Annotated in this window: 49 protein-coding genes and 2 pseudogenes (2 of these 51 cut by a window edge); 48 read left to right on the top strand and 3 right to left on the bottom strand. The window is 62.3% G+C overall.

Going from position 1 to position 57,671, the window contains the following annotated elements:
• The 48 genes and pseudogenes from IPM84_22085 to IPM84_22320 form a co-directional block, all read left to right on the top strand.
• Positions 1–316, top strand: the final stretch of a protein-coding gene (locus IPM84_22085; protein MBK9095393.1) for a hypothetical protein. It extends 749 nt beyond the left edge of the window; only the last 316 of its 1,065 coding nucleotides appear in the window; its start codon lies off the left edge, out of view; its stop codon occupies positions 314–316.
• Positions 317–328: 12 nt separating this feature from the next.
• The gene (locus IPM84_22090) at positions 329–1,456 is read left to right on the top strand and encodes a hypothetical protein (protein MBK9095394.1); all 1,128 of its coding nucleotides are present in this window, start codon (positions 329–331) and stop codon (positions 1,454–1,456) included.
• Positions 1,457–1,466: 10 nt separating this feature from the next.
• A complete protein-coding gene (locus tag IPM84_22095) occupies positions 1,467–3,911 on the top strand; it encodes a SidA/IucD/PvdA family monooxygenase (protein MBK9095395.1) in 2,445 nt (814 codons plus the stop codon).
• An 80-nt stretch (positions 3,912–3,991) separates the two neighbouring features.
• Positions 3,992–6,844, top strand: coding sequence for a DNA translocase FtsK (locus IPM84_22100; protein MBK9095396.1), 2,853 nt, complete (start codon positions 3,992–3,994; stop codon positions 6,842–6,844).
• A 26-nt stretch (positions 6,845–6,870) separates the two neighbouring features.
• Entirely contained in the window at positions 6,871–7,137 is a 267-nt protein-coding gene (locus IPM84_22105) for a hypothetical protein (GenBank protein ID MBK9095397.1), read from the top strand.
• Positions 7,130–7,417 carry a hypothetical protein gene (locus tag IPM84_22110; GenBank protein MBK9095398.1) on the top strand — a complete coding sequence of 96 codons (288 nt, stop codon included), beginning with the start codon at positions 7,130–7,132 and terminating at the stop codon, positions 7,415–7,417. The genes IPM84_22105 and IPM84_22110 overlap by 8 nt, the downstream gene beginning before the upstream one ends.
• Positions 7,414–7,884, top strand: a complete 471-nt coding sequence (locus IPM84_22115) for a hypothetical protein (GenBank protein ID MBK9095399.1) — start codon at positions 7,414–7,416, stop codon at positions 7,882–7,884. Before IPM84_22110 ends, IPM84_22115 begins: the two co-directional genes overlap by 4 nt.
• Positions 7,885–8,388 carry a hypothetical protein gene (locus IPM84_22120; GenBank protein MBK9095400.1) on the top strand — a complete coding sequence of 168 codons (504 nt, stop codon included), beginning with the start codon at positions 7,885–7,887 and terminating at the stop codon, positions 8,386–8,388. It begins immediately after the preceding gene.
• 24 nt (positions 8,389–8,412) lie between these two features.
• Positions 8,413–8,814 carry a hypothetical protein gene (locus IPM84_22125; protein MBK9095401.1) on the top strand — a complete coding sequence of 134 codons (402 nt, stop codon included), beginning with the start codon at positions 8,413–8,415 and terminating at the stop codon, positions 8,812–8,814.
• Positions 8,815–8,866: 52 nt separating this feature from the next.
• A complete protein-coding gene (locus tag IPM84_22130; GenBank protein MBK9095402.1) occupies positions 8,867–9,244 on the top strand; it encodes a hypothetical protein in 378 nt (125 codons plus the stop codon).
• 95 nt (positions 9,245–9,339) lie between these two features.
• Complete coding sequence (locus IPM84_22135) at positions 9,340–11,541, top strand: ATP-dependent Clp protease ATP-binding subunit (protein MBK9095403.1); 2,202 nt, start codon at positions 9,340–9,342, stop codon at positions 11,539–11,541.
• An 18-nt stretch (positions 11,542–11,559) separates the two neighbouring features.
• A complete protein-coding gene (locus tag IPM84_22140) occupies positions 11,560–12,003 on the top strand; it encodes a YbjN domain-containing protein (GenBank protein MBK9095404.1) in 444 nt (147 codons plus the stop codon).
• 95 nt (positions 12,004–12,098) lie between these two features.
• The gene (locus IPM84_22145) at positions 12,099–12,533 is read left to right on the top strand and encodes a hypothetical protein (GenBank protein ID MBK9095405.1); all 435 of its coding nucleotides are present in this window, start codon (positions 12,099–12,101) and stop codon (positions 12,531–12,533) included.
• A gap of 30 nt (positions 12,534–12,563) precedes the next feature.
• Positions 12,564–13,145 carry a hypothetical protein gene (locus tag IPM84_22150; protein MBK9095406.1) on the top strand — a complete coding sequence of 194 codons (582 nt, stop codon included), beginning with the start codon at positions 12,564–12,566 and terminating at the stop codon, positions 13,143–13,145.
• A 105-nt stretch (positions 13,146–13,250) separates the two neighbouring features.
• Positions 13,251–15,656, top strand: a complete 2,406-nt coding sequence (locus IPM84_22155; protein ID MBK9095407.1) for an N-acetylmuramoyl-L-alanine amidase — start codon at positions 13,251–13,253, stop codon at positions 15,654–15,656.
• 69 nt (positions 15,657–15,725) lie between these two features.
• Positions 15,726–16,751: a protein DA1 gene (locus tag IPM84_22160; protein MBK9095408.1), complete on the top strand. Its 1,026-nt coding sequence runs from the start codon at positions 15,726–15,728 to the stop codon at positions 16,749–16,751.
• A complete protein-coding gene (locus IPM84_22165) occupies positions 16,748–18,073 on the top strand; it encodes a hypothetical protein (protein ID MBK9095409.1) in 1,326 nt (441 codons plus the stop codon). The genes IPM84_22160 and IPM84_22165 overlap by 4 nt, the downstream gene beginning before the upstream one ends.
• 13 nt (positions 18,074–18,086) lie before the next feature.
• Positions 18,087–18,728: a hypothetical protein gene (locus IPM84_22170; GenBank protein MBK9095410.1), complete on the top strand. Its 642-nt coding sequence runs from the start codon at positions 18,087–18,089 to the stop codon at positions 18,726–18,728.
• Positions 18,697–19,098, top strand: a complete 402-nt coding sequence (locus tag IPM84_22175; protein MBK9095411.1) for a hypothetical protein — start codon at positions 18,697–18,699, stop codon at positions 19,096–19,098. Before IPM84_22170 ends, IPM84_22175 begins: the two co-directional genes overlap by 32 nt.
• Positions 19,099–19,132: 34 nt before the next feature.
• Positions 19,133–19,918 carry a sigma-70 family RNA polymerase sigma factor gene (locus IPM84_22180; GenBank protein ID MBK9095412.1) on the top strand — a complete coding sequence of 262 codons (786 nt, stop codon included), beginning with the start codon at positions 19,133–19,135 and terminating at the stop codon, positions 19,916–19,918.
• The gene (locus IPM84_22185) at positions 19,915–20,184 is read left to right on the top strand and encodes a hypothetical protein (GenBank protein ID MBK9095413.1); all 270 of its coding nucleotides are present in this window, start codon (positions 19,915–19,917) and stop codon (positions 20,182–20,184) included. The genes IPM84_22180 and IPM84_22185 overlap by 4 nt, the downstream gene beginning before the upstream one ends.
• The gene (locus tag IPM84_22190; protein MBK9095414.1) at positions 20,181–20,945 is read left to right on the top strand and encodes a hypothetical protein; all 765 of its coding nucleotides are present in this window, start codon (positions 20,181–20,183) and stop codon (positions 20,943–20,945) included. Before IPM84_22185 ends, IPM84_22190 begins: the two co-directional genes overlap by 4 nt.
• Before the next feature lie 46 nt (positions 20,946–20,991).
• Positions 20,992–22,842, top strand: a complete 1,851-nt coding sequence (locus IPM84_22195; protein MBK9095415.1) for a hypothetical protein — start codon at positions 20,992–20,994, stop codon at positions 22,840–22,842.
• Between the two features lie 3 nt (positions 22,843–22,845).
• A complete protein-coding gene (locus IPM84_22200) occupies positions 22,846–23,466 on the top strand; it encodes a hypothetical protein (GenBank protein ID MBK9095416.1) in 621 nt (206 codons plus the stop codon).
• Positions 23,467–23,598: 132 nt separating this feature from the next.
• The gene (locus IPM84_22205) at positions 23,599–25,302 is read left to right on the top strand and encodes a protein kinase (protein MBK9095417.1); all 1,704 of its coding nucleotides are present in this window, start codon (positions 23,599–23,601) and stop codon (positions 25,300–25,302) included.
• Positions 25,303–25,340: 38 nt separating this feature from the next.
• On the top strand, positions 25,341–26,231 hold the full coding sequence (locus tag IPM84_22210; protein MBK9095418.1) for an FHA domain-containing protein: 891 nt from the start codon (positions 25,341–25,343) through the stop codon (positions 26,229–26,231).
• Between the two features lie 8 nt (positions 26,232–26,239).
• Entirely contained in the window at positions 26,240–28,063 is a 1,824-nt protein-coding gene (locus IPM84_22215) for an FHA domain-containing protein (GenBank protein ID MBK9095419.1), read from the top strand.
• Position 28,064: 1 nt separating this feature from the next.
• Positions 28,065–29,834: a protein kinase gene (locus IPM84_22220; GenBank protein MBK9095420.1), complete on the top strand. Its 1,770-nt coding sequence runs from the start codon at positions 28,065–28,067 to the stop codon at positions 29,832–29,834.
• 1,322 nt (positions 29,835–31,156) lie between these two features.
• A pseudogene (locus IPM84_22225) lies at positions 31,157–31,392 on the top strand (hypothetical protein).
• Between the two features lie 393 nt (positions 31,393–31,785).
• Positions 31,786–32,151: a PPC domain-containing protein gene (locus IPM84_22230; protein MBK9095421.1), complete on the top strand. Its 366-nt coding sequence runs from the start codon at positions 31,786–31,788 to the stop codon at positions 32,149–32,151.
• A gap of 681 nt (positions 32,152–32,832) precedes the next feature.
• Positions 32,833–33,963 carry a PPC domain-containing protein gene (locus IPM84_22235; protein ID MBK9095422.1) on the top strand — a complete coding sequence of 377 codons (1,131 nt, stop codon included), beginning with the start codon at positions 32,833–32,835 and terminating at the stop codon, positions 33,961–33,963.
• A gap of 72 nt (positions 33,964–34,035) precedes the next feature.
• The gene (locus IPM84_22240) at positions 34,036–35,514 is read left to right on the top strand and encodes a Stp1/IreP family PP2C-type Ser/Thr phosphatase (protein MBK9095423.1); all 1,479 of its coding nucleotides are present in this window, start codon (positions 34,036–34,038) and stop codon (positions 35,512–35,514) included.
• Between the two features lie 567 nt (positions 35,515–36,081).
• Positions 36,082–37,563: a hypothetical protein gene (locus IPM84_22245; protein ID MBK9095424.1), complete on the top strand. Its 1,482-nt coding sequence runs from the start codon at positions 36,082–36,084 to the stop codon at positions 37,561–37,563.
• Positions 37,564–37,587: 24 nt separating this feature from the next.
• A pseudogene (locus IPM84_22250) lies at positions 37,588–39,163 on the top strand (AAA-like domain-containing protein).
• Positions 39,164–39,173: 10 nt separating this feature from the next.
• Positions 39,174–40,808 (top strand): protein kinase, encoded by a 1,635-nt coding sequence (locus tag IPM84_22255; protein MBK9095425.1) that lies wholly within the window; start codon positions 39,174–39,176, stop codon positions 40,806–40,808.
• Between the two features lie 95 nt (positions 40,809–40,903).
• Positions 40,904–42,595, top strand: coding sequence for a Stp1/IreP family PP2C-type Ser/Thr phosphatase (locus IPM84_22260; protein ID MBK9095426.1), 1,692 nt, complete (start codon positions 40,904–40,906; stop codon positions 42,593–42,595).
• 773 nt (positions 42,596–43,368) lie between these two features.
• Entirely contained in the window at positions 43,369–44,106 is a 738-nt protein-coding gene (locus tag IPM84_22265) for a hypothetical protein (protein MBK9095427.1), read from the top strand.
• A 276-nt stretch (positions 44,107–44,382) separates the two neighbouring features.
• Complete coding sequence (locus IPM84_22270) at positions 44,383–45,429, top strand: O-antigen ligase family protein (GenBank protein ID MBK9095428.1); 1,047 nt, start codon at positions 44,383–44,385, stop codon at positions 45,427–45,429.
• A gap of 35 nt (positions 45,430–45,464) precedes the next feature.
• Positions 45,465–46,415, top strand: a complete 951-nt coding sequence (locus IPM84_22275; protein ID MBK9095429.1) for a hydroxyacid dehydrogenase — start codon at positions 45,465–45,467, stop codon at positions 46,413–46,415.
• Between the two features lie 444 nt (positions 46,416–46,859).
• A complete protein-coding gene (locus IPM84_22280; protein ID MBK9095430.1) occupies positions 46,860–48,368 on the top strand; it encodes an FGGY-family carbohydrate kinase in 1,509 nt (502 codons plus the stop codon).
• Between the two features lie 82 nt (positions 48,369–48,450).
• A complete protein-coding gene (locus tag IPM84_22285) occupies positions 48,451–49,092 on the top strand; it encodes a class II aldolase/adducin family protein (protein MBK9095431.1) in 642 nt (213 codons plus the stop codon).
• Positions 49,093–49,185: 93 nt separating this feature from the next.
• Positions 49,186–49,551, top strand: a complete 366-nt coding sequence (locus tag IPM84_22290; protein MBK9095432.1) for a hypothetical protein — start codon at positions 49,186–49,188, stop codon at positions 49,549–49,551.
• Positions 49,552–49,598: 47 nt separating this feature from the next.
• Positions 49,599–50,246: an FHA domain-containing protein gene (locus IPM84_22295; protein MBK9095433.1), complete on the top strand. Its 648-nt coding sequence runs from the start codon at positions 49,599–49,601 to the stop codon at positions 50,244–50,246.
• 5 nt (positions 50,247–50,251) lie between these two features.
• On the top strand, positions 50,252–51,100 hold the full coding sequence (locus IPM84_22300; protein ID MBK9095434.1) for an FHA domain-containing protein: 849 nt from the start codon (positions 50,252–50,254) through the stop codon (positions 51,098–51,100).
• 317 nt (positions 51,101–51,417) lie between these two features.
• Positions 51,418–54,675: an FHA domain-containing protein gene (locus IPM84_22305; GenBank protein MBK9095435.1), complete on the top strand. Its 3,258-nt coding sequence runs from the start codon at positions 51,418–51,420 to the stop codon at positions 54,673–54,675.
• Positions 54,676–54,685: 10 nt separating this feature from the next.
• On the top strand, positions 54,686–55,291 hold the full coding sequence (locus tag IPM84_22310) for an MBL fold metallo-hydrolase (protein MBK9095436.1): 606 nt from the start codon (positions 54,686–54,688) through the stop codon (positions 55,289–55,291).
• Between the two features lie 246 nt (positions 55,292–55,537).
• Positions 55,538–56,308, top strand: a complete 771-nt coding sequence (locus tag IPM84_22315; GenBank protein MBK9095437.1) for a dienelactone hydrolase family protein — start codon at positions 55,538–55,540, stop codon at positions 56,306–56,308.
• An 11-nt stretch (positions 56,309–56,319) separates the two neighbouring features.
• Positions 56,320–56,580 carry a hypothetical protein gene (locus IPM84_22320; protein MBK9095438.1) on the top strand — a complete coding sequence of 87 codons (261 nt, stop codon included), beginning with the start codon at positions 56,320–56,322 and terminating at the stop codon, positions 56,578–56,580.
• 137 nt (positions 56,581–56,717) lie between these two features.
• Here IPM84_22320 and IPM84_22325 read toward each other — a convergent pair whose 3' ends face one another.
• The 3 genes from IPM84_22325 to IPM84_22335 all read right to left on the bottom strand — a co-directional run.
• Positions 56,718–57,098 (bottom strand): DUF1801 domain-containing protein, encoded by a 381-nt coding sequence (locus IPM84_22325; protein MBK9095439.1) that lies wholly within the window; start codon positions 57,096–57,098, stop codon positions 56,718–56,720.
• 19 nt (positions 57,099–57,117) lie between these two features.
• On the bottom strand, positions 57,118–57,351 hold the full coding sequence (locus IPM84_22330) for a hypothetical protein (protein MBK9095440.1): 234 nt from the start codon (positions 57,349–57,351) through the stop codon (positions 57,118–57,120).
• A gap of 143 nt (positions 57,352–57,494) precedes the next feature.
• A protein-coding gene (locus IPM84_22335; protein MBK9095441.1) for a restriction endonuclease subunit S crosses the window boundary here: on the bottom strand, positions 57,495–57,671 show its 3' portion. The gene runs 1,539 nt beyond the window's last position; 177 of the gene's 1,716 nt are visible here — the last part of the coding sequence; its start codon lies beyond the right edge, outside the window — the gene reads right to left on this strand; its stop codon occupies positions 57,495–57,497.

Genomic DNA, 57,671 nt, shown 5'->3' on the forward strand with positions numbered 1-57,671 from the left:
CGCTCGACGTACTGATGGCCGCTGGCGCATTGATGTCATAGATGAACAGGATAACGCTGGCCGTTTCAGTGCCCTGGCCTTTGCCCCCGATGGACGACCGCTGATCGCCTATTATGCTGCGCGCACAGCCGATCTGCGCCTGGCCTGGCTCGATCGCACCTGGCGCCATGGCACTCTGCTGGTCAATCATGACGCCGGTTCATGGGTAACGTTAGCTTTTGATTCACAGGGACGTGCTCATTCGACTTATGCCGACGGCATGAATCGGGTAACGATTCATGCCGTGGTGGCATTTCCAACCCTATCTGTACCGTGAAAGGAGTATACGATGTCAAAACGTTCTCTCTGGCGACTGGGATTTCCCCTGGTTGTGGCCGTAGCCGGACTGTTGGGCCTCGGCCTTGCCTTGACTGCGCAGCCGCAATCCTGCGCGGCCTGCACAGAAGCTACTGTTCCTGGCCCTTGCGGCGTCAATCTCTCGGCTGTTACCATCAAGCAGGGCGATGCCCGTCGAGTCTGGTGGAATTTCCTGGCGCCGCGGGCCGATCAGACAGTGCATGTCTACCTGGGTATCAACAACAACACGGGAAATGGCTCACCGCAGTACACCTACCAACTGAGCTACTACGGCGACTGGGATCCGGCAGCGGCGGGCGGTATCACGCCGACGATGGGCGCCGGTCAGCTTGGCCCGGCCGGCAGCTCGAAAGCCAACACAACCATTGAGATCAATGTGCCCTATAGTTCGACTCAGACAGGTGACCTGATCCTCACTGCCGATGTCCAGAGCGTGGACGGGCTATGCGTCTTCCACTCACCCGTCTCGACCACCGTGCGCCTCAACCAAACCGGCCCGACCGTTTGGCCGATCACGCCGCGCACCTGTCCGCAGGCCGGCGGTAAGCCGGAACTGGCGTTTGGGGTGCGCAATCCGGGCAACACAGCGTCCACTTACAACATCCTGGCCCGCGCCGAGAATCCACAGGGCGGATCCGAGGCAGACCAGTTTAGCATCAACGGGCAAGGCGGGCAAGCCTCACTGCCACCCCTGACACTTCGGCCTGGTGAAACCAAGGAGGTCAAGCTGACATGTGAGACTTTCGGCTATTGCTTCACCGGGGGTGAGAATCGTGTCGGCATTCGAGCCTCATCTGCAATCACAACCGACGCGCCCTACGAGGCTGTGGCGTGGTCGAGCGTGACGATTCGCGATCCCAATGCCAATTGCCCGGAGATTCAGGATTGGTGGTTCTTGATGTCACCGGCCCTGCTGGCGCTGTTGATAGGCGCGCCAACTGCGGCCAGCGCACTGGGCGGAGGCGCCTATTGGGTTACCCATCGGGGCAGCAAACCACCTCCTTCTCCACCCCAGCGATCCAAAGGCCAGATAACTCAGCCGCCACAAATCGAGCCGAAGAAACCCGGTGGGAAAAACGTGACCCATGGGCGAAGATAAGAGACCTCGTGTGAGCCGCGTTGCCATCGTGGGCGATGGTCCCGCTGCTTTGATCACGATGGGAATCTTGTGTCATTATGGTTTGCCGCCAGATGCAATTACTGTCTATGGTAACAGTCCATTTCCCCTGGCGACACTGACCCGCTTTGCTCGCGCGGTGGACCAGGTTCACATGCGGTCGGAGAGCAGCGGCCATCTGGCGCCGGTTGAACCACCAGGCTTGGCTCTGACCGATGCCTGGCAACGCAAGTCCCCCTGGCCGCTGCTGGCTTCTCTGTTCGACCGCTACACACCAACGCTGGACTTGTTGAATCAGCATGCAGCGACCCTGGCGGCTCGACTCGGTCTTGATGATCATCGAGTCGCAACTCGTGTGGCTGCGCTCTATCCAGGCGACGGATCTGACCAGGAGTTTGTTTTGGTTGACCGGTCCGGTGAGTGTGTGGGGCGAGCACGTCACGTCATCTTGGCCTTGGGAAACGCCGGCCTCGCCTGGCCGGCGTGGGCGGCTGCCTGGCGTGGTCATCAGGCTGTCACCCATGCTTATGAGGGAGCTACGTTTCAACCGGGTGAGAGGGTGGTGGTCATTGGCGGCGGCATGGCGGCAGCCCACCTCTGGGTCAAAGCATTACTGGCCGGAGCCAGGGTGACGTCCGTACTCCGCCGACCCCACCATCGTCAGCACTTGGTTGCGCCCCGCGACCTCCTCAGTGCAGTGGGTATCGAGGCTTACCAGCGCTTGTCGCCAGTGGAGCGCACGGCAGTCCTGACTGATCTGGGGCATGGCACTTTTCCCTGGCGTTGGGCCTGGGAGCGGCTATGGTGGCAGGCGCAGCGTCGGGGCCTGATGACCACTCGCCAGGATGAGGTTGTACGCCTGGAGGAAACTGGATCGAGACAATCTGGAGGCAGATTGAGGGTAGAACTGGCCGGAGGCGGGGCGTTGGAGGCTGACCGCCTGGTGTGCGCTACCGGATTCGTGGCCGATGCCGCTGCCCATCCCCTGGTGGCGGCGTTAGCAGCTTGTCAAGGGGTGCCAGTGGTGGACGGTCGTCTGTTAGTCAGTGACACGTTTCGCCTGGCGCAACTCAACCGTCCGGGACAGGCGTGTGGGGTAGTGGGCGTCCTGGCCCGCTGGGCTTTGCCTGTGGCCGGGTACATTTGCCGGTATGAAATACGTTGCGCGGCGTCTGGCGCCCCAAATTGGATTGGAAGGCTGAGCATGTACTTTTCTCTAAACGGCCGTTGGCACACCCGACTGCTCACCCTGGTGGGGCCCTTCTGTTTGACCTGGGGAATGGCCACCGCGCACGGTGATCGAGACTACTGGCTCTTGTTCGTCCTGATGGTGGTGCTTGGCTTCACTTTGGACGTGGGCGTGTACGGTTGGCTGATCGGCTACCAACCGCGCTGGCTGACAATTGGGTTGGGCGGCATCGAGTTCCTGTTGCTGAAGTGGATTGCTGAATGGCCCTATCCTTTCGAGATTCGCCTGCACACACGCCAGGCCCTGGTGTTCTACGGGATTGCATGGCTTCTGAGCTGGGTAACAATGCAGGCGATTGTTCCCTGGCTGCGCCCGCGCTGGGCAGAAGAGGGAGGTGAACTTCGTGGCTTTTTGCCGCGTTTCAACCTTGGGCGCGGCCCGGGTACCGGCCGCCTCGGATATCGGCGTCGGTTGTATCTCACCGCTTTGGGGATGACCTTTGTGACGCGGCTGCCGTGGCTGGCGGCGCTGGCTCTGACGCCGACTGGACGTCATTTTACCGGCCTGTTGGTGGCGGAGCATTGGCATCTGTCTGCCCTGGCTGCGGCCACGGCTGGCGCCGGCGGTACAACCTGGTCAGGTCTCGACGACCTGATCGGTGCAATAGCGCACCTGGGGCGTTGGCCTGTGCTTGATCTGTATCTGTTGTCATCGGTGGCTGCGACGTTTACCTGGTTTCTTTGCATCCAGGTCGCCTGGCCGTCTCAGACAGGTGACCGAACCAGGTTAGGGTTTGCGACCTTGATCGCGGTTATTGCGCCTCCCATGACGCTGCTCGTGTTGGCGTTAGCGGTTTGGATCCTGGTGCGGGTGCCGGTGTCAATTCCTGCCGGTGTAGTGGTTTGGCAACGTTTGATGTGGCCAGTCACAATTTTAGCGGTTGCCGTGTGGGGGATAGCATGGGCACGGGTACCCTCGGCCTCATCTGCCTACGTGAGCGAAGCCCAGTGGCAGACGTTGATTTGGCTACAACAGTCGGCGCCAGCAGAGGCGGTTGTAGCCGCGTTGCCTCCGCTGGACAGGCTAATCCCAGCATTGAGCGGCCGACAGCTTACCCACATGCCTGGCCGGGCCGATCTGTTCGTCGTAGAAGGACTCGCTTGTCAAGCGAATCGGCCGATGTTTGCCCACGGCGAAATATGTGTCTTGGGTACATACCAAGTACCAGTCACGAACTTGAAAAATTGACAGACTTTTGACACAAGGTTGACAGACCGGTGAAAGACTTTTTCTGTTATACTAATCCTACATGAGGAGGAGGGTATTACATGGCATCATCTATCCCTGTACTTGAGGCTCGCATTGCCGAGCTGAACCAGGAAATCGAGCAGAGTCGTCAGCAGGCGCGGGCGATTTATGAGCATGGCAAACGCCAGGCGCAGCAATTGGGCGATTATTTCAATCCGCAGCTCCAGGCGCATGCCCGGCGCTTCGAGGCGGCGCTGGCCAGCCTGCCGTTGGCAACCGTAGGCGGTTGGCGCGAGGAGCGCTGGAAGACCTGGGATGCCGCGACATCCCTCGAAGCGTCCGTGATCCGCGTGGGCAGCCTGACCGAGCAGCGCACGAACGGCGGTCTGCAACTGCCGGCCTATGCGCCGTTCATTGGGCAAAATCGCATGATTATCATCAGGAGCAAGGGGCGCAGCGTGGAAAAGGGCGCGGCCCTGCTGCAGGCGCTGGTGACGCGCACCGCGCTGATGCTGCCCCACAAGACGCGCTATACGCTGCTCGATCCAGCCGGCAACGGCCTGGCTTTTCCCATGCGCCGCTATCTGCCGTTGGTGCGCGAGAATTCGGGCGATGTGCGACGCGATCTGGATGAGGTGACGAAGGATCTGCAGCGCATCATCGAGGCTTATCTCGATGCCTCGGTGACGTCGTTCGAACTGGTGCCTGACGAGATTCGCATCAATGAACGCTTCCAGTTCGTTTTTGCCGCGGACTTCCCCAATCAATACGATCGCCGCGCGATCGAGGCCCTGCAGAGTGTGGCCAATACCGGCACCAAAGCCGGTATCTACACCTTTATCCACTTCGACGAGGATATCGAACTGCCACGTGATCTGAGTATGGACGGCTTCAAGAATGCGTTTTATATTGGCGCCGATGACGAAGGCACGTTCACGAAGCTCAATCTGAAACTGCTGGTAGATGCTGCGCCGCCGCCCGATCGGCAGGGGCAGGTCTTCCAGATTCTCAGCCAGGCCAAACCGCCGGAGCGCATCCTGGACTGGGACAGCCTGGTGGGCATGGAAGAAAACTCCTGGTGGGGCGAGAGCAGTACGCGCATCATCGAGGCGCCGATCGGCGCACGCACCGGCAATGAACGGCTGCGCGTTTGGTTTGGCGTCAACCAGGAGAACAAACCCTGCGCACACGGCATGTTGGGCGCGATGACCGGCGCCGGTAAGTCGAACCTGTATCATGTCCTGATCTGCGGCCTGGCCGTGCGCTATAGCCCGCAGGAGCTGCGCCTTTATTTGATTGATGGCAAGGACGGCGTGGAGTTTCAACCCTATCGCCATCTGCCGCACGCCGAGGTGGTCTCCTTGCGTTCGTCATCCGAGCTGTCACGCAGCGTGCTGGCCGATCTGATCGCGGAAAAGGAGTATCGCAACGCGATTTTTGCCCGCGTGGGAGTCAACGACTTCAGCAGCTACCGGGCCAAAGGCCAGCCGGAAGGGAATCTGCCGCGCATCTTGTTGCTGGTGGATGAATACCAGGAATTGTTCGAAGGAGACAAGGACGGAATCGCCTCGAACCACCTCCTGCAGTTGTCGCAGCAAGGGCGCAGCGCGGGGATTCACATGCTGCTCGCCTCGCAGCGCTTTGGCGCCGCCGGCATGTTGAACCAGACCGGCATCTTCGGCAATATCCATCTGCTGATGGCGATGCAAATGAAGTCGGCCGACATCAACGCGTTGACTGAATTCGGACGCCGCGGCAAAGCGCTGATTGCCACCTGCGACCTGCCAGGCAAGGCCGTGGTCAATGACCAGGGCGGCGACGATGAGGCCAACCGTACGGGCAAGGTGGCTTATCTCAATGCGACGCGCCGCGACCAGGTTCTGCAGAAGCTGATCGAAAAAGCGAAGAACTTGTCCGATGACAGCCTGCCGCGACGGGTGGTGTTCAACGGCAAGGCGCAGCCGGTGCTGATCGAAAACCCGTATGTGACGGCGCTCTTGCGCTATCGCACCTGGCCATCGGCCAGCGATCTGGAGGCTTTTGCCCGTGAAGAGGTGGAAACAGGCGGCCTGGGCGTCATTGACTGGTTTGCCGCCGAACACCCGCGGGTGCTGTGGTTGGGTCAGCAGTTCAACGTGCGCGGTCAGGCCATGCTGATTCTGCGGCGACGGGTGGGTGAACATGCGTTGATCGTCGGCAGCGGCAATGCCGCGCGGTATGGCATGTTGGCGGCCGCGCTGACCACGCTGGCCTTGAATGGCTCTCCTGCCGCCACCCGGTTCATGACGCTCGATCGCAGCATCCAGGGCGCGCAGTGGAGCAACGTTCTGCGGGCCGTGCAGGAGAGCGTGCTGACTCCAGCCGGCTTCGATGCCCAGTTCAGCCGCAGCAGCGCGGACCTGGAACCCTGGCTCGATCAGTTGTTGACAGAACTCGAACGCCGGCGCCGTCTGAGTGAAGAACAGGCCGCGCGCGAGCCTTCTCTCGTGGTCACGTTGACCGAACTCGACACGATCGAGCCGATGCGACGCAAGAGTGACGCCTATGGCGGCCTGGCCGATTCACCGCTCGGTGAGAAGCTCAAGCGCCTGTACCTGGAGGGCGCGCCGTTGGGCATTCATTTGCTCCTCAGTTTCTCTGGGGTGCGGCCGCTCACCAATGTGATTGACGAACGCCGTGGTCTCGTCCATTTCCGCCATCGCGTTGCCTTGCAGATGTCGGAGGACGAATCGCATGCGTTCGTGCGCAGCCGCAAGGCATCGCAACTGCAGATCGAAGGTCCAAGCCCGGTTTGCGCGTTGTACCTGGACACGGAGAGCGACCAGGCGATCCGTTTCAAACCCTATTCGAGCGATCCGGCCACCCAGGCGGCTGGCGAATCATTGTTCGATCAACTGGCGGCGCTTGGTCGCGAGTTGACGCCGCGGCGCTGAGGCGCGTTTAGGAGGCAATCATAGAGATGGACGAACAACTCGTCATGATGAAGCATTTTACCGGGGCATTGGTCAGATTCAATCAAAGTCTGAAGCAATCGTTGGCCGAATTACAGGGTCAGCACGATCGCGTTTCGCCGATCTGGCAGGATGAAATGCGCCGGCGCTACGACGCGGTCTGGGGGCCATTTCAACAACACCTTCAGCGTTACGCCGAGGGCGAAACTCAGGGCTCTGTCGAATTCCTGTATATCAAGATGCATGCCCTGGAAAGGTATCTATACGGTGGCTGATACACGAATCCTTCTGGCCGGATTGGAAGAATATCATCGGGTGTTGGGGCGTCACGTGTCCCAACTGAGCACCGAGTTTCAGACTTTGGATAGCATCTGGCACCGCTTCGCGGCCGTGTATGATGGCGATGCAGCCGATCAATTCAAGCATGGTTGGATACGCACCACGGCCATGTTCCAGGAATACCTGGAGCAGACGCATCAGATCAGCGGGATGCTGGATGAACGCATTGATGCCTTGCGTCAGGCCAATCGCACGGAAGGCGGGCTGGTCGGGTGAGCGCTTATGATCCGCGCCAGGTGATCCAGGCGCTTGGCGACCTGCTCGACGAACTGCTGCGTTGGTCGTCCCAGGCAGGCAACACGATTGCGTCTGCCGCCTATGTCCAGCAACAGGCGACCGAATCGGTGGATCGAGGACTGCACCAGGCATCCATTGTCGTCAACCAGGCTCACCAGGACGCGCTCAAGGTCCGGGATGTGAGTACGACCGTGGCGGCGGCGGCTGACAAAGGGCTGACCGCGCAAACGACGTCGCATGAAACGCTGCAGCAGGCCATTGGCCTGTTGAACCTGGCGCGCCAGACACTGGCGACCTGGGAAGATGAATTGCGCAAGGCCCTGGCCTGGCTGGCGCGCGCGGAGGCTCGCCTGGCGCGGGCGATCCAGGAATTGGAGCTGGCGCGACGTGAACTGTCTTCCGCCGAATGGCAACTCTCCAGTGCGGAGTCCAGGTACAACGCTTGAATGAATGACAAAGAACGGCGCAGTTGCGCCGGTGAAGCAGGAGCCGTCAACGCGGCGCGCTATGCGGTGGCGGCTGCAAGGGCCCACGTTTATGAGGCGCAGCAGGAAGTAGCAGCTGCGCAGAGGGAAGTCGAGGCGGCCAAAGCGCGTGTGGCTTGTTGCCGCCGTGCCGTGGCGCTGGCTCAGCAGGCGGTCGGTATCGGCGAAAGCGCGCAGGCGGAGGCGAGCGAGGCTGTCAACGCGGCCGAACGCAGCCTGGAGATGGCGCAGTCGGCTGCGCGTGCGTGTCAGGTCGCTCAATCGCGCGTGGATTTGCAGGTTGAGGCGGCCGAAAGCATGATGGCTCACATGCGTAACGCCCAGGGATTGACCGATCAGGCTGCCGCCCAACTGAAGACGTCCGATCAATTGGAGGATGACGCGCAGCGCTACGTTAGCGATGGTCGTCGAGAGTTGGAATATCGCACCGAACAGCTCTTTGCGCTGAATCGCCCAACACTGTAAGCTATCCCTTTGATTTGGAGAACGATGATGCTCGAAGAAGTTTTATGGCGTATGGGGCAGCAATCGCGCGTACTGCAAGAGCTGCGTCGGGAGATCATGCCGGTTTGGGATGACAACGCGGCGCGCGAAGTGGACAGTCGCTATCTGAATTCGCATGCGGCCGACGATGAACGCCTGCTTGAGCAGTTGCACCTGCAGGATGAATCTCTCGACCAATCAGCGAGTCAAATGACAGCGGCCCAAGAAGAAGGTCGGCGCGCCGAGGAGCAGGCTGTCGAGGTGATGGAGCAATTGCGCTTTGCCAACCAGGACTTGCAGGGGGCTTATGGGCACTATGACGTTTATGCGCGTTATCATGCTGACGCCCGCGGCAAGTTTCCACAAGTTCAGTCATTGATTCGAGAGGCGAACGCCTCATGCGGCTAATCATTGGATCATTGGATCATTGGATCATTGGATAGATGAAGGAGTGACTGCGATGGCAGGATCGGGAGTAATTCTGACAAGTGATTTGGACCGGGCAATTGCTGAACGCGGCCAGATCTGGGCTGCGTACGATGAGGCGTCAGGCCACGGCGCGGCCCTGGCGCAACTGGAATCCCAGATCAAATTTGACGGCGTCGTAACGGCCCTCGCCGCGCTGACCCCGGGACACGTGGCGCCCGATGAACTGGCGGTGGCATTGCAGCAGTTGCAGACCGAACTGTCGCGCATTGCACGCGCGGAGGCCGACATCCAGGCAACTCAGCAAGAGATTCAGAAGATCAAGAACCAACGGGGGATGATGATCCTCCTGGGTGTCATTGTAGTGCTGATTGTGGTCTTTGTTTTGTACAGCCAATTACAGGGCGGCTGAGTCGCTGGCCGGACCTGGTGACGACAGTCCTATCTATCCTGCCAATTCTGCTCGAACTGGATTGCAGGGTAAGCGTTACTCGAGGAGGATAAACCATGCCCGAGTCGGGGTCAGGTGCTCTACCGCTGGCCGAAGGGGCGCAGCGCCTGGTAGAGGGCGCCTTGCAGCAGCAGACGAAAAACAAGCATGCACAGCTTGGCGTCAATCACTGGCTGTTGGTGCTGATGGAGCGCCACGGCGCGATGGCTGAGGCCCTGGCCAAGGGCTTTATCGCCTCTGCCCTGGAAAAGTATCTTGCGGACCAGTTGCTCACAGGACGCACCGGGGAAGTGCTTAGCCAGGAGATGGTTGTCGAGCGGGCAGCCCAACAGGCCGTCGCCCGCGGCAAGAGCCGTATTGCCGAACGGGATTTGGCGGTTACGATTCTAGCCGCGGCCGACTACATGTTGGTGGGCGATGGTGCGCTGCCAGTTGCACCAGGGCCGGATACGATGTCCGCATTACCATCTATCGGCTCTGAAGGCGAACTATCATCGCCCGTCCCTCAATTCAAGTACGAGCCGCGTCTGAGTCAACGCACGCCCCTCCTCGAGCAATTTGGACGCGATGTCACTCGCCAGGCGGCAGAAGGGCGGCTCAGCCAGATCATCGGACGCGAGACCGAAGTCCAATTGATGACCGAAACCCTGTGCCGGCGCACCAAGCGTAATCCTTTGCTGGTCGGCCCAGCCGGCGTTGGCAAGACGGCCGTGGTGGAAGGCCTCGCACAGCGGATCGTGCGTGGCGGCGTGCCTGACGCCTTGCTCGGTGCTCGTTTGATCGCGCTGCAGCCCTCGACCCTCATTGTGGGCGGGCACATGGTGGGTGACTTGGAAAAACGTATGCAGGCGCTTCTGCATGAGGCAAGCCAGGATGGCGTCATTCTCTTCATTGATGAGGTCCATACCCTCATTGGCGCCGGCGGCATGCCGAGCCTCAATGACCTTGCCAGTCTGCTCAAACCGGCCCTGGCGCGCGGCGAGATCGCCTGTATTGCGGCCACGACCGATGACGAGTACCGGCGCTTCATCGAACCAGACGCGGCGCTGGAGCGGCGCTTTCAACCGATTCGTGTCCAGGAACTGACGGCATCCCAGACACTGGCGGTGCTGGTCAGTTTACGCAACGAGTTGATGCAGTCACATCATGTCCAGGTTGGCGACGGCGTCTTGCCCTGGTTGGTGGATTTCGCGCAACACTACCTGCGCAACCGCCACTTTCCTGACAAGGGAATTGACCTGCTGGAACAAACGGTGGCCTACAGTCTCACCCAAGGCAAACAAGTTGTAGAAGTCGCTGACGCCCGTGCGGTGGCCGAGCGCCTCATCGGCATGCCGCCAGAGGCCAGCGCCGGACTGAATAGTCTGCGCCAGCAGTTGACCGCCCGCACCCGCCTGGATGACCAAAGTGTTGACCGGCTTGTGGGTCGCCTGGAAGTTACAGCACGCGGTCTCGATTTGCGCCCCACACGCCCCAACGCTATTGTGTTATTGGCTGGTGACGCGGTCCACGCGGCAGCCGATGTGGCAACCGTCGTGGCTGAGACCTTGTTTGGATCGGCCGAGCGCGTGCTGCCGCTTGATTTCAGCCGCTTCGTGCATCCGGCCGATGTGACGATGCTGATTGGAGCACCGCCGGGCTATGTCGGTTATGCCGACTCATTGCTCCTCGATCGTCTGTCCCAAACCCCCTGGTGCGTTGTGCTGTGCCAGCATGTCCATGCCTGCCACCCGACCATTCGTGATGTGTGGACGCAAGCGCTGAGCGATGGTTTCCTGACGAACAGTCGCGGTAAGCGCAGCTACTTGAGTGACACGATTACGATTCTCACCGTTGATGTGCCATTGCTGACTGTGCAGCCGCTTGGATTCCACGCATCGGCCCAAGCACCCGTCGCGGCAGAATTGCGAAATCTGGAGTCCATTCTGGGGCCCGAGTTATTGGCGCAAGTGGATGTTGTGATCACCCAATTACAGCAGCAACCGTTGACCGGACGCTCCTGGCTTCGACACAACCTCTTGGCCGATATCACGGCGCGCTTTTCCAAGCTGGGCCTTGATCTGCAATGGGACGACAGCTTGCTTGATTGGCTGATGACCTACCAACGAACCATCAGCAATCAGCGCGATTGGGAGCGTCTGCTGGATGAACAAGTGGCGCCAGCATTGATTCGTTACTTGCCATCAGTGCCCGGAAAGGAGGCAACTTCGTTACGTGTAGCTTATCACGAGAGTGTGGTTCATGTCGAGACGCTATAGAACAGAAAGGACTGTATCATGGAATTTCGCTCGGCCGCGCAAAAGGCCTGTTACGAGAAGATCGTACCGTGGATGAAGGAACTGTTCGGTGAATTCGTCATGCTGCGCACTGACGCGCCGGCCATGGCGGTTGTGATTGGTTCTGCCGTTGCCCAGGTTGGAGTCATTCCCTGGGGTAACGACGACGCCACCATCAATACGCGCGCCTATGTGGTGACGGGTGCGGAGGCGACATCGGAGCTGATGCACTTCTTACTCCGGGAGACCGACAACATGCGCTTTGGCGGGTTTGGCCTGGACAGCGATGACGATGTATTCTTCGAGCACGCCATCGTTGGTTCTACCTGCGACAAGCCTGAATTGAAAGCATCGGTCATGGCGGTGGTTGTCACTGCCGATCAGTATGATGATAAAATCATAGCACGTTGGGGTGGACAACGTGCGTTGGATCGAATGAGCTAAGCCTTATGCACACCGTGTGACGCGCACCGCGGCAGTCGCTGAGATGGGCGCGTCACACGGTTCTGTGCCCGATTATCAGAGGAGGTTATTACCACATGTCACTCGCACAATTGTTTAGTGGCTCCAATTTCCGCACGACCATTCAGCAATACTGCGCTCGCCAGGGCTGGAAGATCGCAGACCTCAACGATGCCCGCGCTATTTTGCGTTTCAACATGGGATCTCAGCGTACGCAGACTTGCTATGTCATCAAATATGACAAGACGCTGGAATTCTCCGTGCCCAGCATGTTCATCTTCGACTCCTATGATCAGGTGCCGCATCATATCTCCACGATCCTCCTCAAGCGCAGCTCCGAGAAGAAGATCGGTTTCTGGTGCATCGAGGAAATTGGCGGAAAGCAGGTGTATTCGTGCATGCACAATGCCGAGCAGGACTTGATTGACAGCAACTACTTTGCGTCGGTTGTCAGAGCCTTGATCAACGAATGTGATGAACTGGAGACTGTCATCCTGAAGATGATGCGTTGATGCGGTCAGAGAGCGAACCAGAGGACATCTATGTCACGTTGGCTATTACTCGTTTCCACAGCCTGGGTGTTGTTTGCCCTGCTGGTTCCCCCCTGGCTCGTGGTCGAACCAGTGGCGTTGCCGCCGTTGCTGCAAGGAACGGTCGGCGCGCTGCTGACCGCCGCTCGCACCCTGGCGCCCGCGCCGGTTCCTCAGATTGCGGATTGGTTGCAGACGGTGACCGCCCCTTCTGCAACCGATTTGCTTTCCTTTCCGTTTCTGGGCGCCTGGGTACGCTGGTTGATCATGCTGGCGCTGGCCGTTGCGGGGTCTTGTTTTCTACTGACTGCGGCCAGCCCATTCGTTCGATCCGACTCGCTGCGCCTGGTGGCCGGTTGGGCCGGCGCGGCCGGAGGCGGGCTGCTGCTGGCCCTGTTGCTCGTCAGCGCCCCCTCTGTTCAACGCCTGGGGCTTGGCGCCGGTTCATTCGGCGGATTACTGACATCCGTGCTCGGCGTCCATCTGGCCTGGGGCTTCTGGGGCGCGGTGCTTGGTTTTGCCATCACGACAGCAGCGGGTATTGCCGTCCTGAACGAGCCCACCAACGCTCGCCAGCCAGTCCGTCGTTATTGAGGACGACATGGCGCATTGTCATTCGATCAGGCTGTTGGCGGCGCCATGGCCCTGGTAATTCCAGCTATTCTGTTTGTTATCTACGAATCGCAACCAAAACGGCATATGAACAACTCACTGCTCAATAGATCGCGCTTGCTGGCGGGTCGAACGACGCTCGTTGTTGGCGTCATTGTTTGTGTCGTTCGTATCATGCTATCCCATGGGCTTCCTAACGTCTCCGCCCAGTCCGCTGACCCCCTGGTCATCCTTAGCCCAGGTCACGGTTGGGCAGCCAGCGTCGGTGGGCCGATTGACAGCGGTGCGGTACGCAGGGACTTGATCGAAAAAGACATCAACCTTGACGTTGCGCACCTCACCCGCGCCCGCCTGGCTCGCTGTCCGGTTACTGTGCTGTTGACGCGTACTGGCGATGACTCTGCTCACACTCTCGAAGACGTTGACGAGATCGTGAACTTCTACCGGCCGGCGCTGGGCGTGTCAATTCATAGTAACGCCAGCGGCGACCCTGCGATTAGCGGTACCGAGGCCTGGTACACGGTCAACGGCGTCAGTGGTAACGACGCACAGAGTCAGCAATTGGCCAATCTGCTGGCCAGCCAGGTTGCCGCCGACCTGGCGCTCACTAATCATGGCAGCAAACCGGAAACAGCCAACCGTCACGGTGGGCTGTACATCCACTGGTGGCAGGCGCCGTCAGCGCTCGTCGAGCTGGCCTACATGGACGGCGACGGCAATCTCCTGCGCCATCGGCGCGCCGATTTTGCCGCAGCTATCGCCCGGGCCATCCTGGCATTCTTGAACGTACCGGTCAATTGCCTCGATAGCCCCCTACCAGGCGCTCCGGGTGCAGCCATCCCGCAGAAGACCCGCATTGATGGCTTCGGCATCATGTCGCCGCATATTCAACTGGGGACGCAGGGCCTCACAACCGCAATCGATGCCCAGCAACGAATGGGGATTCATTGGGCGCGTGAAGAGATTCCCTGGGAATTGGTGGAACCGGAGGAACAAGCCTTTCGCTGGCAATACCATTACAGCCCTGACATTGATCACGACTTCGATCGGCTTCTCAGCGAACTGGCAGCACGAAACATCGAGATGGTCGCCCTGCTTGACTATGGGCCGCGTTATCTGAGCGGCAATCCTGCGCATGGCTATCGGGTCAACCCCAGCGAGTTACTCACCCACTGGCAAACCTACGTACAAACCGTGGTCAATCGCTTTGGTGATCGTATTGACTATTGGGAAATCGAGAATGAAATGAACAGCCGTGATTTTTGGGGTAAGGTGGTCATCGAAACGGCTGATTCCAGCAGTCGCGATGGCCCAGCCGAACCGGATGCCATCCTTTACGCCCACATGTTGCGCATCGCCCACGACATCATTAAGCAGCACGACCGTAACGATACAGTGATTCTGGGAGGCCTCGCTGGCTACTATGGTGATCTGGCCGATTGCGCCAGGAACTATCAGAAATACCTGATAGACCTGCACGAGGCCGGCGCCTGGGACACATTCGACGTTGTAGCGATTCATCCCTACCACAACAGCCCCGATTCGAACGGTTTTGCCCCTGACGCATTCATTGAACGCGGCCTGCACTACAATCTGTTTACCAAAACGTGCGCAACCACGACAACACCCTTGAGTGTGTTGACCGAGGTGCGGGGTGTGCTCGATCTTACCAATCGCTTGAGACCCAAACCACTTTGGATCACCGAGATCGGCTGGAACCGTGACTGGCTCAATCATTGGGCCACTGTTCACAGTACGACAGCCGATGTGATCGAGGCTGCCTATGTTGCTCGTACGTACGTGCCCCTTCTGTCTGAAGCTGGCGTGGAAAAGGTGTTTTGGTTTACTCAAACCAATGCCCAAGATCACAGCTTCGACCTGGGGCCATCCGGACAACGAACCCTTGGCAACCTGTCTGCCCTGCTCGCGAATAGCCAACCCCTGGGCCAAGTGCAAGGTCAAGACGATCTTGGCCGTCCTAACGACGATGACGTCTACGAGTATCGTTTCTCTAGAGATGGCCGACAGACTGCGGTGCTTTGGAAAGCGCGTGGCGGCATGACCACCCGTAACATCACCGTTAGCAACCTGAGCGCAGATACGGCCTATCTCTATGCTGTTGATGCGCTGGATCTATCACCCAGCGCCGGTCGGCTACTGACAGTGACCAACAGCTCAGTGATTGTTCCGCTCAACGAGCGGCCAGTTTTTTTGATCTTTGAACCGCGCAGCGGTTGGCAGGCATTTTGGCATGACTTACAGGCACGTATTGAGAACTGGTGGCAAAGCCAGCAGGCGAAAATCACCTACTGGTGGGAGGACCAACGCACTACAATCGAACGGCAGATTGCACAGTGGCTGAATGATCTGCAGCGCCAAATTGATGAGATGATACAAAAACAGATCGAGGAGACACTCAATCAACTGTGTGGCATGGCATTCATGCTGCTCGGCGGATCGGCTTTTGTAGTCTGGCGGTATCGCCCACGCTAGAGTGTCTATGAGAGTTCTTCATGTTTTTACGAATGTCACAATCGAGAGTGTAAACTCCAGGAGAAGATCTTGAAGGGAAATAGCCCGCGTTGCGCTTACTGCGGAAAGCCAGTTATCGGCGACTACACGACAGCCCTGGGGAAAGCCTGGCACCCCTCGCACTTCATTTGCGCTCAGTGCCGTCAACCCTTCGATGGAGGCAGTTTTTATGAACGCAATGGTAAGGCGTACTGCAAACGGGACTTCGATGAGTTGTTCGGTCGGCGCTGCGCCTCTGGTGAGCTGCTTGGCCAGAACCGATACTTCGAGAAGGATGACAAGGTCTACTGCGAAACCCACTACTGGCAGAAGTTCGGCAAGCGTTGCGCGATCGGCGGTGAAATTCTCAAGGGCGCGTATCAGATCAACGCCTGGGGCGACACCTATTGCGCCGAACACTCGGCCGGCCTGGCAGAGTGCTACAGTTGTCATCGGTTCATTTGTGAGCGTCTGACCCGCGGCGGCGTGCGCTACGATGATGGGCACTCCATCTGTAATCGTTGTCGCCAGACTGCCATTGACACGGCGGCGCAAGGGCAGCCGGCGCTCATGCAGGTGCGCAGGGCGTTGGCTCGACTCGGCCTGGAGATTGGCCCGGCCGAGACGCCGTTGCGTTTGGTGGATCAGCAGGAGTTGAACCGGCGCTCCACCAAGTCGTACAGCAAACAGCCAACCGGCATGGCCTGCCACCATACCCTCACGCGCAACGGACAGATTGTCGAACGCCAGGTGGAGGCCATCCTGATTCTGTCCGGCCTGCCCCGCGAGCATTTTACCGCGGTGGCCGCGCACGAGTTGATGCATATCTACCTCTTCATGAATGCCTTCCCCGATCTGGAACCGGTGGTCGAAGAAGGCCTCTGTGAACTGGCCGAGTATCTGTGGCTCAAGCAGCAGAACACGCCAGAAGCCGCGTATCGGTTGGCGCTGATGGACAAGAACGAAAATCCCGTCTATGGCCAGGGGTTTCAGCTCGCACGGCGCAGCCTTGAGAAAATGCATCTTCTGCCCATGCTTGACTATGTGCGGAAATGGAGCAGGTTTCCAACTATATGAAACGTCCAAATATCTCGGTGCTCCTCTTGGATGTCACTTTTGGGATCGTTTTTGCCTTTTTCAACTTCGATGGCTTTCTGCGCTACGCGGCTCACCATTGGCTCTCATCATCGTGGCTGGCCGAAACGATTGTGCGAATCTCATGGTGGCCGCAGCGTTTCCTGGCCAGCCTAAACGCTTCGCACTTGTCGCTGTTTCATGATCTCCTGGTGTTGTGTTTTTATGGCGTATGGGTCTGCCTGGGATTCATTGCCCTGCTTTCGCTGATCCGTCTCAACCTGCGGATCACCTTCAGCGGTTTGTTGGGCCTGACGACCGGCGCTGCGAGCATCGGAATTCTGGCGTGGCTCGGCGTGTTGCTCGTGGTTCTCGGGGGCGTTCTGATGGCCGTGCTGCGCTTTCTGCTGCGTATTTGGAACTTCCTCGTTGGCATCCTGGGCGCAGTGTGGACGTTTATCGTACGCATCCTCACGGCCATTTGGGGTTTCCTGCTGCCGATCATCAATTTCTTATTGCCAATCCTGCTGATTGTTGCTGTGATTGCGCTCGTCGTGTGGGGGATGATTGTCCTGGTGCGCCGTTTCGGCTATGGCGGTGTCGTGATTGCGTTGCTGGCTGCGATTGCCGGGTATTTCCTGCGCGATATCTTACTCGTGCTTGGGCAATGGTTATGGTCTGCACTCCTCTTCGTGCTGGGTATTTTTGGTAGCATCTTGAATTGGCTGGGTTGGCTGATCGGCACCATTGTTGGCTGGATTTTCCATGTGCTGATTCCCAAAATACTGATCCCCGTGGGTTTCGTGCTCCTGATTGTCGGCGCTGTTCTCATCGTCGTCGGCACGTTAGGCTCCATGCTTCTGGATCAATTCCGCGCGGCGTGGCATAGCGGCACCGGACAAAAAGGCATCTTGCTGGGCGCCTTTTCCGTCGGCTTATCCCTGGCCCTGATCTTATGGGTATGCTTAGGGTCTGGTGAAGCATCCAGGTCCGTTGACCAGGCCTGGTCTGAGACATCCCTCGTGGCCAACAGCATTTCCCCGATGCACATTTTTGCCGGCATACTGCCTGTCGCGGTACGCAATGCCTCTATCGCGATGTTCGGTGGTAATAGCGCACCCAACTTCGATGCCATGATTTTGGCTCTTATCTTGCCGATCAGCTACTTCGGCGTGCTGCGAGGACTGACGATGCGCACCACCGATGAGTTCAGAGCATCGTTCATCCATCAGGATGTGCTCGTAGTGGGCGGCGCATTGGCCCTGGCTATCCCGGCGATCTTACTCGTCATGTTCGCTGCTTCGGTGCCCCGCGAGGAATCATGAAAGGCAGACAACCGTGACTGACATTAACCTCACCATTGATACGACGATCAAGACGCTGGAAGCACTGCAGGCGGATGTCGGCCGCGTGCAAATGACTTTGCTTGACATCCTGACGGATGATGAGCACAATGGCTGGGATCAGATAGCGCAAAAATCGCTCATCAAGTTGGAAGCTGTCCAGCGTACGATTGGCGACGTCCAGGTTGATTTGCTGCAGCAGATGACCTTTGACGAGCGTCGGGCACAAAAGGAGATGCCTCCGGCGCACGAACCTTCGCCCGTGGACGGAGCTTGGCTTGATCCCCAGGCCTGGCTGACGGGGCGCGGTATCAAGCTGCGCACGGCCCGTCAACTAAGCCCCTCAGACGCGGCCGCTGACCGCATCGCACTTTACATGGGCGATCATTTCGCCACCGTGGCGCCTTTCTACCAAGCCCTCAAGCGTCGCGCCAGCGGAGGCTACAACAAGTGGCGTTGGTTCCCAGTACGCGATTTGCCCAAGAACACCTTTCACGCGATCTTTCAATTAGGGACGATGCTGCACAGCAGCGGCTTCTTGTCCACTTTCGAGTACCTGCGTCACCGGGAATCTATCCTTTTCGATCCGCAAGAAGACTGGACATGTGCAGAATTTCCTGACGGGGGGATGGCTTGAGCGGTATGTATTACAGGTAACGCGCCAGGTGGTTGAAAAGCGTACTGGGGCTTGGCACTATGAGCAGGCCTTGTCGTGCGCCCATCTGACCTTGCCGGATCAGAGCGAGGCTGAATTCGACATGCTACTCGGAACCGCCGACAAAGTGTTTTGGGTCGAGTGCAAGACCGGCGACTGGCAATCGTATGTCAAACACTTTCGAACGATCAATGCCCAGTTCCTCCACCTGCCTCCGACCCAAGCCGTACTCGTGTTGTTGGGCGAAGTTGATGAAATTGACAAGGCAAGCAACGGTGAACTAACATCCATGACAGTCCTGGACATGCTGGAATTTGGCGACTGGCTTAATCGTGCCATCATGACGGCTTGAAAGCACGGATCCCCCTGCGTGACTGGAGTACACTATGACACAACCTTTGCCCCCACTTCTTGTTGATCGTTGCCACGCCGCGACGCGACGTATCCTCGCCAGTCGGGGTTGGCGGCTCCTGGACTTCGACGCCGTCGGAATAACCTGGGACGAATTCGGACAACGGGTCTGCCGTCGCGTCGCGGAATTGCTCACTCAGGGCAGCCGCCTGGCAGAGGACGAGCTTATCGAGCGTGCGGTCATTAATCAATACTGCATCGTTCTACACGATGCTCTCAAGACTGATGATACGTTGGTCATGACCCAGGCTTATCGTGAGATTTGGGCTTGGTTGCGCCCCATCGCTGAACGTAAGATCGGGCCGGAGCTGGCCGACGACCTCACCCAACAGGCGCTATTCAATATCTGGCACGCTTTTCGGAGCAAGCCGCAGCCCTTGACCGACCCGGGTGCCTTTCTACTCTGGAGCATTCGCATCCTGGAGCGTGAAATCGGGCAGTGGTACCGCCGACGCGCCAACCATGTAGAAAATACCGTCAATCCCATCATTGAAGATGAAGATGAGGACGATGTTCGCTTCGCTGCCGAATTCCCTGCGCTAACTTACAGCGATTTTTGGGTTATCGTGCGACGTTGCCTGTCGCGGCCAGATGAATTCGCCATCATCCTGGCCGTTTTTCGCGATGATGCCAGCATCAAGATCCTGGCCGATCAGATCGGCCGCACACCCAATTGGGTATCGCTCAAGAAATTCAAGGCGCTGGAACGCCTGCGGGAGTGCGGCGAACTGGGCGCCTGGTTCGCTGGAGGTGCGGCATGAAGCCAATCGGCATCTCTACAACACCGCTGACTCATTTTGCCTGCCAACTGGTGCAGGATTGGCTGCCCACCTTTGTGGATGCAGAGTTGTGTGACATCGCCCATCAGGAACGTTTCGCCGACCTGCGCGACCACCTGGCGACTTGCACAGCCTGCGCGGCTGACCACGCCGATTTGCTTGAAACCATGCTATGGCGCGAGAATCTGCCCTGGTCGAACCGACCGTTCGTTGATCACCCCTGCAGCCTGGGGAGGAATATCGTATGACCGCGCATCAGTCAGACAGTCAGCCCCATTCAGCCGGCGTCGAACGCCTGCGCCGCGCGCTTACCGGCGACGGCGGCGGCCTGACCCATGACGAGGTTCTGGCCCAACTGCCCACCTATTGCGAGGCTGAGCGCCTGGGGTTGCCGGTTGCGCAACAGTACCCTGAGCTGACGGCTCACCTCAATACCTGCCCAAGTTGCGCCCAGGAGCTGGTAGCCCTGCAGGAGGCGATGTCATGGCAGGAGGCTGGGCCTATGCCTCTCCCCGCCGGCGCCGGTCAGCCTGACCTGTGGTTCTTGCAGCCCCGCGCCGACCGCCTGCGCCAGGCCGTGACGACCATGACCCAGGCGCTGGTCAAGACGCTGTTGTCGTCTGTACAGCAGCGACGCTTGAGATACCAGTTGGATCCGTTCTTTGATCGCGTGGCTGAACTCGGCGGACAGTTTCGCCTGGCGTCGGCTGCAGCTCCGCAGCCACTTGCCGTGGACGAAAGTGAGCCATCGCCTTCACGCGACCTCTTGATCGCCACGTACCTGGCCGCGGAAGCACTCAGCCGATCACTGCCCCCGGCGGCCTGGACCGCGCAGCCGCTGGAACGAACAACACTGGCCTTGATTCACCAAGAAGCGACACGGGCCGCCCAAACGGTTGGGCTTGACGGAGATCAGGCTCACAGTTTTGTCGAACACTTTACGACATTGATCCTGCATGATGCCCGTTCCCTGGCCCGTTCGGCGCCCATCGAAAGGGTCGAAGCCTGACAGGCGCCCGGCCTGGGCCGCCGGGTTTTACCTTCGGAGGTTGGGCATGCCGACACGTCTCAATATCTTTGCTCTGCCGACGCGCACGACGCTCTTGTTCGGTTTGATCGTGCTCATCTTGTTTGTGCCCGTTGTTGCCAGCCTGTTCTGGCAGACGCCCATTTGCGGCGCACAGTTATTCGTGGTCATGCTGCTGCTCCCCCTGCGCCGTTTTCTCGCTCTTCCCGCCCGTCAGGCCGAAAACTTGCAGCCGCTTACCCCTGAATTACGCCCTTTGCAGGCACTCACCGAGGAGCTGGCGCGGGTCAATGGCGTCGGGCGGCCTCCTCAGGTTCTGCTGAACCCCAACCTCGATTCAGCGCACGCTTTTGGCACGTGGACAAGACGCGCCCTGGCTTTGCCAACTGGGCTGGCAGTTTCCCTGTTTGCCGATATGGAGAGTGGCATCGCCTCACGCGCCGACCGCGCCAAAGCCGTTCTCTTGCATGAACTGAGTCACTTTCGCAATCGCGATGCCTGGATGACCTTCTTCTCTCAAAGCGTCATCATCGTCGCCATCGTGTTCATGGCCCTCGATTTCTTGCTCTATCTCCAGGTGCCGTTGATTTACAACACACTTGTGCGCGGCATGACGGAGATCAGCGGCCGCTGGCCCCAGGTGTGCGATTGGCTACGCCCTTTCATCCCCGGCCGCGTCGATGTCGTTTGCGACAACCCACAGATGCTGCAAGGCGTCTCGGTCTGGCTGCGCTATGAGGCCTTCAACTTGAGCGCCCATGGGCCATTCGTGCTCGGCGGCCTCATCCTGTTGGTCTATTTTTGGCGCCATATCGTGCGCACGCGTGAGTTCTATGCAGACGCCCGCACCGCCGCCTGGCTCGGGGATGCAGACGCCCTGTTGGAGGCCATCGAATACAGCGACCAACACCGCCGCCTGCAATCGGCTGCTGCGGAATCTCCTGCAAGTTCAGATCAGCGGCGATGGCGGTCGCGACTGGCTTTGCGAATGCCCCGTTTTCATCCCACGTGGGACGAGCGCTTCGACTGCCTGGCGCACCCAGAAACTTTGTACGGTTCACCGGTCACGATAGGCGTCACGGCTGCCCTGGCCGTACTTTGCCTCGAGTTGATCCTCGGTTCAGCCCTGTCCGCCTCATTTGTGCCAGAGCCAGGCTCGCCTACGATCTTCATCCTCGGTTTTGTCTTGCTTTCTGTCTCTTTGCTGCCGCTGTTATGCACCCAGGGCGGACAGAAATCGTTCTTGCAGGCGCAGCGGACTGCCCTTTTCACCTACGGCGCAGTGATCCTGGGTGAGCGTTTCTTGCTCACTGCGGTGCTTTCACTGACGCTCTGGTCTGGCTTGATTCCCCTGGAAGAGCTGCTGCGCATTAGCAGCGCCGTCTTGGGCGAGGGTGGGCAGCTAGACATGAGCCTTCCTTTGCCGGCCTGGCTGTACGTTTGGCTTCCTTTCGTGTTCAATCTGTTGGGATTGCCCCTTTTGCTTTGGCCGCTGCTCCGTTTGGACGCCGCACTCAAACAACGCGTGTTGGCCTGGTTCGCTGCGCCGTGGCTTGGGCGACGGTTTGTGGTCATCAGTTGGGGAATCACGGGACTTCTGGCCGCGGGCTTGTGGGGCGGCGTCTTGCCTTTGCTGGTCGTTCCTCTCTTTGGCGACCTGCGTGATTTGTTGGGCATACAAGGTCTCGGCATCCTGGCTGCCGCCTTGCTTCTGGGGTTTGGTCTGACCACGTTCCTCCTCCTGCACAGGCGTTGGCATGGACGCTGCTCATGCGGCGCGCAGGTTGAGTCGTTCACGTTGGGCCGTTTATGCCCCAATTGCCATCAGCCCCTCAACGACTGGCTGCTGGCGCGTTATACGCTAAACTCAGAGGATTGACCGATGCGTGCGAAACTGAAATGGCTGGTGGTTGCTCTCTACCTGTTGCTGATGCTGACGTTGGTTGCCTGGCCCGACCCGGGCAACGCGACCCTGGCTTCGATTCTCCAGATCATGGCCGTGGTCAGTCTATTGCTTGCGCCAGCCCTGGTCATCGTACAGCGTGATTTTTTTGCACAGCGGCCGGGCCTCTTACTGGTCGCCGCGCTGACCGTGGTATTGTGGGCTTATTTTCAGCAGGGCAGCAACTGGCTGGCGGCGCGCCTGGAACCCATGATCTCGATGCGCGTTGATTTGCTCTGCGCACTGCTTGGACTGCACCTCTTGTTGGCGGCGCCTGTGGTCTTCATCGTGTGGATGCTACGCCGCGATGCCAGTCTATGGCTGCTAGGTATTTCCTGGTTTCTCAACCCGCTGTTGATTTTCTTATTTGCCAGCCGGTTTGGCAGCATCGAACAGATGCTGACGATGCAAACGCTCGGCTCCTTCCAGGCCGATATGGCCTGGATGCTCCCCAACTGCCTGACTGGCGCTGCGTGCGTGGTGGGAAGCCTCGGTTTCGTTGCTTACTTCGTCCGCTTGCTGGTCCTGGAAGCCGAGGGGCGGCCTATCAAGACCGCGTGATGTTCCCCCAAACCCCACCCCATATTGCACATCCTCCCTCCCTCTGCTATAATTCCTCCCAGAGCCGCCGCGGCTCATCTGTGCCACTTTGACCGGCCGGCGACGAACCGGCGATTGCAAGGAGCTCCCGTCTTGCTACCTGACACCTGGCTTTTTGGGCTTCTGATTCTGGCCCTGGGAACGTTCTTCGTTTTCCTGGTTCTATTGGCGCGCATCCTCAGACGCCAACCCAAGCGCCGCGCGACGCCGCCACCGCCGGAAGTCGCACCGCCCGTGGCCGATGACAAGGCCGGCCGCGCACCAACGCTCAAGCCCACCGCACCGCCCGCCTATTTGCACGGGCTGTCCGGGCGCTACCAGGGCCATACCATCACCTTGACCCCCGCCGGCCTGACGCTGGGCCGCAGCTCCGATAATCAGTTCGTGCTGGCCGATGAGCTGCTCGTCTCCCGCCACCACGCCGAAATTCACTGGGAGGATGACGCCTGGCTGCTGAACGATCGCGAGAGCGCCAACGGTACCTGGGTGGACGGCCAACGTATCGGACGCCATGCCCTGCTCCCCGGCCAACACGTGCAACTCGGCGCCACCGAATGGATCTTTTCCGATCAGGCGCTCCTGGTGGCGCCCTCCCTGCCGCCGACGGCGATCGAACCACCGCACGATTCACCGCATCCCCTGGCCCACATCACCGGCGCCGTTCAGTTTGGGCCATACTGGTTGGAACAGCAGATCGGGCAGGGTGGCATGTCGCGGGTCTTCAAGGCGCACGCTGCCGACGGCCGCACCGTGGCGATCAAGATTCTACAAACGGCCGATCCCTACCTGGTGCAGAAGTTCGAAGCCGAGGGCAAAGAGATCGGGCCACGCCTGCGCAACCACCCCCATATCGTCACCGTCCATGAGTTCAACCGCAGCGCCGACGGGCAGCTCTACCTGGTGATGGACTTCGTCAATGGGGTGTCGCTGCGCCAGCGCTTGAACCAGGGGGCCGTGCCGGAAGTCGAGATCGTGCGCGTCATGACGCAAGTCTGCGACGCCCTGGGCTTTGCCCACGCGGCCAACATCATCCACCGCGATGTCAAGCCGGAGAATGTTCTCATCGAGCCTGACGGCACGGTCAAGATCGTTGATTTCGGCATCGCGCGTTTGACATCCGCGGTCGCAGTGACGCAAAATAAGCTGGTAGGAACGCCGGAGTATATGTCGCCCGAACAGGCCAAAGGCGAACCGGTGCAGGCCGCCAGCGATGTCTATTCCCTCGGGATCGTGCTCTATGAGCTGCTGACCGGCCGCGTGCCCTTTCCCCTGCCGCCCAATAGTCATGACTGGCGCTCGGCCATGACCGTGATAGACCAGCACCTTCGCGCCACGCCCGTCCCGCCCAGCCAGCGCGTGGCGACGATCTCGACCGACCTGGAAGGCGTGGCGCTCAAGGCGCTGGAGAAGCATTGGCAGCAGCGCTTTCCCGACGGACACCGCATGGGGCAGGCGCTCCTGGTGCTCAAGGGAACAGCGCGCAGCCGGCCTGGCCCGACGCCTTCTCCCACGCCGGCGACCATCGCCCGCCTGACGGCGCTGGGTGGCCCGGCCGCCGGCCGCCAATGGCAGATCAATGACAGCCTGACGCTCGGGCGGCAGGATTTCAACCCCGAAGATACGCAGGTCTCGCGCGCCCATGCGCAGATTCGTGTGCGGCCGGATGGCGTCTGGCTGGAAGACACCTCCACCAACGGCACCTGGGTCAATCAGACGCACATCAGGCGCAGCCAGGTGGCGCTGCACGCCGGCGACTTGATTACCATTGGTGAGAATGTCCTCCGCGTGGATTTTTGAACGAATGTTTTCCAGCCCCCAGATCAGTGAGGTGAACCATGGATGATAAGAATACGATGAAGATGTCCAATGCCAAGACAGGGCGACAGGCGGAGGAGTCCTCGCTGGAGGACGCGCCCTTCGCGCACACGGCGAAGCCAGGCGCCGACCAGCTTACTCCCCGCGTTGGCCTGACGCCGCAATCGCCGCCCGCGGGCGCGGAAGCGGCCACGATGCAGATCGGCGCGCAGGCTCCGGGCGCCACACCCTTTGTACGCACCGCGATGCCGGGCGGCGATCCATTGCCCGCGGGCGCGGAAGCAGCCACGATGCAGATCGGTGCGCAGGCTCCGGTCGTCGCACCCTTTGCGCGCACCGCCATGCCAGGCAGCGATCAGCCGACGCCGCGGCCCGGTCAGCTGCCCGCCTGGAATGCCCCACCGCCGCCCGCGCTGCCCGCCTGGAATGCGCCGCCGCCGCCCGCGCCGCCAGCCTGGAACGCGCCACCGCCGCCCGCGGCGCCCGCCTGGAACCCGCCGCTGCCTCCTCCGGCCCCGTCGCCGGCCGGCGGGCGCGGGGATGCCGCTACCATGATGATGGGCGCCCGCGCCGCGCTCGCCTTCGCCTGGCTGGTCGTGCTGGACGGCCCTGACCGGGGGCGTATTCATCAGTTGCAGGCCGAGATGACCAACCTGGGGCGCGTGCCTGGCAGCAACGATATTGTGGTGGCCGACAACGCGGTTTCCAGCCAGCATCTCAAGATTCGCAGCGATGTCTCGGAAAACGGCGAGGTGCAATACGCGCTGATTGACCTGGCGAGTCGCAACGGCACCTACGTCGGCTCGAAAGCCACCTATCGCGAGGAAAGCAGCAGAGTCTACCGGCATACGTTGCACGATGGCGACTACCTGCTGCTTGGCGAAACAACGCTCGTCTTCAAGTGTGTTTAGGAGGACTTATGCGCAAGGGAGCAAAGGCTCTGGCCCTGGGAATGGTGTTGACGTGGCTCCTGGTGGTGGCGGTCACTGCCCAGGGAACCGGCCGTGTCGCGATCAATACGATTGATACAAGCGCCCACCCGACAATGTCTGTGCTACTCTCGGTGCAAGATGCCAACGGGGTGCCGATTCCTGACCTGGAAGCCGGTCAGTTCGAATTGGTCGAAGACGGGCACACCTCATTTCCGCCGGAGCGCGTCGCCACGCAGGTCAACCCCGACGTGGTCACCGCCATCGCCCTGGTCGTTGATCTGAGCGGCAGCATGAAGGGCACACCGCTGGACGAGGCCAAGTCCGCGTCAGCCGATCTGCTCGACGCACTGCTGGACAAGGATAGCGATCCCGACCGCGCCGCGTTTTTCGGCATCAACCGGTCGGTATCGCCCACCGATCTGACCCTGGACGAATCGGTAGAAGTGGCCTTTGGCAATGACAAGAACAAGATTCTGAACGTCATCAATTTTTTGAGCGTGGAAGGCAACCGCGCGACGCCGCTCTATGACGCGCTCTACCGCGTGATTCGGATCACGTCGCAGCAGCCCGGCCAGCGTGCCATCATCGTCATCACCGATGGCATTGACAAGGTGAGTACCTTTAAGGCCGATGATGTCATCAATGAGGCCAACCGCAGCCAGATTCCGATTTTCCCGATCAGCCTCAGCACCAATCAACTGGATGAGACGTTCCTGAAACGTCTGGCGGTGCGCACGGGCGGTGAATATCGCAAGGCGCCCGGCCCAGAGGAGTTTTCGGCGCTCTTCCAGCAGGTGCTCGATCAGATGAAGCTGGAATACCAGTTGACCTACGCGTCGCGTCTGGCGTCGGACGGTAACCCGCACAGTCTACTGATCAGTGTGCGCGCGCCGCGCGTGCAGGGCTTTGCCGAGAAGAAATTCCAATTGGGAGAAGCCACTGTGGCATCAGACACGCCGAGCGCAACGGCTGCGCCCAGCGATACCGCCACGCCTGGCGCCGCCACGCCTATTGCGCCCACACCCACTCCCGTCGCCGAAGGAGGAACTGTGATTGACGATCTGATCACCTTTATCCAGGACAATCCTGTGCCCGCCGCCCTGATTGCAGTGGCGGCCTTACTCCTCATCGCGCTCTTGGTTCTGTTGGTCGTCTGGCTGCGCCGGCGTAACGCGCCGACCGAGGCCCAGGCCGACTATGACTTTGGCGCCAGCGACGGCGGCTGGCAGGCTCCGCAGTCCGGCCCGATGCCCGGCGGTATGGCCGTCACAGGCAGCGCCGGCTTCGGCGGTGGTGGTGGTAGTGGTGGTGGTGGTGTTCCCACCGTTGGCCCTGGCGCCACCCCGACCGGCGCCGCAACGGTCGGCCCTGGCGGCGGCGCCGCGCCCACCTCAGCACCCACCGTTGGCCCAGGGGCCGGCTATGCCCCACCTGCCTTTGGCGGCGCACCTCAGCCGCCCCGCCCCGGCGCCGGCGCCCCGGCCGGCAGCACCATGATCCTGGACCGGACGCCCAAGCTCAAACACGCCGCGCTGCTCATCGAGCGCAAGGACCCGTCCAAGCGCCATGACCTGCGCGCCGAAACCGACATCGGCCGCACGCAGAACAACACCATCGTCCTGACCGACGCCACGGTGTCGCGGCAGCATGCGCGCATTCGCCTGCAGGATGATAAATTCATGCTCTTCGACCTGGGCAGCGCCAACAACACCTTCGTCAACGGCCAGAAGGTCGAACAGCCCCGCGCCCTGGCCGACGGCGACGTCGTGCGCTTTGGCGAGGTGGAGGTGGTGTTTAGGCAGTTAACGTAATATGGACACGTTACTCGGCGCCACTCTCGCCAACAAATACGACATCCAAGCCGAAATCGGTCGCGGCGGCATGGGTTTGGTCTATCGCGGCTTCGATGTGATGCTGCGCCGGGCCGTGGCCATCAAGGTGCTGCCGTTGGAATACACCTATGACCAGCAGTTCGTGGAACGTTTCCGCTACGAGGCGATCACGGCTGCGGGCCTGCACCATGCCGGCATTGTCACCATTCATGATGTCGGTCAGCAGGGGTCGTGGCACTACATCGTCATGCAGTACCTCGACGGTGTGACGCTCGATCAATGGCTGGTCAACCGCGGGCCGATGTCGGTGCCCATGACCGCGCAGGTTGTGCGCCAGGTGGCGGACGCGCTCGACTATGCCCATTCCACCGGCATCGTGCATCGGGACATCAAGCCTTCCAACATCATGATCGGGCCGGACGGCCGCGCCACCTTGATGGACTTTGGCCTGGTACGCGCCGGAGAGGGTAGCAAGCTGACCCGCAGCGGCGTGGTGGTTGGTACGCCCGATTATATGGCGCCCGAACAGGCCCGCGGCGAACCGGTGGACGGCCGCACCGACCTCTACTCCCTGGGCGTGGTCATCTACCGTATGTTGACCGGGCAGGTTCCGTTCGTCCGCTCCTCCTCCCTGGCCACTGCCTACGCGCACGTCAACGAACCGCCGCCGCCTCTGCGCACCTTGCGCCCCGACCTGCCCAAGTCTATCGAAGCCGTGGTGCTGAAGGCGCTGGCCAAACGGCCAGAGGATCGCTATCAGCATGGCGCCCCGTTGATCGCCGACTTCGACCTGGCTGCTAGTGGTAAGATGCCGCCAGGGCTGAAGGCTGCCGTCTTGCCGGCCTCGCCCAAGCCACAGCCGGGCGCGGCGTCAACCCAGCCAAGCCCGCGGCCAGGCGCCGGCAAATCGCCTGTGCCCGGCGGCCGTGCTCGTGGCAGCCAGCCAGGAATTGCACCGGCATCTCCAGCGCCTGCCCTGCGCGTCACACCCGCGGCAGAACGCGACATCTCCTCGCCGGGTGATCTGGCCGCCACGCAAATGCTGCGCCAGACACCGCAGCCTGACAGCCCGGGAGCAACCCAGGTTTCCGGACCGGCGCCCACCTCCCCTGCCCCGCGTCCGGACTCTGTTTCAACACCTGGCGTCACCGTGGGCGCGGCGCCACAGCAGCGGCGGGGCCTGCCCTGGCTCCCCCTGGTGGCCGCGCTGGCCGCCATCATCGTCCTGGGCCTCGCCGGCGTGCTCTTGACGCGACCACGGGGCGTTGTCACCGACGGTCCGACTCGAACTCCGGCGCCGCCCCCTACGGCCACGCCAACGCCTGTTCCCACCGCGCCCGCCGTCGCGTCTCCCCTGCCCGTGCTCACGGCCACGCCGACCCATACCGCCGTTCCGACCGCCACCCCCATCGTGACCCCCTCGGCCACGCCGACCGGCGCGCCGACGGTCACGCCCACCGCGACGGCCACGGTCACCCCGACGGCTACCCCGACGGCCACGTTCACCCGCACCCCCACGCCGACGCAGCCACCCGCGACCAACACCCCTGTCCGGCCGACGAACACGCCTGCGCCGCCGACCAACACGCCCGTTCCCCCAACCAATACCCCGGTCCCCCCAACCGATACGCCCATACCGCCAACGGACACCCCCGTGCCGCCAACCGATACGCCGGTGCCGCCGACCAATACATCAATTCCCGACCCGACCGACACCCCGCAGCCCCCGACCGCCACTTCGATTCCGTGAGGTACCCTATGCGAAAGTCACTGGTGGTTGTAGCAATCGCATTCCTCGCCCTGGCCTGGCGCTCATGGTTCGTGACGCTTGCGGCCGAGGTTTCCCCGCCGCTTCCGCCGCCGCCCAGCGAGCATGTTCAGGACGTGTCGCCGGCGCCGGTGCTTGCCGTGCCCTATCGTCCGGTCAACCAACCAGAGGCTGTGCTGTGGGACAATGGTTCGATCATCAACAGCTACGGCACCGGATCGGGCGGCGCGAACGAGAGCGTCCTGCAAAACAGCTCGCTGGGCATGACCACGCTGGGTTTTGCCCACCAGGTGACGGACAATTTTCGCGTTGCCGATAATTTCACCGTGGATGCCCCAGGAGGCTGGCAGATTGACTATTTTGTCTTCTATGCTTACCAGACCAACTCCTCTACGACTTCGACCATCAACCATGTCAATTTTCGGATCTGGAACGGCCGCCCTGGTGACGGCGGCAGCCAGGTGATCGCCGGCGATGCGACAACCAACCGTTGGGCGCGCTCAGATTTCTGGGGAATCTACCGCCGCGCGGAAAACACCCCCGGTAATACGCAGCGACCGGTCATGGGAACACGGGCGACCGCCGGCTTCTACCTGCCGCCGGGCGCCTATTGGCTCGATTGGCAAAGCGACGGTAGTCACAGCCTCACAGGCCCCTGGGCGCTGCCCATCACGATCAACGGACAAACGACAACCGGCAATGCCAGGCAGTATGCCAGCGGCGCCTGGGGCGACGTGGTAGACGACGGAACCAGCACGGTGCAGGGCCTCCCGTTCACCATTCACGGGACCGTTGTCACCTCGAACCCGACGAACACCCCTACACCTACGCCTACCCGAACGCCTACGACAGCTCCTCTGTTCGTCTGGTACCTGGAGGCGGAGAGCGGCGCATTGACGCAGCCGATCAGTACAGCAACCGACGCCGCTGCGTCCGCCTGCCAGTACCTCTACTACACTTCGGGTTGGTCGGGCGGTTCCGCCAATTTTCAGATTTCGGTTCCCAGCACCGGAACCTATTACCTGTGGGCGCGCGGCATGGGGCTGAGCTACACCCAGAACTCCTTTTTTGTCGGCTTCGATGGAGCCGCGGGCGTCCAATACGAAATTCCCCAGTTCAACGGCCAGTGGACGTGGGGCTGGGATGCCGTGGGCCTGGTGGATGACCCCGTTACCCCGTTCGATCTTTCCGCCGGCGCGCACACCCTGACGATGGGCGTGCGCGAGGCCTACAGCCGTCTCGACATGGTGCTGCTCACCAACGATGCCGGCTACACCCCCAACCAGTTCACGCCCTGTGGGCCAACCAACACGCCCACGGTCACGCCAACTCGAACGCCCACGCGCACACCGACCCGCACACCCACGCGCACACCGACCTGGACCCCACGCGCATGTTCACCCCGACCCGTACACCCACCCCCACTGCGACCGCAGCGTCCGGCGCCGGACGCGTTCTGCTGCCGTACATCAGCAAGCAGCCCACACCGACCATTACACCCACCCCAACCCGGACGCCCACCGTGACGCACACGCCCACCGCGACCCGAACGCCCACCGCCACGCCGACGCCGCTCTGCCCAGGCGACCCCTATGAGCCAAACGACACGTATGAGGCCGCTTGGGGGCCGTTCCCGCTCAACCAGGATTTCAGCGGCTACTTCAAGTGTACGACCGATCTGCGCGACTACTACCGCTTCGGCCTGGCGCAGCCGCGCACCCTGGTGGTGACGCTGCGCAGCATCCCGCTCGGATCGGGCTATCAGACTGCGCTCTATGCGTCCAGCGGCAGTAAGCTGGGCGAAGAAACGGTTGCGCAGCCGAACCAGAGCGAGACCTTCGAGGTGGAAGCGCCGGGTCAGGCCGGCTACTACGCGCTGCGCGTGGTGCGCCCTGCGGCCTCGCCCAATTACAACAACCCCTACGTGTTGCGCATGACCGATCGCGGCCCGTGTGAACCGAACAATTCGTTCGATCAGGCCGGCTCCTGTGGGCTGACGTCCAAAGTGGCGCATTTTGCCTTCATCGAGTCTGCGCAGGATGTCAATGATTACTACTCGTTGCAGATGCTGGCCGCGCACACCATCAACATCGAGCTGACCAGTCTGCCGGCGAATACCAACTTCGACCTGTTCCTGTATGACGGGAACCGGACTGAGCTTTATCGCGCGGCCACAAGTAGCCCGACCGAGATCATCCAAACAACGACCTTGCCCGCCGGGAATTACTACGTCCGGGTCAAGCAGACCAGCGGTTTCAGCAACAGCGACACCTACTTGCTGAAAGCCCTATTTGATTAGCAGACGTTGCAAAGGACGTTGACGGAACCATCGTATGACATACGCACCGTGGTTGCTCGTAGCCTTCGGACTGTTCTTGGCGGAACCCTGGACATCCTTGCCGCGCGCGGTCGCGTCCGTTGACCAACCACTGGCGGTGCTCTACGACAACGGATCGGCCGTCAATAGTCCTGGTACCGGCCCCGGCGGCGCCGACGAGAGCATCCTGCAAACCAACCTGGGGATGACAACCCTCGGCTATCGGCACGACTACAACGGCGGCAACCGGGTTGCTGATGAGTTTACCATCACCGGGCCGGCCGGCTGGCAGGTGGATACGATCGTCTTTTTCGCCTTCCAGACCGGCTCCGGCAGCAGTTCCACCATCACGTACGTCAACTATCGCGTCTGGCGTGGACCTCCGGGCGAGCCGGGCAGCCAAATCATCTGGGGCGATGACGCCACCAATCGCCTGGCGCGTTCAGACTGGTGGCGCATCTACCGCCGGCGCCTGAACAACGCGGGCGATACCACTTCTCCGGTCATGGCAAACACCGTCAGCGCCGGTTTCTTCCTGGCGCCTGGCACCTACTGGTTGGACTGGCAGACGCACGGCGCCTTGACCTCTGGCCCCTATGCGCCACCGGTGACCCTCGATGGCCAGACGACGACCGGCAACGGCCGCCAATACTTCCAGGGAGATTGGAGCCTGGCCCTCGATGGCGGCGCCCACACGCCGCAGGGCTTCCCGTTCAAGATCTACGGCAGCCTGGGCGCAACGCCAACCTGGACACCCACGGTGGCCCCCATGCCCCCGCCACGCCCACTGCCACGGCCACCGCAACGCCCACCGCCGTCGTGCCCACGCCGACCCGGACCTCCACGCGCACCTGGACGCCGACGCGTATGTTTACGCCAACCCGGACCCCGACCCGTTCGCCCACCCCAACCCCCACGGGCACGCCGGCCGGTGCGCACGTCAGGCTGCCGTTCATTGGCAAGCAAGCGACGCCTACTCCGACCCGGACGCCAACGCTGACCCCAACCTGGACCCGGACGCTGACCCCAACCCCAACCTGGACCCCGACGCCTACCCCTGCCTGTCCCGGCGACCCCTACGAACCGAACAACAGCTTCCAGGGCGCTTGGGGCCCCACCTGGTCACTGCCGTTCGACACAGACCTGGCCGGCTATTTTCGCTGTACCGGGGACATGCTCGACTTTTACCGTGTTTGGATAGATGCTCCCCGTCTGCTTGTCGTGACGTTGCGCGACCTGCCCGTTGGCGCCAATTATCAAATCGCGCTCTATGGGACAAATGGTGGTAAAATAGGAGAGTCAACCACGCCAAACGTCAACAACGTGGAATTGTTCGAGGTAGAGGTATTGCCGGCCAGCGCCTATCACGCCTTGCGCGTGGTCCGGCCAACAACGTCCCCCAACACCGCGAACCCCTATCTTGCTCGTGTGGCGACGCAAGGGGTATGCGAACCGAACGAAACGCGGGATCAGGCTCACTGCGCCTTGTCTTCGGATGTGACGCACTATGCGACCATTGAATCGAGTCAAGATCAGAGCGACTTCTACTATCTTGATCTCTCGGCGTCGCACCCGATCGAGGTCTGGCTGCAGCAGATTCCTGCGCAGACCGATTATGATCTCTATCTCTACGCCGCCGCTGGCGTCCAGATTGGATCTGGAACGAACGGAAGCAATCAAGACGAACACATCGCCCCGGTGGCAGCCACCCCTGGCCGCTACTACATCCAGGTTCGTCAACACAACGGGTACAGTGCAACGAACACCTATCGGCTGAGAGCCGTCTATCGCTAGAGCCGATTTTTGATCTCTGATCTCCGATCTCCGATCTCTGATCTCCGATCCCTAACGCAGAAAGGAACACCTATGCCGGACCAAAGCAGGCAACCAACACCATCGCGACCCAACCAGAATCGAGGCCCGACTCCTAGCAGTCCCGGTGCGGCGCCATTTACCCTGCGCAGTGTCAACCTGAGCGATGTGGGTCGCGCGCGCGATCATCAAGAGGATGCTTCCGGTATCTTCAAGCCATCTGATCCTGCGCTCCTGGCGCGGCGCGGTGAGTTGTTCATCGTCGCCGATGGCATGGGCGGGCACAACGCGGGTGAGGTGGCCAGCCAGATGGCGTTGAGCGAACTGCAGCGCGTCTATTTCAGCGACGCCAGCCCTGACCCTCAGGCCGCCCTCGCCCAGTCCCTGCAGGCTGCCAACCAGGCCATCTACCAACTGTCGCGCGCCGATGCCCGTCAGATGGGCATGGGCACCACGGTCGCCATGGCCGTCGTGCGCAACCAGGAGGTTTTCATCTCCAACGTCGGCGACAGCCGCGTGTACTTGATCCGCAGCGGGCAGATCTCGCAGGTCACGCGCGATCATTCCTGGGTGGAGGAACAGGTGCGCGCCGGCGTCTTGACCCCCGAGCAGGCTCATTCCCATCCGCAGCGCAACATCATCACCCGCGCCCTGGGCACCGGCCCCAGCGTCGAGCCCGAATTCTACACCGGCGCCATGCAACTGGGTGACATCCTCGTTCTCTGCTCCGATGGCTTGACCGGCCATGTCGCGGATGCTGAGATTCTACTGCTCGCCGGCGAAAACCCGCCGCGCGTCGCGGCCCAACGCCTGATCGAACTGGCCAATGAACGCGGCGGCAGCGACAACATCACCGCCCTCGTCGTGCGCGCCGAACCGCCAGGCGCCTCCGTCCCCGGCGCCGCGCCGGTGCCCGGTAAAGGGCCGGTCAACCGGCCCAGTCGCCCACCCTACGGACTTGTAGGTGCATTGGTCGGTGTCCTTGCCGGTGTTGCCTTGATCGCCTATCTGCTCCTGAAACCAGGCGGCACACAGGGCAAGATAACGCCTATGCCCACACTCACGGGTACCACTTCAGTGGTCACGTCAGCCGCCGCTACCATTTCGCCAACAATGTTGCCGTCCGCCACCGGATTGAACGTCGCGGCAACTGTGACGACGGTCGCATCGGTCGAGGCTACTCCGTCACCTGGAGTGGGGACAGCCACCCTGATTCCGACGCCAACCATCACACCGACGGCCGTGCCCTTTACGCCAACCAAACGTCCTCCCGCCTTCACGCCGACACCGACCAACACGTCGCCGCCGGAATCAACTGATACGCCGACGACTACTCCGCCGCGAGACCCAACCAACACGCCGGTACCGCCGACCAATACACCGGTGCCACCGACCGCTACGCCACGACCGCCGACCGCTACGCCACGACCGCCGACCAACACGCCGGTGCCGCCGACCGCTACGCCGCGACCACCGACTGATACGCCAGAGCCGCCGACCGACACGCCGGCGCCGTCGGTCACACCGCGCTGAGACCAGCGGATAAGCGGGTTTATTCACTGATCGGTCAACGGATAAGGAGGAGATATGCGAGGTCAAACCAGCAGAAAGCAGGTACTCACGGCACTGGCCGTCGTGCTCTGTTGCACGGCAGGCTTGATCGTTGTTGCAATCTCTCCGGGGCAGAACCTTGTGCAGGCTAATTCGGTTGTCATGAGTGATCAGGGACGCTCTTTGGACACCTCTGTGACTGTGACGGGAACATCAGTCTTCTTGCCCATCGTTGTTGGATACGAGCAGCGTTGGGTCGCAGCAGGATTGAGCGACATCAGTGTGCGCACGTTGGCATCATGGGGCGGTGCTTCTTTTGCCGGTGGGCAACACACCAATGGAACTGGAAGTGGCGTGTATCGTAACTCAAGTTGTGATCCATCCTGGTCTTCGTTTGGCTTGAACACCCAACTCGTCTTTGCACTCGCGCGTGGGATCAATGGTTTTGTGTATGCAGGCACGTATGGTAGTGGCATCTATCGTAGCACAAACAATGGCACAACCTGGCAACCCGTAAATAGCGGTTTGCAGGATCAACGGTTTTACGGCTTGTCTACGCACCCCTCCAACGCGGCTATTGTGCTGGCCGCCGGCTATGAGCATGGAGTGTATCGCACCACGAATCACGGCGCCAGCTGGCAGCGCAGTCAACCGACGGATATTGATTTTATCAATGCAGTTGCGTTCAATATGGCTGATGGTAACATCGCATATGCGGGCACAGACGATCGCGGGCTTTATCGCTCTACCAATGGCGGCGCGTTGTTCCAGGCCAATAACACGGGGCTGACCAATCACCGAGTGTGGACAATTGTCAACGCATCTCGATCACCGCAACTGGTGTACGTTGGCACAAGTAGCGGCGTCTTCCGCTCGACCGATCGGGGAGTCAATTGGCAGGCCGCGGGGTTGAATGGGAAGGAAGTGCGTGCCATTGCAGTGGACTCACTTGACGCCGGGCATGTGTTTGCGGGCACGAAAGCTAATGGCATGTTTGAGACCACCGATGCTGGCAGCAACTGGTACGATATTAGTCTTGGTCTGCCTGCCAACCTTCCTGTGTATGCGTTGAGACTCGATATGACGACTTGCTTCGACCTACTCGCAGGAACCGGTCAAGGTGTATACCAGCGCCGTTTGACTCAGCCAACTCCTACACCCACGGCCACCCGCACACCTACCTGGACGCCTACCCGCACTCCGACGGCCACCCCGACTGCGACCGCAACCCGGACTGCGACCGCAACCCCGACGGCCACCCCGACTGCGACCGCAACCCCGACTGCGACCGCGACCCCGACCAATACCCCAACGCCGACCACCTCAGCCAGCGTTACGCTGACGCTCACTCCGACCGATACCCCGACGAACACGACGACACCGACCACTGCGCTGACGAACACGCCGACGCCAACCACGACGCCTACCGCGACCGCGACCCCCAAGCCCGGCACCGCAACCTTGACCCCGACTCCCACGGCGACGTTTACCTCCACACCTTCCCGTACTCCGACGCCAACCATACCGCCCAACACGCATGTTTTTGTCGGTCAGGTGCGCCAGGCAAACGAGGAGCCGGTCCCCGCGTTTTCCTACGTTCAGTTGTCAGGGTCGTTACTACCGAGCGTTCGCGGAGTCTATATTGACAGTGCAACCACCGATAACAACGGCTATTTCAGACTGGACACGACTCTCGTATTCGACTACTACCACCTTTATCTTGCACCGCTCGATCCATCTCATTATGAGTTTGTTGAGGCGCGACCAGGCGTTGGCGGGGAACTTGTCAACGCGCGCTGGATTCGCTATGCCAGTCCAGGTTTTGGCATGCACGATGGCAACGAATTTGTCGTCACGGTAACTTCCAGGCGTTTGCCGCGCTGGCCGCTGCCAACCGTACCCCTTCCCCCCCTGCCAACCGTACCCCTTCCCCCCCTGCCTACTGTCGTGCTGCCCCTCCCCACCGTCGCCATTCCGACGCCGTTCTGGCCGCGCCTCCCCCGCTGGCTGAGCACAGGGCGCGAGCGCTGACATCAGCCATCGCAGGGAGCAACCATGCGTTTCTTCAACACGGCCGGCCCGGTCAATTGCCAGGATCATTACTGCTTGCCCCCCTTGCAGCGTTTTGACCTGGATACCGTCATGAGCCTGATCGGGCAAAAGAAATACTTCCTGCTGCATGCGCCGCGCCAGACCGGCAAGACGAGCTGTCTCCTGGCCCTGATGACCCATCTCAACCAGGGCGGCATCTATCGCGCCCTCTACGCCAATATCGAAGCCGCGCAGGCCGTGCGCGAAGATGTGACGGCCGGAATCGCAGCCGTTGTGCAGGCCATTGCCGAACGCGCCAGAATGATGTTGGGAGAAACCGAGACCAACGGCCTGGCGCTGGAAGTGCTGGCGCAGCAGGGCGCGGCCACGGCTCTGCAGACCTTCCTTTCACGCTGGTGCGAGCAATCTCCGCAGCCGCGCGTGCTCTTGCTCGATGAAGTGGATGCCCTGATAGGAGACACCCTGATCTCTCTCTTACGCCAACTGCGCGGCGGCTATGATACCCGACCCGCACACTTCCCGCACAGCATCGTTCTATGCGGCGTGCGTGACTTGCAGGACTATCGCATCCATTCGGCCCGCGAGAAAACAGTGATTACCGGCGGCAGCGCGTTCAACATCAAGGCCGAGTCCTTGCGCCTGGGCAACTTCGCGCCAGGAGGTCGAAACCCTGCTCGCTCAGCACACGCAGGAGACGGGCCAGCTTTTCACCGCGCCGCGCGAGCTTGTCTGGGACTTGACCAGCGGCCAGCCCTGGCTGGTCAACGCCCTGGCCTATGAAGTCACCTTCAAGATGCCGGAAGGCCGCGTGCGCACCGCGGCCATCACGGCCGAGATGATCGAGCAGGCCAAAGAGCAAATCATCGAACGCCGCGACACCCACATTGACCAGCTGCAGCACAAACTGGCGGAGCCTCGGGTGCGCCGGGTCATCGAACCGCTCCTGGCCGGAGAACAGGCGGCGACCCATCTGCCCACGGACGATGTCAACTACGTGTACGATCTTGGCCTGATCCGTCGCGACGCAGGCCAGATTGCAGTGGCTAATCGCATTTACCAGGAGGTCATTCCGCGTGAACTAACCTTCAGCACCCAACTGATGATTGATGCTCAGCCTGCCTGGTATGTCCTTCCCGATGGCCGGCTCGATCTCAGCAAACTGCTTGCGGCTTTTCAACAGTTCTTCCGCGAACAGTCGGAGGCCTGGCTGGAGCAGTTCGAGTACCAGGAAGTTGGCCCGCAGCTCTTGATGCAGGCGTTCTTACAGCGTATCGTCAACGGCGGCGGCCGTGTGGAGCGCGAGTATGGCCTGGGACGCCGGCGCATTGATCTGCTGGTGATCTGGCCTCATCCGGGCGGCGTACAGCGCAGCGTGATCGAACTGAAGCTGCTGCGCCAGTCGCCTGGCCAAACCCTGACCAACGGCCTGGCGCAGACCTGGGCCTACGCCGATACGTGCGCCGCGGATGAGGCACACCTGGTGATCTTCGACCGCCGACCGGGGCGCAGTTGGGAAAAACGAATCTACCGCCGCGATGAGATCTATCAACAGCGGCTGATTACCGTGTGGGGAGTGTAGTCCCGTTGCCATGAACACCGAAACCGGTTTCTTGCTCGACAACAAATATGCGGTCCAGGCCGAACTGGGACGTGGCGGCATGGGCATCGTTTATCGCGGCTTCGACACGGTTCTGCGTCGGCCCGTGGCCATCAAAGCGCTGGCCCCCCACTTGAGCCAGGACCCGGAAGCCGTGGAGCGTTTTCGTCAGGAAGCGGTAGCCGCGGCCAATTTGCAGCATACGAACATCGTCACCATCCATGCCGTCGGCGAAGACAATGGCTGGCACTACATCGTCATGCAACTGCTGGAAGGCCAGCCCCTGGACAAATGGCTGGCGGGGCGCGGGCCGCTGTCGCTCGTCCAGGTGCAGCACATCTTGCACCAACTTGCCGCCGCGCTCGATTATGCCCACAAGCGCCAGGTGGTCCACCGCGACGTCAAACCGGCCAACGTCATGCTGGCCGCCAACGGCCATGCCACCTTGATGGACTTTGGCCTGGTGCGTGCGCTGCAGCGCGGCGACGAATCGAGCGCCGGCGGCGATGCCCCGAGTACCGGCGGCGGCACGCCCAATTACATGGCCCCTGAACAGATCCTGGGCCAGCCGGTGGATGGCCGCGCCGACATCTACGCGCTTGGCGTGATCCTGTATGAAATGGTCACAGGCCAGGTACCGTTCGTGCGTGAAACCACCCTTGCCACCGCTTACGCCCATCTGACCGACTCACCGCGCCCGCCGCGCCAACTGCGCGCCGATCTGCCCGCACCGGCCGCCGCGGTCATGCTCAAGGCGTTGGCCAAGAAGCCGGACGATCGCTACGCCCACGCCGGCGACCTGGCTGCCGCGTTTGCCCTGGCTCGCAAAGGCAAATGGCCGGCCGGCCTCAAGCCCACCCCCGCGCCACCGGCCAAGAAACGCACACCGACGCCACCGCCAACCAAGAAACGCACACCGACGCCACCGCCGGCCAGGAAACCCACCCCTGCGCCGCAGCCCACGCGCTCGCCCCTGCCCTGGTTGGCGCTGCTGCTCGTCCTGCTCGTTGTGGTCATAGGCGGACTGGCCTGGATGACGGCACTCCAGTCAGAGCCAACGCCCACGCCGCTGCCCACAGTGGTCGCGGATGGCGCGCCCGCTACCCTGGACACACCAACCCCGGCCACCAACACCGTCAAAACCGCGCCGGCTGCGATCGTCTCGCCCACCACACCACCCACCGCGCCCGCCGTGGCGACCAACACCCTGGCGCCAACACCAACCCCCTCCCCCACGCGGTCGGTTACGGCCACGCCGATCGCCGTTTCGCCAACACCCACGGCCCCCCTCGCGCCGGCAACGCCCGTGCTCCTGGCGCCGATCGAGGGCCTACAGGTATCCGGCGACACCACCTTCGTCTGGGCGTATACCGGCGATCTGGCAACCGATTGGGCCTTCGAGGTGCATCTGTGGCAAGATGGCACGCACGACCATCTGACAGCCGCCGGAGCCGACACCCAGCGCGCCGGCGCTGGCCGCTGGCGGCAGATCATCAGCGTGAGTCAAACAACAGCCGTGCGCGCCGGCGGCCCCGGCGCCTACTGGTGGACCGTCGCCGTCGTACAGCTCAACCCGTACAAACCCCTCGGAGAAGAAGCGCCCCCCCGCCGCCTAACCGTAAAATAAACTCGATCTCCGATCCCTATTCAGCATTCAGCATTCAGCATTCATCATTCATCGTTCATCATTCATCGTTCAGCATTCACTTTCGGGAGGTTTCCATGGCAGAACGACCTTCATCGCAGCAAAATCAACGTGTGGCGCCGGCCGCGGCTGGCCTGACTCTGCGCGCAGTCTGGCTGAGCGATGTCGGCCGCGCGCGCGATCATCAGGAGGACAGCGGTGGCGTCTTCGAGCCGAGCGACGCGGCCGTTCTTCAATACAAGGGTCGCCTCTACGTGGTGGCCGATGGCATGGGCGGGCACAACGCCGGCGAGATTGCCAGCCAGATGGCGGTGGCCGAGATTCAGCGCGCCTACTATGCCGATCCCAGCGCGGACATCCCCACGGCGCTGACCAACGCGCTGCAATCTGCTCATCAGGCCATCGCCCAACATGCGCGCAGCACCGCCAGTCAGAGCGGCATGGGCACCACCGTCACCCTGGCCGTCGTGCGTGAGCGCGAGGTGCATGTGGCCAACGTGGGCGACAGCCGCACCTATCTCCTGCGCAGCGGCGTCCTGACCCAGGTCTCCCAGGATCATTCCATGGTGGCGGAGCAGGTGCGCGCCGGCGTTTTGACTGCTGAGCAGGCGCATAACCATCCCCAGCGTAACGTCATCACCCGTGCCCTGGGCAAGACCGCCACGGCCAAGCCGGATTTCTTTCACGGCGCGCTGCAACCCGGCGACACCTTGATCCTCTGCTCCGATGGCCTCAGCACGATGGTCACTGACAGCGAAATCCAGGACATTGTCAGCAAATGGGCGCCCGCGGACGCGGCTCGCCGCCTGGTGGACCTGGCCAACGAACATGGCGGCCTGGACAACATCAGCGTCATCATCGTGCGCGCCGAGGCGGCAGGCGGGAGCCGTGCGGCCATGCCGGCCGTGGCGCGTGCCGACGCGGCCGGCGGCAGTCGTCAGGCCATGCCCGCGGTGGCGCGCGCCGCGGCTGAGCCGCCCAGGTCAGCCGCCGAACGCCGTTTCCCGCTGTGGTTGATGGCCGCGGCCGCGGTCATCGCCCTCCTGGCGCTGACCGGCGTCATCCTCCTGCTGCAGAGCACGCGCGGGGAAGTCAAAGCAACGTCCCCGGCCCCAACTCTGCACGCCGTCGCCAGCCAACCGGTCGGCGCCACCGCCACCCTGGCGTCCACCCTGCCGCCTGCACCAACCGCGCCGGCGGGCGATGGCGCCCAATCCGCCGCGACCGCGACACTGGCCCCCATCGCCACACCCGACCCATCGCCGATAGCCAGCCAGACTGCCGGAGCCCCCAAGCAGCCGGCCGGCTCCTTTCCGCCGATTGTCTTATTGGCGCCTGTTGGCAACATCACCATCGAGGGAGACGCCGAGCGGACTTTTACCTGGGACTGGAGCGGTAGACTGCAAGCCGACCAGGGTTTCCAGGTATTGCTCTGGAAAGATCAGACTCAACCAGAAACGGCTGCCGAACCGGTCACGACGAAAACCGGCAGCAGTTGGCAACAGACCATTCGCCTCAGCCAGGCGCCCGCCGTCAAGAAAGGCGGGGATGGCGCCTATTTCTGGACCGTCGCGCTCATCGAACTAACGCCCTACAAGCAGCTTGGCGCGACGCCTGCGCCGCGTCCCTTGACCTATCGCAGCCAAAAGCCCGCGCCTCGGCCAACCGATACCCCCACACCCTTTGTTCGTCTTTCACCCGCGCCTACTATTGATCTGCGGCCAACGCCCACTCCCACACCATTTGGGGGTGGACAGCGCCGATTCTGACTCGGACCGTAACCTTACATGAGCATTTTGTACCTTGCACCGGTTTGAAAGGATCACTTTGTGGATACGTTGGTTGGCGCTACGCTTGCTGGCAAATACGAAATCCTGGTAACTGCTCACCCTGCAGGCCGATTTGGACAGGATGAACAGGATGTACAGGATTCTTGCTCTGTGGTGTGCAAAACTATCGGCACGAGAGTGTAACTGCTCACCCTGCAGGCCGATTTGGACAGGATGAACAGGATGCACAGGATTCTTGCTCTGTGGTGTGCAAAACTATCGGCACGAGAGTGTAACTGCTCACCCTGCAAGTTGATTTGACCAGGATGAACAGGATTCTTGCTCTGTGGCGTGCAAAACTACCGCCACGAGAGTTCGAATATCCTGTCAATCCTGTGAATCCTGTCTGAATTCCAGGCAGGCTGAGCAGTTACAAATCCAGGCTGAAATCGGCCGCGGCGGCATGGGCATTGTTTACCGCAGCGGTGGTCCAGAACGCAAACTATTCGATTTGGGCGGGGGCTACAACGCGGGTGAGGGGGACTGGGTGCAAGAGAGAATTTCCTGGGGGCCATGACGCTCACTGCCCAGCCCAGGGATTTTACATAATTTACTTCGGAAAGGTCGGACCAACAACCATGAAGCTATTCTTGCGCAGCCGCCTCGGTTGCCTTTCAGTTTCGAGGCACAGCCCACGAAGGTGGGCTTCGCAGTCGTTGCGGCGACTTACAGTCGCCGGGCGTCACAGCCCACGAAGGTGGGCTTCGCAGTCGTTGCAGCGACTTGCAGTCGCCGGGCGGCCCTGTCTCGGCGTCCTCATCACCCTGGCCCTGCTGCTGACCGGCTGCCGCGCGCCCGCGGCGGCGCCAACGTCGGTCCCGCCCACGGCGCCGCCGACCGGCCCTTCGTCCACCCCCACCCTGCCCCCGATCGTGATCGGCACGGTCAACCCCACTGTGACCCTGGTCGCGCCGCGCTTGCCCACCTCGACCCTGGCCCCCACCCGCACGCCTACGCCGACCAGCGCGCCGGCCCGGGCGCCTGTCCTCGAAAGCCCGGCCAACGGCAGCCAGGCCAGCGGTCGCACCACCTTCCGCTGGTCATGGAACGGCCCCGCGCTGACCAGCAACCAGGGCTTCGAGGTGCGGGTCTGGAAGGATGGCCAGGCCGATCATTTTGGCGCGGCCGAACCGGTGCGCACCACCAGCGTCACCGTGGATCTCAACCAGGCGGCCGGTGTGCGCCAGGGCGGCGCCGGCGTCTATCTGTGGACCGTGGCCGTGGTGCAGTTGAGTCCGTACAAGCGCATCGGCAAAGAGGCGTCCCCTCGCACCCTGACCATCGGCGGCGTTCCGCCCACCCCCTCGCGCAGCGCCGCGCCGTTGATTGGGCCGGACACGCTGCAGCGGTTCGCGGCCGCCGGCGGCATCCTCAGCGGCAGCCTGCTCCTGGCCTGGCTCTATTTGGGCGGCGGCCTCGAAGCCTGGCTGCGCCGCTGGCGCCGATGGTGATCGCAGACGCCCGGCGGTTCGTCGAGTGGGGGGGGCTGCTTGTGGCGATCCTGGTTCCCCTCGCCTTCAACCCGCTGGACGCCAACGCGTTCGAGCCGCTCAAGGCCGCACTTTTCCAAACCATCACCCTGTTGATGATCCTGGCCGCCCTTGCGCCGCAGGTCGCCCGCCTGCGCTCTGCTGTGCCGCAAGCCAGCGGTTCATCCTCCGCCGGGCCGCAAGTCAACGATTTGCGCTACCTGTTCTACGCGGCCGCCATCCTGCTGGCAACCCTGTTTGCGCTGGACAGTGCGCCGCAGCCTGTGGACGGCGCGCCCCAGCGCCGACAGCGCGCTGACGCTGCTCAGCGGCGTCATTTTCTGCTGGCTGTTGGGTCAGACGCTGACCACCCGCCGCCAGGTGCTGCGCCTGACGCTGGCGCTGGTGATCGGCAGCGTGCCGGTGACGATCTATGGCCTGCTGCAAGCGACCGGCCTCGATCCGTTGGTCTGGATCAGCGACTCGGTCTCGCCGGTGCTGAGCACGGTCGGCCGCTCGAACTACCTGGCCGCGTACCTGGTTATGGTCATGCCCTTCACCCTGGCCCTGTGGCGCGGCGGGGCAGACGGGCGGCCCGCGTCCCGCTTCGGCCTGCTCCTTGCGCTGCAACTCACCTGCCTGCTGCTGACCCTGGCGCGGGCCGCGTGGCTTGGCCTGCTGATCGGCGGACTGACGGCGAGCCTGGCGCTGGCGTTGCGCCAGCCGGCCTGGCATGCGAACCGGTCACGGCGCCGCCTGTGGCTGGCCGGCGGTCTGGCTGCCTGCCTGGTGGGCGTCGGCCTGCTCTATGCCATGAGCACCTCGGCCTTGCTGCAAGCGTCGGCCTATGGGATGCGCCCGGTCGTCTATGCCCAACTGCGCGCCGACTCGGCCGCGGCGCGGCTGATCTTCTGGCGGGTCAGCCTGCGCCTGCTGGATGGCCGCTGGCTGTTGGGCTACGGCCCCGGCACCTTCGGCAGCCTGGTGGCGGCCGCGCAGCCCGCGGAGTTGACCGCCGCCGGCCCGGCCGCCAGCCTGCTGGACGATCCGCACAACCTGCTGCTCGACCGGCTGCTGCAAACCGGCATGGTGGGCCTGCTGGCGTACCTGGCTCTGCTGCTGACGACCGCCCGGCGCTGGCTGCTCGCCTGGCGCGGGTCGGCGGACCGCCAGGCGCTGTTCATCCTGGCCGCAACCCTGGCCGCCATGACGGCCTTTCTCGTGCAAGCGCAGGCCACCCCCAATGTCGTCACGACCGATGCCCTCTTTTGGGTGATGATGGCCCTGGCCGCGGGCGCCACATAAACCAAACAAACACTGCCCCCAGAACGAGAAAGACGATGAAAAGACTCCTCATTCTAGCCCAATTTACCCCCATCTACCTGGAACGTTTGCGCCGCCATTTCGAGATCTTGCACGAAAGCTGGCTCGAAACGGTCGAGCTGGTGGATCCGGAGGCGTTGGGCGAGCGTCTGCGCACGCAGGGCATTGACTACCTGGTCATCGAGGCCGATTTTGTCCTGGCTGAGACCTTCGCGGCCGCGCCCAATCTGCGCTTCGTCGGCGTCTGCCGCGGCGAGATTGGCCCGCATGTGGACATGGAAGCAGCCGCCGAGCATGGCGTCACGGTGGTCAGCACGCCGGGCCGCAACGCGGTGGCCGTGGCCGAACTGACCCTGGGCCTGATGCTGGCGCTGGCGCGGCGCATCCCCCAGGCGCATGAACTGGTGCGCGCCGGGCAGTGGGACAGCGCGCTGACCGGTTACGGCGCCTGGGGCGGCATCGAGCTGGCCGGGCGCACGGCCGGCCTGATCGGCCTGGGCGCGGTGGGGCGCGCCGTGGCGCAGCGCCTGCACGCGTTGGACATGCGTGTCCTGGCCTTCGATCCGTTCGTGGCCGCAGCCCAGGCCGCGCCGGCTGCCCTGGTGGACCTGCCCACCCTGCTGCGCGCAGCCGATTTCATCAGTCTGCACTGCCCGCTCACCCCGCAGACGCGCCATCTGCTCGATGAGACCGCGCTGGCGCAGACCAAACCGGGCATTTTTCTGATCAACACCGCGCGCGCGGCCGTTGTGGATGAAGACGCCTTGCTCGATGCGCTGCGCAGCGGTCGCGTGGCCGGCGCCGCGCTCGACGTTCACCGTGTGGAGCCGCTGCCGCCCAACAGTCCCTGGCTGGCCCTCGATCGTGTGATCCTGACGCCCCACATCGGCGGCGCCTCTGTGGATGTCATCGGCCACCATTCGCGCCTCATCACCGAGGCGCTGGAGCAGTTCGTTGGCCTGGGCTAAGGCTTTTTCAACGCAAGGGCGCAAGGACGCAGAGGGGTGAGAAGTCGGTATATGGGTGATGATTCGTGTAGTCAATTTGTGAACAAAGAGATTTTTTAACGCAAGGGCGCAAGGACGCAAAGGTATTGGAATTCATGACGATCCGTGGTGTTTCGTGTAGTCAATTCGTGGATAAAGAGATTTTTCAACACAAGGGCGCAGGGACGCCAGCAGGAACTCCAAATGTACCCGGAATCGAGGCTTTAGCCGGTCTGCCACAGGGTTCTCAAGCCCAATAACCGGTTAAAGCCTCCATTCCAGATGTCTTCGGCGACCACATTTGGAATTCCTGGGACGCCAGGGCGCAGAGGTGTTGGGATTCGTGAGGATCCGTGGTGTTTCGTGTAGTCTGGTCGTGAGTTAAGAGGTTTTTCAATGCAAGGGCGCAGGGACGCCAGGACGCAAATGCATTCGGGATTTTATTTTTTGACCCTCGACGCCGGCACGAGCGGCGGGCGGGCGGCGATCTTCGATGGGATGGGCCGCCAGGCGGCGGTGGCGGCCGCGGCCTGGGATTACGAGAGGCCGGCCGACGCCGCGCCGTGGGGACGGGCCTTCGACGCGGGCCGGTTCTGGAACATCCTGACCGGGCTGGCGCGGCAGGCGCTGGCGCAGGCCAATGTCCCGGCCCGCCAGGTGGCCGCGGTCAGCGTGACCGCGCAGCGCGGGGGGATGGTGATCCTGGACAGGGCCGGCGCGGCGCTCTATGCCGGACCGATCCAGGACCTGCGCGGGGTTTACCAGGCCGCGGCGCTGGAGGAAACCTGCGGCGAGCGCCTGGCTGCCATCAGCGGACACGGGCCGGCCCTGATCTTTGCGCCGGCGCGCTTGCAGTGGTTTCGTGAACAGCAGCCTGACCTGTTCAGCCGCTTCGCCACCCTGCTGACGATCAGCGATTGGCTGATTTTTTGCCTGAGCGGGGCGCGCTGCACGGAGCCAAGCGCCGCGGCCGACACGCAGCTCTTCGACATCCGGCAGGGCGCCTGGTCGGCCGAGCTGATGGGCACCCTGGCCCTGCCGGCCGCGCTCTTTCCGCCCGTGCACGTCACAGGCGCGGTGGTGGGCGCAGTGTCGCCGGCGGCCGCGGCGCAGATTGGATTGGCGGCCGCAACGCCGGTGGTGATGGGAGGCGCAGACACGCAGATGGGCCTGCTGGGCATGGGCATGACCGCGCCCGGCGAGGTGGGCATCCTGGCCGGCTGGAGTATGCCGGTGCAGCAGGTGACGGCCGCGGCGCTCGACGCCCGGCGCCGGTTGTGGGTTGGCCCCCATGCGCTGCCGGGCCTCTGGGTGCTGGAAGGCAACGCGGGGCCGGCCGGCCGCGCGTATGCCTGGCTGGCCGAGGTGATGTGCGGCCGGCCCGACTTTGCGGGTCTGGAGGAGATGGCCGCGTCGGTTGACCCCGGCGCGGGCGGCGTGCTGGCCTTCCTGGGACCCCAGCCGATGAACGCGGCGGAGATGGGGCTGGCCTGGGGCGGACTGCTCATGCCGCTGGGCGCGGACTTCATTGAGGTGCGCCGCGAACACCTGGCCCGCGCCTGCCTGGAGAACATCGCCTTTGCCGCCCGCGCCAACCTGGAATTGGTGACCGAGTTGAGCCAGGCGCCGGTCGTGCAGGTGGCGGTGGGCGGCGGCCTGACTCGCAGCCGTGTGTGGACGCAGATGCTGGCCGACGTGTTGGGCAGGCCGCTACGTGTTAGTGCGCTGCCCGATGCCAGCAGCCGTGGCGCGGCGATCAGCGCGGCGGTCGGCGCAGGGCTTTATCCTGACCTGGCGACGGCCGCAGCCGCCATGACCGGCGACGATGTCAGCGTCACGCCGGCGCGGGTGGCCGTGGCCGAATACCTCGATCTGTACGAGCGCTGGCAGCGGGCCAGGGAACAGCTCGACGCGTTGGGCCAGCGGATTGATTAGCCTGCGCCGGGGCAAGGTGTGGTAAAATATAGGTAGCGGACTGTGCCCGCGGAGCGCGTCGTACAAATCGAGGAGGCTGCATGTGAGCGAATGGCTGGAGGAGCGGCGTCGGGTCCTGCTGACGGCGCAGCAGTTGTTGGAAAAGCGCCTGACCGTGGGCAGCTCCGGCAATGTCAGTCAGCGCGTGGGCGCTGAACTGCTGGCGATCACGCCCAACCGCCGTTACACCGAGGACTTGACCCCGGCCGACATCGTGGTGGCGACGTTCGAGGGCGATGTGGTGGACGGGGACGGGATTCCATCTTCCGAGCTGATGCTGCACGTCGGCGTCTACCAGGCGCGGCCGGAGGTGCAGGCCGTCATCCATGCCCACCCACGCTACGTCAGCGCGGTGGCTATGACCGGCCGACCGATTCCGCCCATCCTCGAAGACCAGATGATCTACCTGGGCGGACAGATCGAAGTCGCTGCACATGCGATGTCGGGCAGTGATGAACTGGCTGCGGCCGCGGTGCTGGCCCTGGGCGAGCGCAACGCCTGTCTGCTCGCCAATCATGGCGCGCTTGCCGTGGGCCGTGACCTGCGCGCGGCTCTCTATGCCTGTGAATACCTGGAGAAACTGTGCCTGGCCTTCTTGTGGGCCAGCCTGCTCGGCGACCCCGATGTCTTGCCGCCGGAGGTAGTGGAGACCGAACAGGCGTTCTTCAGGATGATGCGCATGTAGACGGGCCGGGAGTCCCGAACTCGTTCGGGCGGTTGATTCGCCAGGACAGCGTTGTCACGCCGGAGGCGTGACCTACGAGAGGAGTTGATTTTAATGAAAGTACCGTCGTTTATTCTCAGACAACTGTATGTCAAGGGCAGCCTGCGCGCCACCGACCAGGGCTTTGCCTTCGAGATCGCCAACAAACTTGGCTCCGGTTACAGCCGCGAGATGCGGCCGGTGATGCTGGATGGCGTCGCCTTCCCCCTGGAGCGGACCTTTTTCCGCCCGCCCGATGGACTGGAGATCGCGTTCAGCGATGTGTCAGACGACATGCCCTTCACCCTGGAGATGGGCAAGACCTTGACCATCCTGGTGGAAGGCGCCGACCTGACCCCCGGTAAGCACAAGGTCGGCATGGGCTTTGTCGTCAAGGGCATCGGCGAGCTGAGCTTCGACGTGACTGACGTTATCGAGTAAACTCAGTATTCAGCATTCTGATTTGGATTTGTGACCGGAGGCTTGAGATGTTACCACAGCTTGCGGTAGCGCCGGTGGCGGGGCCTGGATTGGCAGCGCAGTTGCGCGCCGAGCAGGGGCCGCTGGCCGGTCAAACGTTTGCGATTTCGCGCTCCCCCTTTACGCTGGGCCGCAGTCCGGAGAATGACCTGGTTCTTCCAGAACCGCTGGCCTCGCGCCAGCACGTGCGGCTGGAGGCGCGCGCGGGCCGCTGGTATTTGATTGATCTCGATTCGGCCAACGGCACGCTGCTCAACCGTCAGCGCCTGAGCGGCGAGATGGCGCTGAACGCGGGCGATCTGATGGCCATTGGGGAAACGGTGTTCGCCTTCACCGTGCCGGGGCCGGCGCGGCCGGCGGTCGTTCCGCCCGCGGCGCGGGCACGCCCGGCCGCGCGGCGCTCATCGCCGCTGGCTGCCATCGTGATTGGCGTGGTTCTGATCGCCCTGGTGGTGGCGGCGGTGCTCTTCCTGGGCGGCAGCATGCGGCGCACGGCCGATGATGCGACCGGCCCGGCGCTGCCCACGCTGCAACTGCCCGTGCTGCCCAGCGTCACCCTGCCGACCGGCATCCCCTCGTTGCCGCCGATCCCCACGGGGCTGCCATCCCTCCCCACCGGCCTGCCCTCGCTGCCCACGTTTCCCCCGTTGAGGTAGGGCCAATGATCCTGGTGATTCAATCCGCAGGAACGGGCGAGCGCCGCTTCCCCTTGCAGCGTGGGGTGTTGACCCTGGGCCGCGGCGCGGATTGCGATCTGGTCCTGGCCGACAGCCAGGCCTCCCGGCGCCATGCCGAGCTGCGCCGCGCCGGCGAGCGTTGGCAAATCGTGGATTTGGGCAGCACCAACGGCACCTTCATGAGCGGCGGCCGCCTGGCGCCGAACGTGGCGCGCACTCTGCGGCCCGGCGAGGTTGTCACCATCGGCAGCACGCGCCTGCACCTGCTGGATGAAGCGCCCGCCGCGGCCCCGCGGGCCGCTGCGCCCCCGCCGGCGCCAGACATGGCGGACGCGGCGCGGCCATCCCTGCTGCTTACGCTCTTGATCTGGTTCAGCCGCCTGCTGGTGTTGGCCGGCGCGGCCGCGTTGATGGCCGGCGCGCAGGCCGAATGGCTGCGCCTCGCGGTCACGCTGCCGCTGCTGGGCAATGTCCTCAACCGCACGATCAGCGGCCTGGAGAGCGGCTACGCTTACCTCCTGATTGGCATCGGCGCGCTCGGCCTGCTCCTGCTGCTGGTTGACCTGCTGTCGCGGCGCTGGGGCTTGGCCGCCGGATTGGCGCAGGCGCTCCTGGGCGGGTTGACCGCCGCTATCCTGGCGTTCAACGCCTACACCTATTACCAGGCCGGCGCGCAAACACTGTTTGGCATCAGCATGCTCGACGTCCTGACGCAGTATGCGCGCGATCTCGTGCAGATCACCGTGCTGCCGGGCATCTACCTGGTGGGTGGCGGCCTGGCCGGGCTGACCCTCGGCGGTTTGCTGCGCCTGATCTTCGCCGGGATGGAATGAGGGGTGAGATCAGAGATCAGAGATCTATGTGGAAGGTGGTAGATTTGTGGTTGAAAGTGAGGCGGGAAGCGGGGGCGTGAGCAGCAGTTCCAAATGTAGCCTGGTTTTTTACCACAGAGATCACAAAGAACGCAGAGAAGTTGCCGATTCGCGTCTGATCTGCCGTTTCTTTGTGTTCTCTGTGTTCTTTGCGGTTGAATGTGTGCTACATTTGGAACTGCTGGGGCGTGAGGCGTGAGGCGGGAAGCGGGAAGCGGGGGCGTGAGGGGTGAGGGGGTTCACTCGGTGTTGCGCATTCGTAATGGGGTGTGAGAATCATGGCAAATGCTTCAGGGATTTTTGGTATTTTAACCGTGCAGGTCGGCGGCAACCGCGATGAGCATCCGCTGACCAAACCGGTGCTCAATATCGGCCGCAGCAGCGAAAACGATTTGATTCTGCTGGACGACCCGCAGATTTCGCGCCACCATCTGCGCCTGACCTACACGGCGCAGGGTTTTCAGGTGCAGGATCTCGGCTCGGCTGTGGGCGCCTTGTTGAACGGCCAGCCGTTAGCGGCCCGACAGACCTACCCCATCGGTTTTGATCAGGTTGTGCAGCTTGCCAGCTTTCAACTGAGCGTGCGCCCGCCGGCGGCGCCTGTGCCGCCCAGCCTGGGGGACAAAATCCGCATCTCGGCGCGGCCGCTGCCCGGCCTGGCCGTCTACGCGGCCGGCCAGATGCAGAAGTTCCCCTTGGACAAAGCGGTGGTGAGCTTGGGCCGCGCAAGCGACAACGACATCGTCATCAGCGCGACGGTCATCTCCGGCCACCATGCACGCCTGCAGCAGATCGGCAGCACGTTCACCATCAGCGACCTGGGCAGCTCCAACGGCCTGACCTTCGATGGGCAGCGGGTGCCGCAGAAGGCGCTGCTGGACGGCGATGTGCTCTACGTCACCGACCAGGTCGCCATCCAATACCGCAGTGCGATCGGTTTGATGGGCGGCGCGGCCAAAGCGGAGGCGACGACCCCGCCCCCGGTGCAGGTGGTGGGTCTGCCCACCGACGACCAGCCGGTGCGCATCGGTCGCGCCAAGGACAATCAGATCGTGCTTGACCATCCGCAGGTCAGCCGTTACCATGCCATGATCGAGCGCATGGGCGTGGGGCGCTATCGGATTCATGACCTGAAAAGCGCCAACGGCGTCTTTGTGGGCAACAAGCGCATCGAGCGCGAGAGCTGGTTGAAAGATGACGACGAAATCCAGATCGGCCCCTTCCGCCTGGACCTCAAGCAGGGCAACATCCGCCAGATGGAAGACCGGGGCATGCGCCTGGACGTGCTGCACCTGCAGAAGTGGGTTTCCAAAGAGAAGAACCTGCTGCAGGACATCTCCCTGGCCATCGCGCCGCAGGAATTCGTGGCCCTGGTCGGCCTCTCCGGCGCGGGCAAGTCCACCCTGATGAACGCGCTGACCGGTTTCAACCCGGCCACGCACGGCGCGGTCTTTGTCAACGACATTGACCTGTACAAGAATTTTGATCTGTTCCGCAATGAACTGGGCTATGTGCCGCAGAAGGACATTGTCCATGCCGAGCTGTCGGTCTACGCGGCGCTCGATTATGTGGCGCAGTTGCGCATGCCGCCTGACACCACCCCGGACGAGCGCCACAAGCGTATCCTGGAGGTGCTCGAGGACCTCGACCTGACCGAACGCAAGGACCTGCCGATTCACAAGCTCTCCGGCGGGCAGCTCAAGCGTGTTTCCATCGGCGTGGAACTGCTCACCAAGCCGCGGCTGTTCTACCTGGACGAGCCGACCTCGGGCCTCGATCCCGGCACCGAATACAATATGATGAAACTGCTGCGCCACCTGGCCGACCAGGGACGCACGATTGTGCTCATCACCCACGCCACCAAGAATGTGATGATGTGCGACAAAGTCATCTTCGTGGTGCGCGGCGGTTATGTCGCCTTCTACGGCCCGCCCGAAGAAGCGTTGATCTACTTCGACCGCTTCCGCACCGATCAGGAGCGCCGCGAGAAGGACATGGAGTTCGACAGCATCTACATCGTGCTGGAGGATGACAAGCGCGGCAAGCCGACCGACTGGGCCGATCGTTACCAGAAATCGCCCGCGTATCAAAATTATGTGGTCGAGCGCCTGCGCAATCGGCGCGCGGCCGCGGCCAATGTGGGGCCGGACACCATCGCCCGCCGCGTCAGTTCCGGTGCGACCAAACGGGTCAATGCGCTGCGTCAACTGGCGATCCTCTCCTCGCGCAACCTCAACATCCTGATGCGTGACCGCCTCAGCCTGGCGTTGATGCTCCTGCTGGCGCCCGGCATCGGCCTGATGGACTTCATGTGGGGGCGGGACCTGTTCGACCCGGTCAAGGGTGATCCGGGCAAGATCATCACCATGCTCTTCATGATGGGCCTGATCACCATCCTGGTCGGCGCGCTTAGCTCTGTGCTGCAAATCGTCAAAGAGACCGACATCTACAAGCGCGAGCGCACGGTTGGCCTGCAGGTCGGCCCCTACATCCTGTCCAAAGTCTGGATCGGATTGATTCTGGCGCTCTACCAGGCGCTCGTTTTTCTCGTTTTCGAGTTGATCTTCGTCCATCCTGACTTGCCGGGCACAGGCGCATACGTGGCGGTCTACATCACGTTGTTCATCGGCACGCTGTCGGGCTACCTCTTCGGCCTGGCGATTTCGGCCGCCGCGCCCAATCTGAACGTGGCGCTGCTGCTGGTCATCGTGGTGCTGGTGCCGCAGTTCCTCTTCGCCGGCGCGCTGCTGCCGCTCGACCTGATCCCCGGCGGCGAACAGATCAGCGTCATTGCCTCCACGCGCTGGGCCTTCGAGGCGCTGGTCAACATCACCGAGTTTGGCAAGCCACTGGTGGACGACCCCTGCTGGGCCGACCGGCCCAAGTACGATGAGGACGGCGAAACCGGTTGGAACACGGTGCTCAACCGGAGCGATGAGGAGAAATTGGCCCTGGGCTGCACCTGTATGGGCGCGACGATCTTCGAGACCTGCAGCGCGTTCCCCGGTATTCAGAGCGCCGATTTCTACGATGACAAGGCCCGCACGCAGTTGGCCGCGGTCGAGCCGCAGAAACCGGTCTCGCCGACGCCCTACCCGTCGCCGACGCCGGTCTGGTCGCCGACGCCCTACCCGTCACCGACGCCGCTGCCCCAGCCGAGCGATCCGAGCAAATTGGACGCGTACATGGATGACAGCCGTGAGCAGGGGCGCAAGTACCAGGACCGCCGTCAGGTGCAGGGCGATGAGTACCAGGCGCAGCGTGAGGCGCAGGGCAATGAGTACCAGGATGCCCGTCAACAGCAGGGCGACGAGTACGCGGCTGCGATGGAGACCTGGGGCGATCAGAAGGCCGATTGGGAGCGCGAGCGTCAGCGCGCGGTCAAGGGCGCGGAAGGCATGCTCAAGAACATCTTCGACAACTACGGCCGCGCGTTCAAGGGCACAGTCGCCTCACGCTGGCTGGCGATGACCATCGTCATGATCGTGCTCGTGGGGCTGATCGTCTTCTTCCAGAGACAGAAGGATGTGGTGTAGAATTAGCGCCATGTCTATCTCGATTATCAACGTTGGTTATCGTTCAACGAACTACTGGGTGGTCAGCGCGGGCGCGTCGCGGCTGTTGGTTGACATCGGCTGGCCGGGCACGCTTGGAATCATGAAGGCGAATCTCAAGCGCATGGGGGCGCCCCTGGCGGAAATTCGCTACGCGCTGGCCACCCACTATCACATTGACCACGCGGGACTGGCCGAGGAGATGAAGGCCGAGGGCATTCCTCTCCTCGTGCTCGATGTCCAGGTGGATGCCATTCCGCTGATGAAGACCTGGACCAAGCCGACGGATCGCTACGTAGAGATCACGCCGCACGGCAACGTCGTCATCTCGTTTGGTGAGAGCCGACGGTTGCTCAGCCAGATCGGTATCGCCGGCGAAATCGTGCATACCCCCGGCCACTCGGATCACTGCGTCTCGCTGCTCCTCGATGACGGCTCCGTCTTCACGGGCGATCTTCCGCCGGAGGGCTACGCCTTCGACAACCCCGTGGCCCTGGGGACCTGGCAGATGCTGCGTCGCCGCGGCGCCACCCGCATCTATCCGGCCCACGGGCCAGTCCGGCCCATGGGTGAGACCTTTGCTGGCGGCAAGGGATAGAGAGGTCAAGATATTCGTATCAGACACGTAACTGCTCAGGCATCCTGCGCCGACTGCAGCCGCCGAATGAATTCGGGCCGAAAGGGCATTCTGCCGCAAGGTCGGCGCAGGCCGACCGGCATCGCGTCCACGCAGGTTGGACGCTCCGGCGGTACGCCCATCAGGCGCGATTTCAATCGCTCGCTTGCGACGGCTAATCACCAACGGCGGCGCGCAGGCTGCCAGTAAGCTTTGAAGGAGAGCACAATGTACCAAACCGATATGTACGAAGGCATGCTGGCCGAGACCGTCACGCTGCCCGGTGCGAATGGCGACCTCATCAACGCCTACTTCGCGCGGCCGTTAGGCCCCGGGCCCTTCCCCGCGATGGTGGTGGTGCACCACTTGCCCGGCTGGGACGAATGGTACCGCGAGGCGACCCGCAAGTTTGCGCACCACGGCTACGCGGCGCTGTCGCCCAACCTCTACCACCGCAGCGGGCACGGCAGCGTCGAAGACGTGGCCGCCGCGGTACGCGGTCAGGGAGGCGTGCCTGACGACCAGGTAGTGGCCGACCTGGCCGGCGCACAGCGCTACTTGCGCTCACTTCCATATGTCAACGGCAAGGTCGGCATCTGGGGCACCTGCTCCGGCGGCCGGCACGCGTTCCTGACTGCGTGCCGCGCGCCCGGCTTCGACGCGGCCGTGGACTGCTGGGGCGGCCGCGTGGTGATGACCAAAGAGGAGTTGACCCCCACGCAGCCCGTCTCGCCGGCCGACTACGTGGCGGACCTCGCCTGCCCCCTGTTGGGCTTGTTCGGCGAGGACGACCGCGGCCCCACGCCCGCGCAGGTTGCCCAGTTGGAAGATGCGCTCAAGGTGCACGGCAAGCAATACGAGTTCCACATGTACCCCGGCGCGGGCCACGGCTTCTTTTACTACCATCTGCCTGCATACCGGCAGCCACAGGCCGTGGATGGCTGGAACAAGCTCTTCGCATTCCTGGACAAGCACCTGGCCGCGCCCGCGGGCCGCTGAAGGAGGACGCCATGTGTACGATGATTGTCCAGCAGGTGACGGTCGAAGGGAGCGGCAAGGGGCCGTCCGGCTGGTTTCCGGTGGACCGCGCCAACGTGTCGTTCGACCACCCGTTCAACGCGCAGATGGAGCACGCTCTGAATATTGACTTCGTCAATGAGGCGCGAGGCCCCGCGGCGAGGGTCGCCGTAGAGCTCAGCGCCGAAGCGGCGCGCGCACTGGTCAAGACCATCCAGGACGTGCTGGCGCAAGCGGAGGCGGCGGGTTTATAGATTGAGGATTGGAGGTTGGAGGTTGCATCCAGCAGCTTCCAACCTTCAACCCCTCACGTCTCGCTTCCGGCCGGGGGTCAACGCCGCGGTCAGGCGCGGCGTCTCTGCCGCGCCCACAGGTAGCGCGCGCCAGCAGTTTAGACCCACCCGCGCGCCTGGTATGCCTCATATCCAATCTTCAACGCGAACTCAATCTGGCCCAGCAACTCAGGCGTCAGCCGCTTGACGTAGAAACATGATTTGCCTTTGAGGAGCTTGAGCAGTTCCGGCGCGAAAACGTCCTTCAACTCGGTCTGCGCGTAGATCGGCATATAGTAGAAGCCGACGTAGCCCTTCTGGATGATCAGCCCGGCGAAGTAGACCTCCCGGCGCTTGCGGCCTTCGATCACCAGGTCCTTGACCGACCACAGGTCGTAATGACTGGCGTCGTCCATCTTCGCGACCAGCGGCGGCGCGTAGGCGGCCAGTAGAGCCTTGAGTGACTCGAAAATCGCGGTCAGATCGGTGGTTGTCTCCATGTCAGTCACCTCTGCTATGTCATGTTGAGCGGGTCTGCGGCGCAAGGGTCGTTACGGCGAAACGCCAGCGAACCATCTCCCGCTCCATTATGAACACCGGGGCGTCGCCAGCCTGCGGTTTCAACCGCAGGCTGATATGAAAAACCCGTTGAAACGGGTTGTCGTCGGGCCACGCACAGTGCGCCTGCGGTTGAAACTTTCCCATCATAATCTTCGGATTCGACTGAATAAAATGAACAAGCTGTTGGTCCATTCTCAACACCTCCGCCGCTGCGATTCACACACGAGCATAGGACAGGTTGTCGGGTGAGTCAAGCAGCCACAGGGGTCCAACCTTCGTGCCCTTCGCGCTTCGCGTCCTTCGCACCACTTCGCGCCTTCGTGATCCAAAACGCCTCACGCCCCGCCCAACACCGCCGCGACCAGCCCCCGCCGCTGACCCTCCGCCCGCGCCAGCCCGGCCTCCAGCGCATCGCACAGCCGCATGAGCTGGTCCACCCTGGCGACGATGCGGTGTTGTTCGGCCAAGGGAGGAAGTGGGATAAGCGTGGCTTTTATCTTCCCGATGTTGAG

This window comes from Candidatus Amarolinea dominans, from assembly GCA_016719785.1.
In the GTDB taxonomy this organism is placed as follows: Bacteria; Chloroflexota; Anaerolineae; order SSC4; family Amarolineaceae; genus Amarolinea; species Amarolinea dominans.

Excerpts from the sequence above, each read along its gene's own strand:
- IPM84_22090 (MBK9095394.1), top strand. The coding sequence starts at position 329 with ATGTCAAAACGTTCTCTCTGGCGACTGGGATTTCCCCTGGTTGTGGCC.
- IPM84_22100 (MBK9095396.1), top strand. The coding sequence starts at position 3,992 with ATGGCATCATCTATCCCTGTACTTGAGGCTCGCATTGCCGAGCTGAAC.
- IPM84_22105 (MBK9095397.1), top strand. The coding sequence starts at position 6,871 with ATGGACGAACAACTCGTCATGATGAAGCATTTTACCGGGGCATTGGTC.
- IPM84_22120 (MBK9095400.1), top strand. The coding sequence starts at position 7,885 with ATGAATGACAAAGAACGGCGCAGTTGCGCCGGTGAAGCAGGAGCCGTC.
- IPM84_22125 (MBK9095401.1), top strand. The coding sequence starts at position 8,413 with ATGATGCTCGAAGAAGTTTTATGGCGTATGGGGCAGCAATCGCGCGTA.
- IPM84_22130 (MBK9095402.1), top strand. The coding sequence starts at position 8,867 with ATGGCAGGATCGGGAGTAATTCTGACAAGTGATTTGGACCGGGCAATT.
- IPM84_22135 (MBK9095403.1), top strand. The coding sequence starts at position 9,340 with ATGCCCGAGTCGGGGTCAGGTGCTCTACCGCTGGCCGAAGGGGCGCAG.
- IPM84_22140 (MBK9095404.1), top strand. The coding sequence starts at position 11,560 with ATGGAATTTCGCTCGGCCGCGCAAAAGGCCTGTTACGAGAAGATCGTA.
- IPM84_22145 (MBK9095405.1), top strand. The coding sequence starts at position 12,099 with ATGTCACTCGCACAATTGTTTAGTGGCTCCAATTTCCGCACGACCATT.
- IPM84_22150 (MBK9095406.1), top strand. The coding sequence starts at position 12,564 with ATGTCACGTTGGCTATTACTCGTTTCCACAGCCTGGGTGTTGTTTGCC.
- IPM84_22155 (MBK9095407.1), top strand. The coding sequence starts at position 13,251 with ATGAACAACTCACTGCTCAATAGATCGCGCTTGCTGGCGGGTCGAACG.
- IPM84_22165 (MBK9095409.1), top strand. The coding sequence starts at position 16,748 with ATGAAACGTCCAAATATCTCGGTGCTCCTCTTGGATGTCACTTTTGGG.
- IPM84_22180 (MBK9095412.1), top strand. The coding sequence starts at position 19,133 with ATGACACAACCTTTGCCCCCACTTCTTGTTGATCGTTGCCACGCCGCG.
- IPM84_22185 (MBK9095413.1), top strand. The coding sequence starts at position 19,915 with ATGAAGCCAATCGGCATCTCTACAACACCGCTGACTCATTTTGCCTGC.
- IPM84_22190 (MBK9095414.1), top strand. The coding sequence starts at position 20,181 with ATGACCGCGCATCAGTCAGACAGTCAGCCCCATTCAGCCGGCGTCGAA.
- IPM84_22195 (MBK9095415.1), top strand. The coding sequence starts at position 20,992 with ATGCCGACACGTCTCAATATCTTTGCTCTGCCGACGCGCACGACGCTC.
- IPM84_22200 (MBK9095416.1), top strand. The coding sequence starts at position 22,846 with ATGCGTGCGAAACTGAAATGGCTGGTGGTTGCTCTCTACCTGTTGCTG.
- IPM84_22210 (MBK9095418.1), top strand. The coding sequence starts at position 25,341 with ATGGATGATAAGAATACGATGAAGATGTCCAATGCCAAGACAGGGCGA.
- IPM84_22215 (MBK9095419.1), top strand. The coding sequence starts at position 26,240 with ATGCGCAAGGGAGCAAAGGCTCTGGCCCTGGGAATGGTGTTGACGTGG.
- IPM84_22220 (MBK9095420.1), top strand. The coding sequence starts at position 28,065 with ATGGACACGTTACTCGGCGCCACTCTCGCCAACAAATACGACATCCAA.
- IPM84_22230 (MBK9095421.1), top strand. The coding sequence starts at position 31,786 with ATGACCGATCGCGGCCCGTGTGAACCGAACAATTCGTTCGATCAGGCC.
- IPM84_22240 (MBK9095423.1), top strand. The coding sequence starts at position 34,036 with ATGCCGGACCAAAGCAGGCAACCAACACCATCGCGACCCAACCAGAAT.
- IPM84_22255 (MBK9095425.1), top strand. The coding sequence starts at position 39,174 with ATGAACACCGAAACCGGTTTCTTGCTCGACAACAAATATGCGGTCCAG.
- IPM84_22260 (MBK9095426.1), top strand. The coding sequence starts at position 40,904 with ATGGCAGAACGACCTTCATCGCAGCAAAATCAACGTGTGGCGCCGGCC.
- IPM84_22275 (MBK9095429.1), top strand. The coding sequence starts at position 45,465 with ATGAAAAGACTCCTCATTCTAGCCCAATTTACCCCCATCTACCTGGAA.
- IPM84_22280 (MBK9095430.1), top strand. The coding sequence starts at position 46,860 with ATGCATTCGGGATTTTATTTTTTGACCCTCGACGCCGGCACGAGCGGC.
- IPM84_22290 (MBK9095432.1), top strand. The coding sequence starts at position 49,186 with ATGAAAGTACCGTCGTTTATTCTCAGACAACTGTATGTCAAGGGCAGC.
- IPM84_22295 (MBK9095433.1), top strand. The coding sequence starts at position 49,599 with ATGTTACCACAGCTTGCGGTAGCGCCGGTGGCGGGGCCTGGATTGGCA.
- IPM84_22300 (MBK9095434.1), top strand. The coding sequence starts at position 50,252 with ATGATCCTGGTGATTCAATCCGCAGGAACGGGCGAGCGCCGCTTCCCC.
- IPM84_22305 (MBK9095435.1), top strand. The coding sequence starts at position 51,418 with ATGGCAAATGCTTCAGGGATTTTTGGTATTTTAACCGTGCAGGTCGGC.
- IPM84_22310 (MBK9095436.1), top strand. The coding sequence starts at position 54,686 with ATGTCTATCTCGATTATCAACGTTGGTTATCGTTCAACGAACTACTGG.
- IPM84_22315 (MBK9095437.1), top strand. The coding sequence starts at position 55,538 with ATGTACCAAACCGATATGTACGAAGGCATGCTGGCCGAGACCGTCACG.
- IPM84_22320 (MBK9095438.1), top strand. The coding sequence starts at position 56,320 with ATGTGTACGATGATTGTCCAGCAGGTGACGGTCGAAGGGAGCGGCAAG.
- IPM84_22325 (MBK9095439.1), bottom strand. The coding sequence starts at position 57,098 with ATGGAGACAACCACCGATCTGACCGCGATTTTCGAGTCACTCAAGGCT.
- IPM84_22330 (MBK9095440.1), bottom strand. The coding sequence starts at position 57,351 with ATGGACCAACAGCTTGTTCATTTTATTCAGTCGAATCCGAAGATTATG.